The 57671-nt window shown below is 65.9% G+C and carries 60 protein-coding genes and 1 riboswitch (1 of these 61 running past the window's edge); of the genes, 38 read left to right on the forward strand and 22 right to left on the reverse strand.

Annotation, left to right across the window (positions count from 1 at the left end):
- Positions 1-571 (forward strand): amidase family protein (locus tag JWN03_RS37150; RefSeq protein WP_297625391.1); only part of this gene is annotated, 571 nt, incomplete at its 5' end.
- An 86-nt stretch (positions 572-657) separates the two neighbouring features.
- Here JWN03_RS37150 and JWN03_RS37155 read toward each other — a convergent pair.
- The 5 genes from JWN03_RS37155 to JWN03_RS37175 all read right to left on the reverse strand — a co-directional run bounded on the left by JWN03_RS37155 (position 658) and on the right by JWN03_RS37175 (position 6620).
- Complete coding sequence (locus tag JWN03_RS37155; RefSeq protein WP_297625394.1) at positions 658-1515, reverse strand: helix-turn-helix domain-containing protein; 858 nt, start codon at positions 1513-1515, stop codon at positions 658-660.
- 74 nt (positions 1516-1589) lie between these two features.
- Entirely contained in the window at positions 1590-2711 is a 1122-nt protein-coding gene (locus JWN03_RS37160; RefSeq protein ID WP_297625397.1) for an alpha/beta hydrolase, read from the reverse strand.
- A gap of 132 nt (positions 2712-2843) precedes the next feature.
- Positions 2844-3296 (reverse strand): SRPBCC family protein, encoded by a 453-nt coding sequence (locus JWN03_RS37165; RefSeq protein ID WP_297625400.1) that lies wholly within the window; start codon positions 3294-3296, stop codon positions 2844-2846.
- 156 nt (positions 3297-3452) lie between these two features.
- Positions 3453-5606 carry an RNA polymerase recycling motor ATPase HelR gene (helR, locus tag JWN03_RS37170; protein WP_297625402.1) on the reverse strand — a complete coding sequence of 718 codons (2154 nt, stop codon included), beginning with the start codon at positions 5604-5606 and terminating at the stop codon, positions 3453-3455.
- Between the two features lie 147 nt (positions 5607-5753).
- Positions 5754-6620 carry an SDR family NAD(P)-dependent oxidoreductase gene (locus JWN03_RS37175; RefSeq protein ID WP_297625405.1) on the reverse strand — a complete coding sequence of 289 codons (867 nt, stop codon included), beginning with the start codon at positions 6618-6620 and terminating at the stop codon, positions 5754-5756.
- A gap of 47 nt (positions 6621-6667) precedes the next feature.
- Here JWN03_RS37175 and JWN03_RS37180 point away from each other — a divergent pair, with 47 nt between their 5' ends.
- Entirely contained in the window at positions 6668-7117 is a 450-nt protein-coding gene (locus JWN03_RS37180; protein WP_297625408.1) for a MarR family transcriptional regulator, read from the forward strand.
- 336 nt (positions 7118-7453) lie between these two features.
- Here JWN03_RS37180 and JWN03_RS37185 read toward each other — a convergent pair whose 3' ends face one another.
- The 4 genes from JWN03_RS37185 to JWN03_RS37200 all read right to left on the reverse strand — a co-directional run bounded on the left by JWN03_RS37185 (position 7454) and on the right by JWN03_RS37200 (position 10998).
- The gene (locus JWN03_RS37185) at positions 7454-8608 is read right to left on the reverse strand and encodes a DUF5925 domain-containing protein (RefSeq protein WP_297625410.1); all 1155 of its coding nucleotides are present in this window, start codon (positions 8606-8608) and stop codon (positions 7454-7456) included.
- On the reverse strand, positions 8605-9441 hold the full coding sequence (locus JWN03_RS37190; RefSeq protein WP_297625413.1) for a thioesterase family protein: 837 nt from the start codon (positions 9439-9441) through the stop codon (positions 8605-8607). The genes JWN03_RS37185 and JWN03_RS37190 overlap by 4 nt, the downstream gene beginning before the upstream one ends.
- Before the next feature lie 74 nt (positions 9442-9515).
- Positions 9516-10028, reverse strand: coding sequence for a peptide-methionine (S)-S-oxide reductase MsrA (gene msrA / locus JWN03_RS37195; protein WP_297625416.1), 513 nt, complete (start codon positions 10026-10028; stop codon positions 9516-9518).
- Positions 10029-10209: 181 nt separating this feature from the next.
- Complete coding sequence (locus JWN03_RS37200; protein WP_297625419.1) at positions 10210-10998, reverse strand: hypothetical protein; 789 nt, start codon at positions 10996-10998, stop codon at positions 10210-10212.
- A 352-nt stretch (positions 10999-11350) separates the two neighbouring features.
- On the opposite strand from JWN03_RS37200, the gene JWN03_RS37205 reads away from it, so the two are divergent.
- The 9 genes from JWN03_RS37205 to JWN03_RS37245 all read left to right on the forward strand — a co-directional run bounded on the left by JWN03_RS37205 (position 11351) and on the right by JWN03_RS37245 (position 19530).
- The gene (locus JWN03_RS37205) at positions 11351-12217 is read left to right on the forward strand and encodes a MinD/ParA family ATP-binding protein (protein ID WP_297625422.1); all 867 of its coding nucleotides are present in this window, start codon (positions 11351-11353) and stop codon (positions 12215-12217) included.
- A 61-nt stretch (positions 12218-12278) separates the two neighbouring features.
- A complete protein-coding gene (locus tag JWN03_RS37210) occupies positions 12279-12860 on the forward strand; it encodes a TetR/AcrR family transcriptional regulator (RefSeq protein WP_297625424.1) in 582 nt (193 codons plus the stop codon).
- A 32-nt stretch (positions 12861-12892) separates the two neighbouring features.
- Positions 12893-13654 carry an SDR family NAD(P)-dependent oxidoreductase gene (locus JWN03_RS37215; protein WP_297625426.1) on the forward strand — a complete coding sequence of 254 codons (762 nt, stop codon included), beginning with the start codon at positions 12893-12895 and terminating at the stop codon, positions 13652-13654.
- A gap of 80 nt (positions 13655-13734) precedes the next feature.
- Positions 13735-14235, forward strand: coding sequence for a hypothetical protein (locus JWN03_RS37220; protein ID WP_297625429.1), 501 nt, complete (start codon positions 13735-13737; stop codon positions 14233-14235).
- A gap of 27 nt (positions 14236-14262) precedes the next feature.
- Complete coding sequence (locus JWN03_RS37225) at positions 14263-14937, forward strand: class I SAM-dependent methyltransferase (RefSeq protein WP_297625432.1); 675 nt, start codon at positions 14263-14265, stop codon at positions 14935-14937.
- Between the two features lie 9 nt (positions 14938-14946).
- A complete protein-coding gene (locus JWN03_RS37230; RefSeq protein ID WP_297625435.1) occupies positions 14947-16272 on the forward strand; it encodes a glycoside hydrolase family 1 protein in 1326 nt (441 codons plus the stop codon).
- A gap of 157 nt (positions 16273-16429) precedes the next feature.
- Entirely contained in the window at positions 16430-17764 is a 1335-nt protein-coding gene (locus JWN03_RS37235) for a family 1 glycosylhydrolase (protein ID WP_297625438.1), read from the forward strand.
- Positions 17765-17769: 5 nt separating this feature from the next.
- On the forward strand, positions 17770-18261 hold the full coding sequence (locus JWN03_RS37240) for a MepB family protein (protein ID WP_297625441.1): 492 nt from the start codon (positions 17770-17772) through the stop codon (positions 18259-18261).
- 105 nt (positions 18262-18366) lie between these two features.
- The gene (locus JWN03_RS37245) at positions 18367-19530 is read left to right on the forward strand and encodes a DUF4232 domain-containing protein (protein WP_297625443.1); all 1164 of its coding nucleotides are present in this window, start codon (positions 18367-18369) and stop codon (positions 19528-19530) included.
- Between the two features lie 26 nt (positions 19531-19556).
- On the opposite strand, the gene JWN03_RS37250 is transcribed toward JWN03_RS37245, so the two are convergent.
- Positions 19557-20033, reverse strand: coding sequence for a MarR family winged helix-turn-helix transcriptional regulator (locus JWN03_RS37250; protein WP_297625445.1), 477 nt, complete (start codon positions 20031-20033; stop codon positions 19557-19559).
- A 247-nt stretch (positions 20034-20280) separates the two neighbouring features.
- Between JWN03_RS37250 and JWN03_RS37255 the strand changes: the two genes are divergently transcribed.
- The 3 genes from JWN03_RS37255 (at position 20281) to JWN03_RS37265 (ending at position 23032) form a co-directional block, all read left to right on the forward strand.
- Positions 20281-21273 (forward strand): aldo/keto reductase, encoded by a 993-nt coding sequence (locus tag JWN03_RS37255; protein WP_297625447.1) that lies wholly within the window; start codon positions 20281-20283, stop codon positions 21271-21273.
- Between the two features lie 62 nt (positions 21274-21335).
- On the forward strand, positions 21336-22256 hold the full coding sequence (locus JWN03_RS37260) for an LLM class flavin-dependent oxidoreductase (RefSeq protein WP_297625450.1): 921 nt from the start codon (positions 21336-21338) through the stop codon (positions 22254-22256).
- 182 nt (positions 22257-22438) lie between these two features.
- Positions 22439-23032, forward strand: coding sequence for a GNAT family N-acetyltransferase (locus JWN03_RS37265; RefSeq protein WP_297625453.1), 594 nt, complete (start codon positions 22439-22441; stop codon positions 23030-23032).
- A 28-nt stretch (positions 23033-23060) separates the two neighbouring features.
- Here JWN03_RS37265 and JWN03_RS37270 read toward each other — a convergent pair whose 3' ends face one another.
- The gene (locus JWN03_RS37270) at positions 23061-23747 is read right to left on the reverse strand and encodes a MerR family transcriptional regulator (RefSeq protein ID WP_297625456.1); all 687 of its coding nucleotides are present in this window, start codon (positions 23745-23747) and stop codon (positions 23061-23063) included.
- A gap of 101 nt (positions 23748-23848) precedes the next feature.
- Here JWN03_RS37270 and JWN03_RS37275 point away from each other — a divergent pair, with 101 nt between their 5' ends.
- A complete protein-coding gene (locus JWN03_RS37275) occupies positions 23849-25573 on the forward strand; it encodes a GMC oxidoreductase (RefSeq protein WP_297625459.1) in 1725 nt (574 codons plus the stop codon).
- A gap of 104 nt (positions 25574-25677) precedes the next feature.
- Here JWN03_RS37275 and JWN03_RS37280 read toward each other — a convergent pair whose 3' ends face one another.
- The gene (locus JWN03_RS37280) at positions 25678-27129 is read right to left on the reverse strand and encodes an MDR family MFS transporter (RefSeq protein WP_297625462.1); all 1452 of its coding nucleotides are present in this window, start codon (positions 27127-27129) and stop codon (positions 25678-25680) included.
- A gap of 278 nt (positions 27130-27407) precedes the next feature.
- Positions 27408-27887, reverse strand: coding sequence for a hypothetical protein (locus JWN03_RS37285; protein ID WP_297625465.1), 480 nt, complete (start codon positions 27885-27887; stop codon positions 27408-27410).
- Between the two features lie 266 nt (positions 27888-28153).
- Between JWN03_RS37285 and JWN03_RS37290 the strand changes: the two genes are divergently transcribed.
- The 5 genes from JWN03_RS37290 to JWN03_RS37310 all read left to right on the forward strand — a co-directional run bounded on the left by JWN03_RS37290 (position 28154) and on the right by JWN03_RS37310 (position 34146).
- Positions 28154-28669, forward strand: a complete 516-nt coding sequence (locus JWN03_RS37290; protein ID WP_297625467.1) for a DUF2599 domain-containing protein — start codon at positions 28154-28156, stop codon at positions 28667-28669.
- Between the two features lie 128 nt (positions 28670-28797).
- On the forward strand, positions 28798-30057 hold the full coding sequence (locus JWN03_RS37295) for an aminotransferase class V-fold PLP-dependent enzyme (protein ID WP_297625469.1): 1260 nt from the start codon (positions 28798-28800) through the stop codon (positions 30055-30057).
- A complete protein-coding gene (locus JWN03_RS37300) occupies positions 30054-31316 on the forward strand; it encodes a heavy-metal-associated domain-containing protein (RefSeq protein WP_297625471.1) in 1263 nt (420 codons plus the stop codon). Before JWN03_RS37295 ends, JWN03_RS37300 begins: the two co-directional genes overlap by 4 nt.
- A complete protein-coding gene (locus tag JWN03_RS37305; protein WP_297625473.1) occupies positions 31313-32809 on the forward strand; it encodes an alanine racemase in 1497 nt (498 codons plus the stop codon). The genes JWN03_RS37300 and JWN03_RS37305 overlap by 4 nt, the downstream gene beginning before the upstream one ends.
- On the forward strand, positions 32809-34146 hold the full coding sequence (locus JWN03_RS37310) for a pyridoxal-phosphate dependent enzyme (RefSeq protein WP_297625477.1): 1338 nt from the start codon (positions 32809-32811) through the stop codon (positions 34144-34146). Before JWN03_RS37305 ends, JWN03_RS37310 begins: the two co-directional genes overlap by 1 nt.
- 122 nt (positions 34147-34268) lie before the next feature.
- On the opposite strand, the gene JWN03_RS37315 is transcribed toward JWN03_RS37310, so the two are convergent.
- The gene (locus JWN03_RS37315) at positions 34269-34475 is read right to left on the reverse strand and encodes a hypothetical protein (RefSeq protein ID WP_366914528.1); all 207 of its coding nucleotides are present in this window, start codon (positions 34473-34475) and stop codon (positions 34269-34271) included.
- A gap of 94 nt (positions 34476-34569) precedes the next feature.
- Here JWN03_RS37315 and JWN03_RS37320 point away from each other — a divergent pair, with 94 nt between their 5' ends.
- The gene (locus JWN03_RS37320) at positions 34570-34968 is read left to right on the forward strand and encodes a winged helix-turn-helix transcriptional regulator (RefSeq protein ID WP_297625480.1); all 399 of its coding nucleotides are present in this window, start codon (positions 34570-34572) and stop codon (positions 34966-34968) included.
- Between the two features lie 126 nt (positions 34969-35094).
- Positions 35095-36954 (forward strand): Na+/H+ antiporter, encoded by a 1860-nt coding sequence (locus JWN03_RS37325; protein ID WP_297625483.1) that lies wholly within the window; start codon positions 35095-35097, stop codon positions 36952-36954.
- 406 nt (positions 36955-37360) lie between these two features.
- Here JWN03_RS37325 and JWN03_RS37330 read toward each other — a convergent pair whose 3' ends face one another.
- On the reverse strand, positions 37361-38263 hold the full coding sequence (locus tag JWN03_RS37330; RefSeq protein WP_297625485.1) for an SDR family NAD(P)-dependent oxidoreductase: 903 nt from the start codon (positions 38261-38263) through the stop codon (positions 37361-37363).
- A 244-nt stretch (positions 38264-38507) separates the two neighbouring features.
- Between JWN03_RS37330 and JWN03_RS37335 the strand changes: the two genes are divergently transcribed.
- On the forward strand, positions 38508-39128 hold the full coding sequence (locus JWN03_RS37335) for a TetR/AcrR family transcriptional regulator (RefSeq protein ID WP_297625488.1): 621 nt from the start codon (positions 38508-38510) through the stop codon (positions 39126-39128).
- Between the two features lie 17 nt (positions 39129-39145).
- On the opposite strand, the gene JWN03_RS37340 is transcribed toward JWN03_RS37335, so the two are convergent.
- Positions 39146-40237, reverse strand: a complete 1092-nt coding sequence (locus JWN03_RS37340; protein ID WP_297625491.1) for a serine hydrolase domain-containing protein — start codon at positions 40235-40237, stop codon at positions 39146-39148.
- Positions 40238-40259: 22 nt separating this feature from the next.
- Positions 40260-41117, reverse strand: a complete 858-nt coding sequence (locus JWN03_RS37345) for a helix-turn-helix domain-containing protein (RefSeq protein ID WP_297625494.1) — start codon at positions 41115-41117, stop codon at positions 40260-40262.
- Between the two features lie 136 nt (positions 41118-41253).
- Here JWN03_RS37345 and JWN03_RS37350 point away from each other — a divergent pair, with 136 nt between their 5' ends.
- Together JWN03_RS37350 and JWN03_RS37355 are read left to right on the forward strand one after the other, a co-directional pair.
- Positions 41254-41655, forward strand: coding sequence for a hypothetical protein (locus tag JWN03_RS37350; RefSeq protein WP_297625496.1), 402 nt, complete (start codon positions 41254-41256; stop codon positions 41653-41655).
- Positions 41656-41732: 77 nt separating this feature from the next.
- On the forward strand, positions 41733-42356 hold the full coding sequence (locus JWN03_RS37355; protein WP_297625499.1) for a TetR/AcrR family transcriptional regulator: 624 nt from the start codon (positions 41733-41735) through the stop codon (positions 42354-42356).
- Between the two features lie 222 nt (positions 42357-42578).
- Here the strand turns inward: JWN03_RS37355 and JWN03_RS37360 are convergent, their stop codons facing one another.
- Positions 42579-42875, reverse strand: a complete 297-nt coding sequence (locus JWN03_RS37360) for a hypothetical protein (protein ID WP_297625501.1) — start codon at positions 42873-42875, stop codon at positions 42579-42581.
- Between the two features lie 159 nt (positions 42876-43034).
- Between JWN03_RS37360 and JWN03_RS37365 the strand changes: the two genes are divergently transcribed.
- Together JWN03_RS37365 and JWN03_RS37370 are read left to right on the forward strand one after the other, a co-directional pair.
- Positions 43035-43166 (forward strand): hypothetical protein, encoded by a 132-nt coding sequence (locus tag JWN03_RS37365; protein WP_297625504.1) that lies wholly within the window; start codon positions 43035-43037, stop codon positions 43164-43166.
- Between the two features lie 132 nt (positions 43167-43298).
- Entirely contained in the window at positions 43299-43784 is a 486-nt protein-coding gene (locus JWN03_RS37370; protein ID WP_297625507.1) for a carboxymuconolactone decarboxylase family protein, read from the forward strand.
- Between the two features lie 127 nt (positions 43785-43911).
- Here the strand turns inward: JWN03_RS37370 and JWN03_RS37375 are convergent, their stop codons facing one another.
- Positions 43912-44331 (reverse strand): VOC family protein, encoded by a 420-nt coding sequence (locus tag JWN03_RS37375; protein WP_297625510.1) that lies wholly within the window; start codon positions 44329-44331, stop codon positions 43912-43914.
- Positions 44332-44644: 313 nt separating this feature from the next.
- Between JWN03_RS37375 and JWN03_RS37380 the strand changes: the two genes are divergently transcribed.
- Entirely contained in the window at positions 44645-46000 is a 1356-nt protein-coding gene (locus JWN03_RS37380; RefSeq protein ID WP_297625513.1) for an MFS transporter, read from the forward strand.
- Between the two features lie 61 nt (positions 46001-46061).
- Here the strand turns inward: JWN03_RS37380 and JWN03_RS37385 are convergent, their stop codons facing one another.
- Positions 46062-46469, reverse strand: a complete 408-nt coding sequence (locus JWN03_RS37385; protein WP_297625516.1) for a helix-turn-helix domain-containing protein — start codon at positions 46467-46469, stop codon at positions 46062-46064.
- A gap of 94 nt (positions 46470-46563) precedes the next feature.
- A riboswitch (M-box (ykoK) riboswitch) is annotated at positions 46564-46736 on the forward strand.
- 197 nt (positions 46737-46933) lie between these two features.
- On the opposite strand from JWN03_RS37385, the gene JWN03_RS37390 reads away from it, so the two are divergent.
- The 3 genes from JWN03_RS37390 to JWN03_RS37400 are packed head-to-tail and all read left to right on the forward strand — an operon-like array spanning position 46934 to position 50690.
- On the forward strand, positions 46934-47635 hold the full coding sequence (locus JWN03_RS37390; RefSeq protein ID WP_297625519.1) for an MgtC/SapB family protein: 702 nt from the start codon (positions 46934-46936) through the stop codon (positions 47633-47635).
- The gene (locus tag JWN03_RS37395) at positions 47632-49362 is read left to right on the forward strand and encodes an ABC transporter permease (protein WP_297625522.1); all 1731 of its coding nucleotides are present in this window, start codon (positions 47632-47634) and stop codon (positions 49360-49362) included. The genes JWN03_RS37390 and JWN03_RS37395 overlap by 4 nt, the downstream gene beginning before the upstream one ends.
- Before the next feature lie 11 nt (positions 49363-49373).
- Positions 49374-50690, forward strand: coding sequence for an ABC transporter ATP-binding protein (locus JWN03_RS37400; RefSeq protein WP_297625525.1), 1317 nt, complete (start codon positions 49374-49376; stop codon positions 50688-50690).
- Positions 50691-50749: 59 nt separating this feature from the next.
- Here JWN03_RS37400 and JWN03_RS37405 read toward each other — a convergent pair whose 3' ends face one another.
- Together JWN03_RS37405 and JWN03_RS37410 are read right to left on the reverse strand one after the other, a co-directional pair.
- On the reverse strand, positions 50750-52282 hold the full coding sequence (locus JWN03_RS37405; protein WP_297625528.1) for a DHA2 family efflux MFS transporter permease subunit: 1533 nt from the start codon (positions 52280-52282) through the stop codon (positions 50750-50752).
- Positions 52279-52500, reverse strand: a complete 222-nt coding sequence (locus tag JWN03_RS37410) for a hypothetical protein (RefSeq protein WP_297625530.1) — start codon at positions 52498-52500, stop codon at positions 52279-52281. Before JWN03_RS37410 ends, JWN03_RS37405 begins: the two co-directional genes overlap by 4 nt.
- 214 nt (positions 52501-52714) lie before the next feature.
- Here JWN03_RS37410 and JWN03_RS37415 point away from each other — a divergent pair, with 214 nt between their 5' ends.
- From JWN03_RS37415 to JWN03_RS37445, 7 genes are all read left to right on the forward strand, one after another.
- Positions 52715-52948 (forward strand): hypothetical protein, encoded by a 234-nt coding sequence (locus JWN03_RS37415; protein WP_297625533.1) that lies wholly within the window; start codon positions 52715-52717, stop codon positions 52946-52948.
- A gap of 19 nt (positions 52949-52967) precedes the next feature.
- Entirely contained in the window at positions 52968-54068 is a 1101-nt protein-coding gene (locus tag JWN03_RS37420) for an SPFH domain-containing protein (protein ID WP_297625536.1), read from the forward strand.
- 43 nt (positions 54069-54111) lie between these two features.
- Positions 54112-54507, forward strand: a complete 396-nt coding sequence (locus JWN03_RS37425) for a cold-shock protein (RefSeq protein WP_297625539.1) — start codon at positions 54112-54114, stop codon at positions 54505-54507.
- Positions 54508-54621: 114 nt separating this feature from the next.
- Positions 54622-55737 (forward strand): ATP-dependent DNA ligase, encoded by a 1116-nt coding sequence (locus JWN03_RS37430; protein WP_297625543.1) that lies wholly within the window; start codon positions 54622-54624, stop codon positions 55735-55737.
- Positions 55734-56807 (forward strand): DNA polymerase domain-containing protein, encoded by a 1074-nt coding sequence (locus JWN03_RS37435; RefSeq protein WP_297625546.1) that lies wholly within the window; start codon positions 55734-55736, stop codon positions 56805-56807. The genes JWN03_RS37430 and JWN03_RS37435 overlap by 4 nt, the downstream gene beginning before the upstream one ends.
- A gap of 39 nt (positions 56808-56846) precedes the next feature.
- On the forward strand, positions 56847-57098 hold the full coding sequence (locus JWN03_RS37440) for a hypothetical protein (RefSeq protein WP_297625548.1): 252 nt from the start codon (positions 56847-56849) through the stop codon (positions 57096-57098).
- Positions 57099-57397: 299 nt separating this feature from the next.
- Positions 57398-57671, forward strand: partial view of a DUF998 domain-containing protein gene (locus tag JWN03_RS37445; RefSeq protein WP_297625551.1) — the 5' portion only. The gene runs 395 nt beyond the window's last position; 274 of the gene's 669 nt are visible here — the first part of the coding sequence; the start codon lies at positions 57398-57400; the stop codon falls past the right edge of the window.

Here is a 57671-nt window from a genome sequence, read left to right on the forward strand (position 1 = left end):
ACGGCACAGTCCACTGCTGCCGGATCTGACTGAAGCCGCGACGCTCTACATGCAGCTGATGCTGTCGAACGCCGCCGCGGGTCTTCCCGTCGAGGTGTACGAACAGCTGCGGACCCAGGCAGCCGCCCTGAGCGCAGACAACCGGAGTCTCGATGCGGCGCGGCTGCGCGGCATGGTGCTCAGCCACCGCGGCTGGGTAGAGGCGAACAACCGTCGCGAACTCCACCGCCACGGCTGGCGGCAGCTCTTCGCCGAATTCGATGCCGTGGTGTGCCCCATCACGCCCACTCCCGCCTTCCCGCATAACCACAACGGAGGTCTGGAGAACCGGCACATCGACATCGACGGCATCGAGTACCCGTACTTCGACCAGCTCGTCTGGGCCGGTATGGCCACCATGCCCGGCCTGCCCGCCACTGCCATACCCACCGGCCGGTCCCCCGAAGGGCTACCGGTGGGAGTGCAGCTCATCGGTCCGATGTTCGAGGACCGCACTCCCCTGCGGCTGGCCGAACTGCTCGAGCAGAAGATCGGCGGATTCCAGCCACCGGAGGAAGGCGGGCACCGGTAACGCGCGAACCCGAATACCGCACGCCCGCAATACCGCTACCTCACAATTCCGGCCTGAATGACGGTGAACAACACCTGTTCGTCCTGCTATGGCCCGGTTATGACGGGCGGTTTGTCGGAGCAGGCCACGCCGAGTGTGTCCAGCGCCGTGGCGGATTCACTACCGGGAGGTGGGGAGAGGACGATGACGCGAAGGTCGGTGCGGTGCGTGGTGAGGATGTCGCAGTCCAGGTGCAGCAGGCCCGTTTCGGGGTGGGCGATGGTCTTGCATTCCTGCTCGTACACGCCGACACGACGTGTTTCCCAGAGGCTGTGAAACCTCGGGCTGGCCTGGCGCAGATCGGTAATGAGCTGAGCGAGGTGCTGGTCGTCCGGATATCTGCCGGAGCTCGAGCGCAGGTCGGCGACGATGGATGTCTCGAACTCGTGCTGTTCATCGAGAGTCCGCACGATTTTCGTGGGCAGGCCGGTGAAGTGGCGCCACACCATGTTGCGCTCGCGTTCGGGTCGCTCGAGAGGGTCGCCGATCACGGTGGCCCACAGTGGATTCCAGGCAATCGGGTACCAGCGCACGTCGTAAACCGCTGCGGGGCTCGAGGAAAGTTGCGCCAGCAGGCGGCGGACACTGTCCGGCAGCGTGTTGTGAACGTGCCTTTCGCCTGGAACCAACTGCCCGGCGAGCTGGAACAGATGTGCGCGTTCGGCGTCGGTCAGCCGCAGGGCGCGAGCGAGCGCTGCCAGCACCTGAGGTGAGGGCGCGTTCGCCCGGCCCTGTTCGAGCTGGACGAGGTAGTCAGGAGACACGCCGGCCAAATGGGCGAGCTCCTGGCGCCGAAGCCCGCGCGCACGGCGATTCGTATCGGTCGGCAGGCCGACTTCTTCGGGGCGCAGCCGGTCGCGCCAACTGCGCAAGGTCGCTCCGAATTCGTTGACCGAAGTCGCCATGGCCCCGATCCTAGGGCGCACCGAGGCAGGCGAGGTGCAGGCTGTCGGTGTCGTGGCCATGGCAGTTGCTCGGATCAGAGGTGCTCGGCGAACCAGTCGGCGATCAGCTGCCGGGCTGGATCGGGATCGTCGGCGTTGCAGTGCTCGATGCCGCCGTCCCCTGCTGCCGCCGTGAACACGCGGAGTTCCTTGTCGGTGGAGCCGGCGGCTTGAAATGCCTTGCGCGCGTCGGAGAGTGGAATGGCTCCGTCGTCTTCACCGTGCACGATGAGGAACGGCTGGGTGAGGTGCGGCAGCGCGTCGGCAAGCGTCCACTGCTCGACCCGTTCCAAAGCCTGTTCCATGGTTTCGGTGCCCATCACCCAGGGCAACTGCCAGAACGGCACCGAGGTGGTCTTCGACCGGGTTGCCCAGCGGTGCCGCCAGACGGCACCGTAGTCCCACACCCCGCCCCATGCGGCGCACGCCTTGATCCGATGCTCGAACGCCGCCCCGCGCGGCGCGTAGTAGCCCCCGAGGCTGATCCCGAGCAGGCCGATCCGCGCGCGGTCGATGTCGGGCCGCTTCTCGAGGTAGTCGACAATCGCCGCAGTAGGGACCTCATAGTCCGGGCGGGAGGCAACACCGCGCAGCCGCAGCGGCTCTCCGGTACCGGGAGTGTCGATGACCAGACAGGCGATGCCGCGGTCGGCGAACTCCTCTCGGATGAAGCCGTAGAGAAGTTCCTTGGTGACGTCGAATCCGTTGTAGAAGATCACGATTGGCACCGGACCCTGCTCATCACGGGCGGGGATGAGATAACCAGGAAGCACCCCATCGGGCGAGTCGATCTCCACGCGCTCGAGAGGGCGTGGCAAGCACTCCACGGCCCTGGTGAAGGCCGTGAGTCCGCACTGGTAGCTATCGGTCTTCGCCGGACCCAGCGGCGTCTGCCGCTCACCTGTCAGGTAGTAGTTCGACGCCCGCAAGAAGCGTGCACTCGCACTGCGCCGGTATCCGCTGCGCAGATCGTCCTCGGCACGCTCCATCTGCTGCGCGCCGGCACTGTCCCACGCCTTCGTCCACGCGTCGACATCCGGATCCGCCTCGCGCAAAGGTGCTAGCCAGCGGTCGATCTGCCCCAGATCCCCACCGGCCATCAGCGACAACATCACCGCGGAAGACCACATGTAATTGCTCGGAAAGTATTCGAACACAACATCTCCCTTCCCTGATTCACTCGAGCCCGGCCGAATCGAGCCTAAGCCCGATTTCGCAGCTCAGAGCGCTTCAGAGTGGTGATGTCAGTACCACCCACACAGCCTGGCGGGAATGCGGTGACCGCTACGTCACCGATCGAGCTCGGCGTGCTCTTTCAGGGCTCGGAGAGTTTCGGGAATGCCATGCAGCGCATGGTTGTCCCGGAGCGTGCCCAGCGGACCGGACCAGCGCAGGAGCCGGTTGAACGCGGAGGCATAGGACCAGTCGCGGTATTCGGTGACCAGTGTCCCGCCCGGATCAGGTTCGAGGCGATATCCCCAACGCGGGCCGACGATGTGGACCTGGAACTCGAAATGTTCGAGGGGTGTGGCGACGGTGACTTCGCACGGCGTGATCCATACGACCGGGCCTATGCGGTTGACGCCGACGAACCATGCGCCCACCTGTGGACCCGCGGCGCCACCGAGCCAGCGTCCGCGGCGGTTCTCTGTACTCCACCTGCCCATGCCGGTGATGTCGGTGACCAGATCCCAAAGTTCTTGCGGCGGTGCGTCGATGACCACCGCCGTCTCGTCGGTCATGCCATGGTCGGTTCGGGTGCGAACCACGCCTTCGGGTGGGTTCAGAAATCGCCGAAGCGTTGCATTGACCTCGCCGACCATGGCTAACCCTCACTGTCTGGGACGAAATTCAGCGTATCGCCGATCGCTACAGACCCGCAAGATCCGCAGGAGGCGTCAGGGATTCGTGAGGATGACGAGTTGCTGGGTTGCTCGGGTCATGGCGACATAGCGGTCGACGGCGCCTTCGATGCCCTCGCCGAAGTTCTCGGGGTCGATGAGGACGACCAGGTCGAATTCGAGTCCCTTCGCCAGCTCGGGGGTCAGTGACCGGACGCGCGAGGTCGTCTGGAATACCGGATCACCTATGACACAGGCGATTCCCTCGTCGTGCTTGTCGAGCCACGTCTCGAGGATCGTGTCCAGATCCGTCACGGATCCGTGGACGACGGGGATGCCGCTGCTCCGAATCGAGGTCGGCACATTGGCGTCCGGGAGCACGGCGCGAATGACCGGCTCGGCCTCGGCCATCACCTCTTCCGGCGTCCGGTAGTTGATGCTCAAGGAGGCCAGGCTGATTCGGTCCAAGCCGACCCGCTCGAGCCTTTCCTGCCACGACTCGGTGAATCCGTGGCGGGCCTGCGCACGATCTCCGACGATGGTGAAACTGCGAGAAGGGCAGCGCAGCAACAACATCTGCCACTCCGCGTCGGTCAGCTCCTGCGCCTCGTCCACGACGATGTGGGCGAACGGACCGGCGAGCAGGTCCGGGTCGGTGGTGGGCAGGGCGGACTCGTCGACCAGATTGTCCCGGATGTCCTGCTGGCGCAGCATGGTCATCACACCTTCACCGTCGTCGTATTCGGCGGACGCGATCAGATTGTCGATGACATTGGACATACGGTTGCGTTCGACCGCGGCAGTCGCTTCGTATCGGCGCTTGCGTCGTGACGACTCCGGATCGCCGAGCCGCTGCCGGGCGGCATCCAGCAGCGGCAGATCGGACACCGTCCAGTTCTTGGCGTCCGCGCGCTGCAGCTTCCGGACCTGCTCAGGGCTCAGCCAGGGCGCGCACTTGCGCAGGTAGGCGGGCACCGACCAGAGATCCGCGACGAGGTCGGCCGCTTCGATCAAGGTCCAGGAGTTATTGAGAACGGTGCGCAGTTCCTTGTTCTGCCGCAACGAATTCCAGAGCTCGTCGGCCGGAACGTCGTCACCGTGCTTGTCCTTCACAATCTCGAGCAGCACTTCCCAGATCTGCTCGTGCGCCTCGTTGTGCGGCGTGCCTGGGTCCGGTGCGCCGAACGCCTCGGCCCAATCGTCGGCACTCAGCCAGATATCGGCCCAGTCGGTCGAGACCGTCATCCCCTTGGCCGGCGGCTCCTCGTAGAACTTGACCGCCGTTTCGATCGCGTGCACCAGGTCCGCGGACGACTTCAGGCGAGCCACCTCCGGGTCGGTCTCGACCTTTGCCGCAGCGCCTTCGACGACGAGTTCGCGCAGAGTGCAGGACTGCACACCCTCCTCGCCGAGATTGGGCAGCACGTCGGCGACATAAGCCAGGTACGGCTGATGCGGACCGACGAACAGCACGCCACCCCGGCGGTGCGCTAGTCGAGGATCGGAGTAGAGGAGATAGGCCGTGCGGTGCAGAGCGACCACGGTCTTGCCCGTACCCGGACCACCGTCGACAACAAGCGCACCGCGTGATCCCGCGCGGACAATGGCGTCCTGGTCGGCCTGGATGGTGCCGAGCACATCGCGCATCCGGGCCGACCGGTTACTGCCCAGGCTGGCGATGAAGGCGGACTGGTCGTCGAGCGCGGCACGGCTTTCCAACCCGTCCGCGGTGAAGACCTCGTCCCAGTAGTCGCTGATTCGGCCCAGGGTCCAGCGATATCTGCGGCGGCGTACCAAACTCATCGGATTGCCGTGCGTTGCTCCGAAGAACGGCTCGGCCGCCGGAGAACGCCAGTCCACCAGCAGCCGTTCACCCGCGCTGTCCGTCAGGCCAAGTCGCCCCACATACACGGGCTCGGGGTCGTCCGCCCGGACGATATGACCGAGGCACAGATCCAGGCCGAAGCGGCTCAGACCACGCAGGCGAGAGGTCAGCTGACGGACCTCCTGATCGCGCTCCACCGCCTCCTGGCCCAGCGAGACAGGCGCCTTGCGCACGGCATCGAGGCGAGTGGACAGATCCGCGATGGACTGCTCGAGGCTCGTCCCGATGGCGGCGAAGTGCCGATCGTCCTCGGCGATCAATGCCGGGTCGGCTTTGGCGGCAAGACGGTCGGGAAGGTCGAAGGCACTCGTCATCAAGGGTTTCACGCAACTCCTATTTCCGCAGGTTCCGGCCTTGATGAGCGATTCTGCGCCATCACCCGGGTCTTGCGGCAAGCCCCCGGGTGCGATATAAGTTGAGAGTGGGAAGGAGTTGTTCTCCTTCCTTTTTTCATGTCCCGTGCCGGCCCTTTCTCACATTCCCTGCTGGAAGCGGCCGCTTCGAACGACGTCGAAACGTTCGGGAACAACGCGGTCCAGCAGATTGGCAATGCGGCCGCGCACCGGGCTGATGCGGCGGGGCCGATCGATGATGGCGTCGCAGATGGCACCCGCGCCCTGCTCGGGAGTCAGCGCGACCGCATTCTGGTACAGCGAACTCGGGGCGATCATCGGCGTGCGGACCAGCGGCATGTAGACCGTGGTGAATCGTATGTTCTCCGTGAGGGTTTCGACCTGCAGGCTGTCGGTGAGCGAGTCGAGGGCCGCCTTGGAGGCGATGTAGGCGCTGAATCCCGCACCGCCGAACAGAATGGCCAGCGAGAGCACCGAGACGACCTGGCCGTCGCGCCGCTCCCGCATCCCGGGCAGCAGCGCGAGCATGAGCCGCGTCGGAACGAAGTAGTTCAGCCGCATGGTGCGCTCGTAGTCATGGAACCGGTCATACGACTCGTCCAGCCGCCGCCGAATCGATCGGCCCGCATTGTTGACCAGGATGTCCACACCGCCGTGATCGGCGAGCACCTGCACTGTCATCGCATCGAGCGCGTCGAAATCATTGAGATCGCACGGATAGACGGCGGCTTTGCCACCTGAGCTCTCGATCTGCGCGGCGACCTCACGCAACTCCGCTTCCCGCCGGGCAACCAGCGCCACTGTAGCGCCGGCAGCGCCGATCCGAACCGCTGCGGCCCGCCCGATCCCGGAGGACGCACCGGTGATCAGCACGGTCCGCCCCGCCACCCGATCTTCGAGTGTGTGCGACCGACGCAACCTAGCCAGGCTCACCTGAGTGTCGAGGCTGTGCTTGATCTGCTTGGTCAGCTCACCAATTCCATACATAGTGATGAATACTAAATTACATAACTAGTGATGTACATTTGCCAGTCATGGACGCCGCCAGCCTGCATCTCATCGCTCGCCGCTTGCGGACCATCGCCTTCGCGGCCACCGGCACCACCGGCTCGCGCCGCTTCGCGCCCAGCGAATTCGCCGTGATCGAAGATGTTGCGCTGCACCCGGAATCATCGATTCGCGACATCACCGACCGCACCGCCATCGTGCAGAGTCTGGTCTCCAGAATCGTGGCCCGCTACCGCGACGACGGCCTCCTGCGCACCGAGCCCGATCCGTCCGACGGCCGCCGCGTCCGGGTGAGCGTCGACCCGGTCATGCTGGTGGAGGTGCTGCGCAAGCGCGGGCAGGCGCCGATCGAATCCGCGCTGGCCGCCGAGCTGCCACGGCTGCTGCCCACCCAGCGCCAACGAGTTTCGGAACTGCTGGAGGAGTTGGCGGAGCTGCTGCGCGCCGACGGCCCGGACTCGCACACCGACTCATAAGACCGGCACCACCCGTCGAATTCGGGTTGGCGGCGAGGCGAAGCCGATTCCATCAACATGAATGCCGGTCCGCTCGAATCATTCTGCACATCGCATTCGGCAAATGGTTTGGCACGCATTGTCATTGGCTGGCACAGGCCGAGAATGCTAGCTTCGCCTAGCCGCAGCGGGGGACGTCCCGAAAAAGGCCGATACAACACTGCGCACTCGGAAATCACGCTGAAACATCGGGATTCAGCCCCTGTGTCATAAACCGATCCGGGTGGCTCGGCCCGAAAAGGGAAGCGGGCCGAGCCATCCGGCGGTAGATCGAGCAGCGGTTCGACAGGTGATCGGTTACAGGTAACCGACGGTGTCGGAAATCGAAGGTGTCGGGGTGGCTTGAATTCGAGAGCGTTCGTCTCGGCATTCGATCAGTTCGGCGAGGGTCATTCCATCGGGGCCCACCACCGGCTTGGGACGGTCGCCGAGTTCGCGGGTCAGCCAGGCGGTGGCTTCTTCGGGTGAGAGACGGCCTACTTCCAATTGGGCGAGGCAGCGGCCGGGGCGGATGACAGCGGGGTGCAGGCGGGAGAGATTTTCGTTGGTGGTGATGGCGACGAGGACGTCGCGGCCCTGGCCGAGCATCCCGTCGGTGAGATTGAGCAGGCGGGAAAGACCTTGGCCGGTGGACTCTTTCGCGGAACCGCGGATGAGTTCGTCGCAGTCCTCCAAAACCAGCAGTCGCCAGCGGCGCTTGGATTCGTCGTAGGTGTCGACGCCGATGGCCACCTCCATGAGATAGCCGGGGTTGGAGAAGAGCACCTCCGGATCGAGGATGCAGTCGACCTGGCACCACTCGGCCCATTCCCGGGCCAGTGCGCGCAGCGCGGAGGTCTTGCCGGTGCCCGGCGGACCGTGCAGCAGGAGCAGCCGCCCGGTCACCTCGTCGGCGCGCAGCGACATCAGGCGCTGCATGGCCGCGCTGATCTCGGTGCCGTAGTTGCCTTCGATCTCCGGCCAGGAGGCGGCCGAAATGGGGCGCTCGCGCCGGTTGGGACCGTGGGCTCCGCTGTGCCAGAAGCCCATCGACACCTGGCTGGCGTCGGATTCGGGTTCGACGGTGGCATCGGCGGCACACATGGCGAGCACATCGCGGGCCAGCGCCTCGGTAATGGCGCACACGCTCAGCACGGCGGTGCCGTTGGTGCGGCGGATGACACGCAATGTCCAGCCGTCGCCGACTGACAGGGTGGCACGCATACCGTCGTCATCGCTGGTGCGCAGTACCCGAGCGTCGTCCGGGCAGAGCGGTGCGTCCGGCTTGACGTGCTCGAGGTCCATCGAAACCGCATGCGGCTGTTCGCCGCTCACATAGAGCGACAGTGCCAGTGCGTCGATGATGTCGCGCGGCGAATCGGAGTCGTCGAGGTTCATCGCCCACGTGAGCGCCGCAGCCGCGGGCTCCTCGCGGCCGACCAGTTTCAGGCGTTCCTGCGGGGTAGAAGTCACTGCACGATGATCGGCGCCACTTGGGCATCGGTCCAGCGATTTTCCGCGAAGGCGACCATATCCACCTGGCGGCGCACATTGGAGATTCCGGTGACAACGCAGGTGCCGAGCGGACCGCGCCGGTCGTACAGCGTGGCCGTGGCGACGGCGATCCCGTCCGCCGCCACGTGGTCCTGGGCGAGCAATCCCAGCTCAGCGCCCTCGGGCAGGCGAGACATGGTGACGGTCACGTCGCTGTTGATGTACCCGACGCCCTCGGTTCCCCAGTTGCACACCAGGTTTGTCGCATCGCCGACAAACGCGGCGCGCTGGAACGGCGAGATGGGCTCACCTTCCACCAGCGCGGGCAGGTTGTGCCACACGGATTTCCGTTCACCGTTCTGGCCGGCGGCAAAATCCCCGGTCCAGTCCAGTTCGCCCACCTTGAACAGTGGCGGATTGCCGTCGGGACCATCGAGTTTGTCCGCAGGTGTGGGCAATTGCCGCACCGCCTGCCACACCTGTCCGGGCGGTTGCTGGGCGACAGCCAGATACATGACGCTCGCCCGCGCTCGGACCTCGCCGCGCTGCACGATCGACGCATCGATCACGCGAACCCGGGTGCCGTCCCGGACCACTTCGCTGCGCAGCGCGATCGGCTCGTTGAGCACCGGCCGGAACAGGTCTGCGGTGAAACGTGCGGGGATGAATGCCGCCCCGGGGCAATGAGTTTCCAGCTCGCGAGCCAGTAGCCCGCATACCGAGGTGCCGGCGACCTGCGTTGAGGTCCATGCACTGACCGCCAGTTCGGTGGCGAGGTAACAACCGTCGACCTCGGTGAAGAATGCGACCACGGCCGGACCCCTGTCAGTTCGAAGACCTTTTCTGAATTAGAACATGTTTCAGAAAAGGTCTCCGCTCGACGGTCCTACTGCGCCGTCTGGCGCTTCGGCAGCTTCCAGCCCGCGCGCGGGAAGTGGCAGGTGTAGCCCTCGGGGTAGCGCTCCAGGTAGTCCTGGTGCTCGGGCTCGGCCCGCCAGAAATCGCGCGCCGGAGTCACCTCGGTGACCACCTTGCCGGGCCACAGGCCCGAGGCGTCGACATCGGCGATGGTGTCCTCGGCGACGCGCTTCTGCTCGTCATCGAGGTAGAAGATCGCCGAGCGGTAACTCGTGCCGACATCATTGCCCTGACGATCCTTGGTCGACGGATCGTGAATCTGGAAGAAGAACTCCAGCAACGCCCGATAATCCGTCTGCGCCGGGTCGTAGGTGATCTCCACGGCCTCCGCATGGCCCGGGTGATTGCGATACGTGGGGTGGTCGTTGCGGCCACCGGTGTAGCCGACCTCCGTGGACAGCACCCCCGGCTGCCTGCGGATCAGGTCCTGCATGCCCCAGAAGCAGCCACCGGCCAGAATCGCCTTCCGCGTGTCGCTCACGCGTCCTCCTTCATGAAGAGAGTCTCGTACTGCTAGTACAACGGGCGGCACGCTTCGTAAAGTCCCCGCACGGCGGGGACGTCACACTTCGGTCACCATTCGGGCCGGCGGCGCGCAATTCGCGCTCTCGGCACCTGCTCCATTATCCGCACCGCGCGATCGAGCCCGGAGTCGGCAACCCTCACCCGCTGATGTTGTTGATGCAGTAGCCGCCCGCACCGATCGACAGGGAAAAGGTCATCGGCTGCGTCACGTTCGACGAATTCGTCACCGGACCCGATACTTCGACGTCGGTATCGCCGGTGGACTTCGACGTGAGCGCGCCGAATGCGGTGACACCGGTGAGTCTTCCGGGGTTGTTCGCCAACACCGATCCCGCGCAGACGAGCGGATACTTGCCCTCGATGTCGTCGGCAGCGACCGGCTTACCGATCCAGCGGGACAGGTAGCGCTGCACGGCATATCGCGCGTCGGCCGCGGTGTAGGAGTTCACCGATCCGGTGGCATCGACATAGGGACACGCATATCCGGAAGCGATTTCGGCGCGCTTCACACTGACCGACCGCACCGGCCCCTTCCAGCTCACCGCGAATTGTCCGTCGATACCGGGTTGTGCGACCGCGGCGAGAATATCGGCCTTGTCGGCGTACATCTCTCGCGCATGCTCGGGTTCGATGGTCCAGCATTTGCCAATCAGCTGATCGATATCGTCACCGATCAGATCATGCACCCATGGCCGCAGTGCGGCGGCAGCGCGCGGATTGCCGGGAACCTCGCCGACGGTAACCGATTCGGCGGGTGCGGGTGCGTCCGGCACCGTCGAACTCGGCTGCGGCAGAGCCGATATCGTAGTCGGCACGACTGACGAGGAATGCCGCGTGTGCTGTTCTGTGCCACCGCATGCGGTCAGCAGTACGGATGCCGCGAGCACAATCAGGCCCAATTCACCGCGCGCTCTGCACTTGATCACGACTACGATGCTAACGACGAACAGTCGTGCAGGAACGGATCAGCACGCGTCGGTGTCGGTGATTCGCATCGAACCCTCACGCTGCGGTGATCGGTGTATTATCTTGCGCAGTTGAAAGACGTTGCACGGCAGTTCTTTTGAGAGCCGTCCGGGTGGTGCGCGACTGTAGGGGGTATGGCGGAGCAGGAACCGAAGGACTCATCGAAGATGTCGTAGCGCAGGGGTATCTCGTCGGCACGGTGTGGGTGCCGACGAGGGGCAGTCGATGACGGAAGAACTGTTTCTTGCTGAATTCGACGCCGAAGCAACCGAATGCGCAGCAGAAAAGTTCCCGCGCACAAAGGAATCTCGAGTGTTCGACCGTTTCCCCGATCACCCAGCCCGGCTTTCCTCGACGCCGACGGACCTATCCCTCCTGCTCCGCCCGGCCCCGCCCGGTGCGCCCACCGATCTCGTCCGCCTGCACGGCGGCAATGGCTTTCTCATGTGGGCCGACCTACCGCCGGTGCTCGTGGTGGGCAGCTCCGGCGGTGCGGGCACCACCACCACCGCCCTAGGCGTCGCCACCGCCGCGTCCTACAACTATCGCGAGCACTCGCCGATCGTGGTCGATGCCACCGCCACCGGTGGCGACCTCGCCCGGCGTGGTTGCGACGCAATCGATCCCGCGGGCACCGTGCAAACCTGGTTGAACATGAGCCATCGCGGTCTCGCCTCCACCGTGCTCGACAGCTGCGGCGAGAACAGCTCCAGCGTGGGCATCCTGCCGCGCGGGCCCGAGGCGCTGCCCCGGCGCGAGAGCTACTCCTCGGTGCACCGCAGCCTGTGCGATGCGGGGTGCCTGCCCGTCTACGACGGCGGCTCCCCGGTCACCAATCCGATGATCGCGCCGCTGCTGTCGGACTCCCGGATCGCGCTGGTGATCACCCTGGCCGCACGCGCCGATGCCGTGAACCGGCTCAAACCCGCGCTGATCTGGCTCGACGACAATTACAGCGAATACCATCTCGCGGAGTCGGTCATTGTCGTGACCAGGCAGCATCCCAGTGACGGCCCGAGCGTCGCCAAACACATTCGGACCTATCTGGGTAAGTTCGTGCGCGCCGTGACCGAGATTCCGTACGACGCCCACCTCGCGGGCGGTGGCCCGGTCACCTGGTCGCAGCTGGCACCCCCGACCCGCAATGCGTACCGGCAGATCGTCAACCTGCTCCGATAATCCGGCCGTTCGGCGACCTCTTTTTTGACTGATCAGTCCAGATACGGCTACAGTCCCCGGCATGGCGAGGACCAAGGAGTTCGATCCGGACTCCGTGCTGCAGCGAGCGCTGGAATTGTTCTGGGAGCGCGGGTTCGAAGCGACGTCGATGGCGGACCTGGTCGAGCACCTGGCGATCGGCAAAGCCAGCCTCTATGCGACCTTCGGGAGCAAGCAGCAGCTGTATGAGAAAGCGCTGCAACGGTATACGGAGAGCACCGATCCGCGGATCATGGCGGAGCTCTCACAACCAGGGCCGGTACTGCCGGCCGTGCGCGGGCTGATCGAACGCTATGCATGGGAGGCTGCCGGGGACGAGCGGCACCGGGGTTGCCTGGTAGTCAACAGCGCGGTGGAGCTGGCAGCGCGCGAGCCGGGGGTAGCACGACAGGTCGAGGCGAGTTGGGCCTTGCTGGAAACGACTCTGACCTCGGCTCTCCTGCGCGCCAAGGCGCAGGGCGAGCTGCGACCGGACGCCGATCCACGGGCACTGGCACGATTCCTGCTCGTCTTTCTGCAAGGGGTGCGGGTGCTGGAGCGGGCCCCCGGCGCGGCGACGCGATTGCGCGATGCGGCCGCGGTCGCGATCGCAGCACTCGACTGATTCAAGACTGATCGTTACAGAAAGCGAGAACCATGCGCGCACGTTTCGACGGCAAGGTCGTGCTGATCACCGGCGGCGCGGGAGTGATCGCCGGCGCGACGGCGCAGGCCTTCGCCGATCTCGGGGCCACGGTGGCACTGGCCGGCCACAATGCCGGCACGCTCGCCGCGGCCGCGGCCCGAATCCCCAGCAGCACAGGCACAATCGACTGGGTAGTCGCCGACGTCACCGATGGTGCGCAGGTCGCGGCGCTGGTGGCCGAGGTGGTGCGCCGTCACGGCGGGCTGCATATCGCGTTCAATAGCGCCGGGATCTTCGGAAAGGGCGCTCCCGTCGCGGATCTCGACGAGGACGTGTGGTCGAAAGTGCTGGACGTCAACCTGACCGGCGTCTTCCTGGCCATGAAGTACGAGATCGCGCATATGCGCGCCCACGGCGGCGGGGTGATCATCAATATGGCCTCCAATATCGGTGCGCACGGCCGTCGCCCGGGTATGGCCGCCTACGCCGCCTCCAAGGCCGCCGTCAGTGTCCTGACCCGCACCGCGGCTCGCGATCACATTGCCGACGGCGTGCGGATCAATGCCGTCAGCCCGGGCGCTACCGATACTCCGATGTCCTTCCGCCCCAATGAAACCCGTGCCGATCGGGACGCCAGGATCAGTGCCGCCGTCCCCGTCGCACGGGTCGGCACGCCCGCCGAGATCGCCGCCGCCGTCCTTTGGCTGGCCTCCGAGGAGTCCGGTTTCATGGTCGGCCACGATCTCGTCATCGACGGCGGCGCGACCGCATAGCGGGTCCGGCAACCTCCGAGCAGTGGCGGTATGTAAATCATTCCTTGACAAGACCCCGCTTGTAAATGCATCGTTTACATATGACCGATGCACAGCACAGGGACCCCGCCGATGAGCGGGCAATCCTGGCAAAAATGTTGTCCACCAATGCCACCTTCGTCTCCGAGGTACTGCACCCGGCCGAGGGCACACCGACCCCCTCGGTGATGGCCGCGCTGCGAGCGGCGCGCAGTCTCGACAATGTTGTCGACGATGTGCTGCGTTCGCTGGTGCAGCAGGCCCGCGACGAGGGCCGCACCTGGGCCGAGATCGGCGAGATCTTCGGCACCTCACGGCAGGCCGCGTTCCAGCGATTCGGCGGCGGCGGCAGTGGGATGCCCCTCGTGCCCCCGCCGCCGGCGCCGTTCCACTCCATGCCCGAGATGCCGCCGATGCCGGAAATGCCGAAGCCGCCGCAGGTTCCGGGCTGGCCGCCCACCCCGCCGACCATAGGCTGGCCGCCACGGCCCGGCCAGCCGCCGCAGCACGGCCAGCCGGGTCAGCCGCCGCAGCACGGCCGGCCGCCGTCATCGGACGCCTGATCGATTGCGCGCGTGCGGGTTCCGGACATGACGATCGCCGCGACTCCGGTCGCACTACGCGCGAGCGCACAGCGCCGACTGCTGTCCGCCGCCCGCAGCCGGTTCGCCGAGGACGCGCTCGCGGACGCCGTATCGGCGGGAACGCGGCAGGTCGTCCTGCTCGGGACCGCGTTGGACACCTTCGCCTGCCACAACCCGTATCCGAGCCTGCGCGTCTTCGAGGTCACCAACCCTGACCTCGACCTCGTGACGGCAACAACCGATTTCGACCACGACTCACCGGCATTCGTCATCCGGCTCCGCACCGAGCTGCCGCCGATATTCGGCGTCGAGGGTGACGGCACCGAGGAAACCGGCCCAAGTACCGGCGGAGCGGGCGTCGGGGGTCTCGCCTCCGGCAATGCTCCGCTGCCGACCGAACCCAAGAACGACGCGAGCGTCACCGTGACGCTGCGCCTGGTCGGCGGGTTCGCACCCGGCAGCGAGATCGTCTTCGACCAGCCGCCGCACCTGATTCCTTCCCTGTCCGAATTGCTGGGCGACACGGGCTTCGAATTACTGGAGGATCTCGGCCCCCGGGAGTTAGCCTCCCGCTATCTCGATCGACCGATCGGATCGACGCATTCGAGCGAACCTCATGTCCTGTGGGCGCGGGTCCGCAATAATGCTGGACGGCCGCCCAGTTCGCTTGTTGCCCGATGAGGAGTCCCCTTGCGACCGCACACCCGCCGTCACGCGCTCGCCACCCTGGCCGCGGTCGCCACCGCGCTGCTCACGAGCGCTGTTCCCGCCCAGGCGCGCCCGGCGCCGGCGACGCTGCCCGCGCTCGGCGGCGACTTCTACTGGGGTGTGGCCACGGCGGGCTTCCAATCCGAAGGCCATGCGCCCGATAGCAATTGGCTGCGCTACGTCGGCACCCACCCCGACTACGACCGCTACGGCGACAGCGTCGACTTCTACACCCGGTACGCCTCCGATATCGCGCTCGCCAAGAACCTGGGTGTGAACGTGTACCGGCTCAGCATCGAATGGGCGCGGGTACAGCCGCAGCCCGGGGTGTGGGACGAGGCCGGATTCGCCTTCTACGACAAGGTGATCGCCGCCATTCGCGCGGCGGGCATGCGACCCATGCTGACCCTCGACCACTGGGTGTATCCGGGCTGGGCGGCCGACCGCGGCGGCTGGGGCAATCCGGGCATGGTGCCGGACTGGCTCACCAATATGCGCACCGTGGTCGACCGGTACGCGGGCGACAACCCGCTGTGGGTGACCATCAACGAACCGACCGCGTACATGATGAACGAGGTGCGCAACGGCGGGCTGCCGATCACCGACCTGCTCACCATGCAGGACCGACTCGCCGCCGCGCACAACAGCATCTACGACTACATCCACCAGGTGCAGCCCGGTGCGATGGTCACCAGCAATGTCGCCTACATTCCCGCGGCGGATCCGGTGGTCAACGGCGCGATCCTCGATAAGATCGCCGCCAAGCTGGACTACGTCGGCATCGACTACTACTACGGCATGTCCGTCGATGTGGCCGCCGAATACATCGCCTACGGGCAGTCGGCGCTGTGGAAGCTGCCGCTGCAGGCCGACGGCATCTACTACACGCTGCGGCATTTCGCGCAGCTCTTCCCCGGCAAGCCGCTCTACATCATCGAGAACGGGATGCCGACCGAGAACGGGCAACCGCGCTTCGACGGCTACCGCCGGGCCGATGATCTGCGCGACACCATGTATTGGATCCAGCGCGCCAAGGCCGACGGCATGAATGTCATGGGCTACAACTACTGGAGCCTCACCGACAACTACGAATGGGGTTCCTACACACCCCGTTTCGGGCTGTACACGGTGGACGTGCTCAATGATCCGACGCTGACCCGCCGCCCGACCGATGCGGTCGACGCCTACCGGAGCATCACTCACGACGGCGGTGTTCCGGCCGATTATCTGCCGACCCGGGCGCCGACGACGTGCTCACTGGTGGATGCGCTGGAGAGCTGCAGCGACCCGGTAACCGTGCCGCGGTAACCGGCGGGCAGGTCCGGCCCGGACGTCGACCGGCCGTGTGTGACCGGCCGCACTAGCCCCTCATACGACACGCATCCTGCTGCACCGAAATTCGGCAATCTGACAGCTACCCTCCAATCGGGACATTTCGACCACTCGTCCCGGAGGAGGAGCCCCGATGCACAGACGCCTGCACCGACTCGTCCTGGCCGGGATCGCCACGGCCTCGACACTGCTGCCGGTGGCCGCCGTCGGACACGCCACCCCGCCCGCGGCGACATCCGCCGCGCACGGGTCGCTCGGCGAGAACTTCCGATGGGGCGTCGCGGCATCGGGATTCCAGTCCGAGGGCCATGCGCCCGACAGCAATTGGACCCGCTATATCGCGGCCAATTCAAGCTGGGACCCGTACCGGAATTCCATCGACTTCCGCTCGCGCTTCCAGTCCGATATCGCCCTCGCCGCCGGGCTGGGCGTGAAGGTCTTCCGCGTCGGCATCGAATGGGCACGCCTGCAACCCACTCCGGACACCTGGGACGAGGATGCGTTCGCCTTCTACGATTCGGTCGTCAACGACATTGTCGAAGCCGGTATGCAACCCATGCTGACGCTCGATCACTGGGTGTATCCGGGCTGGGAGGCCGACCGCGGGGGCTGGAACAATCCCGGCATCGTGGCGGACTGGCTCACCAATATGCGCAAGGTGGTGGACCGCTACGCCGTGCGAAACCCGGTGTGGGTCACCATCAATGAGCCGGTCGCCTACATCATGCACGAGGTGCGCCTGAACAATACCGACGCCCCGACGATGCTCGACCGGGTTGTCGACGCGCACAGTCAGATCTACGACTACATCCACCAGGTGCAGCCCGGCGCGCTGGTGACCAGCAATGTCGGCTATGTCGCCGGTGCGGAATCCGAGGTCAACGGCCCGCTCATGGAGCGCATCGGCGACAAGCTCGACTTCGTCGGCGTGGACTACTACTTCGGTTACGAGCCGCCCAAATCCAATGCCGTCGCCCAGCCCGACGGCTCGCTCCCGCCGGCCGCGGGCATGTGGAACCTGCCGGTGCGGCCGGAGGGCATCTACTATGCCCTGCAACACTATTCGCATCTGTTCCCGAACAAGCCGCTGTGGGTGGTGGAGAACGGGATGCCCACCGAGGCCGGTAATCCGCGCGCGGACGGCTACACCCGCTCCGATCACATGCGCGATACCGTCTACTGGCTGCAGCGCGCCAAGACCGATGGCAGCAATGTGATCGGGTACAACTACTGGAGCATTACCGACAACTACGAATGGGGCTCGTACACACCGCGTTTCGGCCTCTACACGGTGGACGTGCGCGCCGACGGGAATCTGACGCGGCAGCCCACCGAGGCCGTGGACACCTATCGGCAGATCGTCGCCAGGAACGGTGTGCCCGCGAGTTATGTGCCGGTGCGCGGCCCCTCCGATTGCGGGCTGGTCGATCCCCCGGCCAGTTGCGACTCCCCCGTCTCGGTACCGTAGCGGACGTGCACAGCGATCTCCTCGCCGCGAAAGCGCTCGTCTACGACCCTTTGGGATTCGCCTGCTCGCCATCACTTCCCGAGCCCGAGAGTGCCGCCTACGCCGCTCACGAATTCACACTTGACGACCGCTGCGTCCGGTTCCGCGCGGCCAAGACCACGCCCACCAGGGTCGGGCAGTTCGTGACCGTCTGGAAGCGGTCACCGGGCGGGCCGATCGAGCCCTTCGATGCCGCCGATCCCGTCGACCTCATTGTCATCAGCAGCCGCGATCGGGAGCACTTCGGGCAGTTCGTCTTTCCCATGGATGTCCTGCGCCGCCACGGTGTCGTCTCCGCGAACGGTTCCGGCGGAAAACGAGGCTTCCGGGTCTATCCGCCCTGGGTGAGTACCACCAATCGGCAAGCGGGCACGGCGCAGGCTTGGCAGGTGGGGTATTTCCTGCACCTGGGCGAGCCCGTCGACGCCGTCCGCGCCCGCGCCCTGTACCACCCGTAAGTCGCAGCGCGCCCCACCTGCCGCTTCGCGTCAGCAAATTCGTTGTGCCACAATCTGACCGGCTTCGGAGCGCCGACGCCGACGGGCGAGAGGGTGGAACATTTCATGAGATTGCACCGCTGGGCGAGGTACGGGATCGGCACGGCGGTGATCCCGCTGCTGTTGACCGGGTGTGGTCCGAGCGGGTCGAACGTAGCGACACCCACGGCAGTCACCTCTCCTGCGAGCGGGGCCGCAACGTCCGGAACCGCCGCACCCGCTACCGCGCCTGCTGCGGGTGCGCCGCTGTCGGCGGTGATTGCCTGGATCCACGCGGGCACGACCGTCGACGTCTCGAAGTTCCACACCGCCACCACGTCCGACGGGACGCTCAACGACCTCGGGCCGGATGTCGCCTTCGTCAGTCCGACGAAGAAGATCGAATGCATGACCGACGACCGGGCCGCCCCATCCCCGACCGGCCTGTCGTGCCTGGTCCAAATGGACAACCCGCCGGCCCGTCCGGATGACAATCACGGCAACTGGGTGGGCGGCTGGGTCGACTTCCCCGGCTCCACACTGGGAATCGGAAGCCTGCACGGGGATCCGGGCCAGTTCACCTCGGGCACCGGCAACACCCTGGCCTACGGCAGCCGAATCACGTTCGGCGGCTACGACTGCCGGATGGACAGCAGCGGCCTGGTCTGCGCCGATCAAACAGCCGGTTCCGGGGTTCAGGTGAGCTCCGGCGGCGCGGTGCCCTTCGGCTGCCTCAGCAAAGCGACAACACCCGAGCACGGCATCTCCTATGCCTGCGGCGCGGCGAGCACCACAACCATCGATACCGCCCGCTGCCACAGCGGCGACCTCGCGCTGGACGCGCTCATCGGCGCACAGGGCTCGACCACATCGCAGACCTTCTACATCCGGCTGACCAACACCTCGACGCAGGCGTGCACCCTGCTCGGATATCCGGGTGCGGACCTACTGGACCACAACGGGCACCCCTTGGGCATGACCTCGGCGCACAGCTCCGGCAACGACCCGAGCGCCCAAACCTTGTCCCCGAACGCCGCCTCCGCCGCGGCAATCCGCTTCACCGACACCGGAACCGGGTGCCCGGACAGCAGCCGGGCGGCCGGCGTTCAGATCATCCCGCCCGACGAAACCCAGCCCCTCAGCGCCACCATCCGCAACCTCTACGGCAATGGCGCGGCGGCCCTGTGCCCGGCGTCCCTGACCCTCACCGTCGACCCGATGACCGACGGAAACACCATCCCGCACCGGTAAACCCGAGCATCAAATGCCCGTCACGGTTATCCGCGGACGCTGGAGGGGACCTCGTTGTACTCCATGAACACGACCGGCGCCTTGTTATCGACCACGACGCGGCCGAGTAGGTCAGCGAGTGCGTCTCGTTCGGTCGGGGTGAGACGTGCTGCGAGAGTGTCGATCCGGCGGCAGGTCTCGGTGTAGAACTCCTCGGCCAACTCGCGGCCTTTCGGTGTGAGCGCGACACGTACGGCACGCGCGTCACGCGGATCAGGTTCACGCCGGACCAAGCCGTTGCGCTCGGTTCGATCGATCATGCCCGTGAGGCTGGATTTCGCCAGGTTGAGCAACGATCCCAGCTCACCCATGCCATACGGCTGCGCCATCAGCACGCACAGCAACTGCCCCTGCTGAGGGGTGAGGCCGTACTCGCGTCCGGATTCGGCGTATACGGCGTTCACCAAGAACGCAGATCTGACCAATGCGGTGACTACTCCGATCCCGTCTTCCTGCTTGCTCACGATGTGCAGTCTACCCCGATAACTCATCCAGTTCGCGTAACGAACTAACCAGTAGCGTGGCACCTCCGCTGTCGTAGCTGGGCAGACAGAGAGACCATCGCTCGCACCCGGTGAGGCGTCGCGTCCCCCGAACAGATCGGCGAAAAGACTTGCAGTTCGCGTAACGAACTATTATGGTTCGTTGTACGAATTATTCAGTTCGTAGCACGAACTTCATACGTCCTGTCCAGGTAGGAGTTGACACACTGTGGAGTACACGCACCTGGGTCGCAGCGGACTGTCCGTCTCGCGACTCGTCCTGGGAACGATGAACTTCGGCCCCGAGACTTCCGAATCGGACAGTCACGCCATCATGAATACCGCCCATGAGCACGGTATCAACTTCTTCGACACCGCCGATGTCTACGGAGCCAGGCCGGGTGGCGGCGTCACCGAACAGATCATCGGCCGGTGGTTCGCGGGCGATCCCGGCCGCCGCGAAAAGACGGTCCTGGCCAGTAAGGTTTATCTCTCGACGAGCGATTGGCCCAACGAGGGTGGCCTTTCGGCACGCCACATCCGCCTGGCTTGCGATGCCTCACTGCAACGGTTGCAGACCGACTATATCGACCTCTACCAGATGCACCACATCGATCGGGGCACTCCCTGGGAGGAGATCTGGGAGGCGTTCACCGTGCTGCGCCAGCAGGGCAAGGTGCTCTACTTCGGATCCTCCAATTTCGCCGGCTGGCATATCACGCAGGCACAGGAGGCCGCCCGGACGCGGCACTTTCTCGGCCTGGTCAGCGAGCAATCGATCTACAACCTGATGAATCGGTGGATCGAACTGGAAGTACTGCCCGCTGCCCGCGACTACGGCCTCGGCGTTATTCCGTGGTCACCGCTGAACGGGGGAATCCTCGGCGGGGTACTGCGCAAACAGCGCGACGGAGCCTCCTCCCGCGGCAGCTCCGGGCGTTCGGAGGCGACGCTGGCCGAACACCGGACAACCATTGCCGCGTATGAACAACTCTGCGAGGACATCGGCGAAGACCCGGCTCACGTCGGATTGGCCTGGGTGCTCGCCCAGGACGGCGTCACGGGCCCGATCATCGGCCCGCGCACCGTCGAGCAGCTCGAAAGCTCGCTGCGGGCAGTCGATTTGATACTCGACGCGACCACGCTCGCCGGCCTCGACAGGCTGTTTCCGCCACCGGGCCCGAATGGCTCGAAGCCCGCCCCCGAGGCATACGCCTGGTGATGCGCCCCGAACCCGTGGGCACAGTGATCACCGCACAATCCAACTGGAACGAAGGAACTACCATGTCTCGACAAGAAGTCGTCTTCGGTTTCGGTGCGCACAGCACCATCGATGACCATGCGCAGCTGCTGCGGATGGCACAGCAGGCCGACAGTGACGGTCTCGACATCGTCTCGCTGTCCGATCACCCCTACATCGGTGAACGTGTCGATGCCTACGCCGCCCTCGGTTTCATTCTCGGTGGCACACAGCACATCTCGGGCCTGGCCAATGTCACGAACCTGCCGACCCGGCCCGCGCCGATGCTCGCCAGGACAGTCGCAGGGCTCTCGGCGCTGTCGGGCGGCCGGATCGTCCTCGGTATGGGCGCGGGCGGGTTGTGGGATCGCATCTCCGCCATGGGCGTGGCACCGCTGTCACCGGCGGAAGCCGTGGAGGCATTCGAGGAGGCGATCGTGCTGATCAGAAAGCTCTCCGGGGGCGGAGCGCCGGTGACCTTCCATGGCAAGCACTACCGGGTCGATCAGGTCGAACCCTCCCCCGTCCCCGCGCCCCCCGTATGGACGGGGTCGGTCGGCCGAAAGTCGTTGGCCGCCACCGGACGCGTCGCCGACGGGTGGCTCCCCGGCCATGCGGCGGACTGGCTCAGCGAGAGATACCGCAGCTCGCGCCCGATCATCGACGAGGCCGCCGCCGCGGCGGGACGCGAACCAGCGGACATCCGCACGATTTTCAACTTCCAGGGGCGAATCACCACCAGCCCTTTGCCCGCCACTCGCGACGCGGACGGACGCTGGATCGGTGGCAACGCGGAGCAGTGGGTCGAGGAACTGACCACCGCCGTCCTCGACCACGACGCGTCGGGATTCATCGTCTTCGCCCCCGGCGGCGGCCCACAGGATCTGGAGTCGCTGAAACGCTGGGGCCGGGACATCGTGCCGGCGGTTCGTGAAGCAATCGCCAAGGAAAATACCGGCGCCTGAACGGAGCCGGGCGATGAGCCCGCCTGATACCAGGGTTTTCGCCGGGTCGTATCCGAATCGTTGTGTGACGCTGCATATTTCGATCTCCTCCCACGAAACCGCCTGCAAGGAATACGCTTTTGGTACCGAGCATTGCGGCTTCGGCAAGGGCGGCAATGATCGTCAGCGCGTGGGAGTACACGATGGACACCAATCCCCTGACGTCAGCGACTCACAAACTTCGGTTCCAGCATCTGGACGCGATGCGGGCACAGGAGCACCGCGACGAGGTCGAATCGATCTTTCGCAGCTCGTACCCCGACGCGATCAACTCCGGTGCGGCCTTCGAATCGCCGAGCGCATTCATGCAGCGGTTCGACGCCTACACCGCACCGAACCGGCCCACCGGATTCGAGCTCGTGCTCGTCCACCTCGACGAGCAGCCGTGCGGTCAGGCGTGGGGATGGCCGCTGCAGGCGCACACCGCGTGGTGGGGCGGCCTGATGCTCGACTCGGAGGACATCGACGAGTTCATCGTCGAGGACGGCACCCGGACATTCGCGTTGAGCGAGATCATGGTGCACGCCGAACTGGCCGGCCACGGGATCGCACAGGCGCTGCACAACGAATTGCTCGATTGCCGACCCGAGAGCCGCGCGACCTTGTTCGTTCATCCCGGCAACCACCGCGCGTACGACACCTACCTGCGGTGGGGCTGGTATCGGGTCGGCGCACTGCGTCAAAGCTGGCCCAAGGCACCCAGATTCGATGTCCTGATACACGATTTGCGGAGCTGACCGCCGGGAAGCATTCGAATTGGCGTGGTCAGCCGTCTTGTTCGGTGACGAATTCCTTTACCGCGCGCTCGATTTCGTCGGCGAGGGTGGCGCCGCCGACTTCCCAGGCGGCGGCGCGGTAGCGGTCGCGGAAGCGGGTGAGGTCGGTGCCGATGCCTTCGCCGCCGTAGCTGGTGGCGGCGGCATCGGCGAAGGTGCGGACCATTTCGTCGGCGAGGTCGGCGATGCGGGCGCGGATCAGTTTGCGCAGGGCGCCGGCGAGGGTGACGTCGGTGCCCACGTCGTAGAGGATGAGTGCGCCTTTGAGCATGGGCTGGTCGGGGATGCGCCAGCCTTCCTCGCAGGGTTCGAGGTATTGCGCGGCGCGCAGCTCGTCGAGAATTTCCGCGCGCCGGTCACCCAGTAGCTCCGAGAGTTGCTCATCGGAAACCACGACCGCCGGTTCCGCGGGCACGGGCTGGCCCGGGCCGAAGACCGTACGCCAATCGGTGCCGGCGGTTTCGGTCGCGAACACTTCCCGGATCGCATCCAGTCGCAGGCCGCGTGCCTGCATAGCGCCGATATCGCGGAGCCGGTCAAGGTGTTCGTCGGTGTAGACCGCCTCTTTTCCCGCGCGCCCGGCTTTCGGCAGCACGCCCAGCGATTGGTAGTAGCGGATGGTGCGCGCCGGCACCCCGCTGAGTTCGGCGAGTTGCGCGCGGCTGTATCGGGGCACGGGGCCAGCATAGAAGACGAAGACAGTAACGTTGACAGTTGCAACTGTCCGCATTACCGTAACCGCCGCCACACGTGTCGACGACGACCAGGGAGTTTGCGATGACCCAACGCGAGACCGATTTCGATGTGCTCATCGTCGGATCCGGATTCGGCGGCAGCGTAACCGCGCTGCGCCTGGTCGAGAAGGGTTATCGCGTCGGTGTGCTCGAGGCCGGTCAGCGTTACGCCGACGACGAGCTGCCCGACACCAGTTGGGATCTGCGCAAGTTCCTGTGGGCGCCCAAGCTCGGGTGCTACGGCATTCAGCGCATTCACCCGCTGCGCGATGTCCTCATTCTGGCGGGCGCGGGTGTCGGCGGCGGTTCACTGAACTACGCCAACACCCTCTACGTGCCGCCGACACCGTTCTTCGAGGACGCGCAGTGGCGTGAGATCACCGACTGGCGCGACGAGCTCATGCCGTACTACGAGCAGGCGCAGAAGATGCTCGGCGTGGTCCGCAATCCGCATATGACGCCCGCCGACGAAGTGTTCAAGCAGGTTGCCGAGGATATGGGCGTCGGGGACACCTTCGTGCAGACTCCGGTCGGCGTGTTCTTCGGCGAGCCCGGCAAGAAGGTCGCCGACCCGTACTTCGGCGGCGCGGGACCCGAGCGCACCGGCTGCATCGAATGCGGCGAGTGCATGACCGGCTGCCGCCACAATGCCAAGAACACCCTGGTCAAGAACTACCTGTACCTAGCGGAAAAGGCCGGGGCGCAGGTCGTTCCGATGACCACGGTCGCCACCATGCGGCCACTGCCGGACGGCACCTGGGATGTGGAGACCGAGCGCACCGGCGCGTGGCTGCGCAAGCAGCCCAAGACCTACACCGCCGCACACGTGGTGCTGGCCGCCGGAACCCGGGGCACGCAGAAGCTGCTGTTCGCCAATCGCGACAAGGGCACGCTGCCACAGCTTTCCGACCGGCTGGGTGTGCTGACGCGCACCAACTCCGAATCCATTGTCGGCGCGGCCACCCGGAAGGTGAACCCGGACGTCGACTTCACCCGCGGCGTCGCCATCACCTCGTCGATCCACCCCACCCCCGACACCCATATCGAACCGGTGCGCTACGGCAAGGGCTCCAATTCCATGGGCCTGCTGCAGACCCTCATGGTCGACGGTGGCGGCCGCATACCGCGCTGGCTGCGCTTCCTGCTGACGGTGCTGCGGCACCCGCTGACGCTGGTGCAGTTCATGTCGGTGAAGAACTGGAGCGAGCGGACCATCATCGCGCTGGTCATGCAGAACCTCGACAATTCCATCACCACCTACACCAAGCGCGGACTCTTCGGCCGCTCCCTCACCTCCAAACAGGGCCACGGCGAACCGAATCCGACCTGGATTCCCGCGGGCAACGAAGTCACCCGCGCGGTGGCCGACAAGATCGGCGGCGTGGCCGGCGGGTCCTGGGGTGAGGTCTTCAATATCCCGCTGACCGCTCACTTCCTCGGCGGTGCGGTCATCGGCGCGGACCGCGACAGCGGTGTCATCGACCCGTACCACCGCGTGTACGGCTACCCGACCCTCAGCGTTGTCGACGGCGCGGCGGTTTCGGCCAACCTCGGTGTGAACCCGTCGCTGACCATCACCGCACAGGCCGAGCGCGCGGCGGCCATGTGGCCCAATAAGGGTGAGGTCGACACCCGTCCCGAGCCGGGCAGCGCATACGAGCGCATCGCGCCGGTGGCCCCCAACCAGCCCGTGGTTCCGGCCAGCGCACCGGCTGCCCTGGTCCTGCCGATCGTCGAGATCCGCAGCGGCAAGATCGAATCCGCCTGACCGCTGGCACGACCGATGACATTGCCCGCCCTGCCTTTCGGCAGAGCGGGCAATTTTTTGCTTACCGGGCTGAACCCCTGTTCAGCAGGTCCGGAATTCGGTGATCAGCTCAGAGCAGGCTCGGGCTCATCCGCATGGAGCGGAGCAGCCGAGCGGCTCGGGAGCAGGATGGCCATCACGATCACAACCAGCGACAGGACAGCCGAGACCGCGAAGGCCAGGCGCATGCCGTCGAGGTGGGCGGTGATCGGCTCGGTGCCGCTGTTCACCAGTGAGGTTGCGCGGGTCGTCATTACGGTGATCACCAGCGCGGTGCCGAAGGCCGCGGCCACCTGCTGCAGGGTGCCGAGCATCGAGCTGCCGTGCGAATACAGGTGCGGCGGCAGCGCACCCAGTCCCAGGGTGAAGACGGGGGTGAAGGTGGCGGCGAGCGACACCATCAGCAGGATGTGCAGGGCCAGCAGTTGCCAGTACGGCATATCGAGCGAGATCTGGGTGAAGCCGGCCAGTGCGGCCGTAATACCGATCGACCCGGGAATCACCAGCCAGCGGCCACCGAAGCGGTCGAAGAGACGGCCGATGGTGGGGCCGAGCAGACCCATGGCCAGACCGCCGGGCATGACCAGCAGCCCGGTCTCCAGCGCGCTCAGGCCGCGCAGGTTCTGCAGGTACAGCGGCAGCAGCATCATCGATCCGAGCATTGCCAGGAACGCGATCGACATCAGCACCAGGGCTTTGGTGTAGGTGCCGAGCAGCAGGACGCGCAGGTCCAGCAGCGGAGTGCCGGTGCGCTGCAGGCGAATCTGACGCGCGGCGAACACGGCGATCAGGACGGCGCCGGCGGCGGCGATCCCGATGGCCTCGGCGTCGTTACCGCCACCGATCTTGCTGAGTCCGTAGACCAGGCCGCCGAATCCGAGCGCCGCGAATCCGACGCTGTATCCGTCGATCGCGCCGGACTGCGGTTCACCCACATTCTCCAGATGCCGCAGGCCGAACCAGGTGACACCGGCGGCAATGGGGAGCACCAGCACGAACAGCCAACGCCACGAACCGATCTGCAGCACCAGGCCGGAGATGACCGGACCCATGGCCGGGGCGACCGAGATGGCCAGGGTGACATTGCCCATGACGCGGCCGCGATCCTCCTGCGGCACCACCGTCATCAGCGTGGTCATCAGCAGCGGCATCATGACCGCGGTGCCGCACGCCTGGATGACGCGCCCGAGTAGGAGCACCGAGAAGGTCGGTGCGACCGATGAGAGCGCGGTGCCGAACAGGAAGATGCCCATGGCCATGCTGTAGGCCCGGCGGGTGGTGACCCGCTGCAGGAACCAGCCGGTGGTCGGAATGACCGCGGCCATGGTGAGCATGAACGCGGTGGAGACCCACTGCGCCGAGCGCTCGCCGACATGCAGATCGGTCATGAGGCGCGGGATCGCGTTGATCATGATGGTTTCGTTCAGAATCACCACGAAGGTCGCGAGCACCAGCACCCGGATCACGGTGGGGGTCCTGCCTCCCGCCGTGGACTGAGTGGATACTTCGGCGTGCATCGGGTACCTCCGGGCGTTCGTGAGCGTAGGACGTGTGGCCCGATGCCGAGTCACCGACTCCCGCGTCCCGGCGCCACACAGGATCAGACGGGACCGGGTCGCACAACTCATCGGTCGGGCGTCAGTATCCCCGGCCGCACCGACGAAGTTCAGTCATTTTTCCGGTCCAGACGCCGCCCGGCGCAGCTGAAATTGGCTGTTCACCAGCACTTTTCACGGAACGCGCAAGTCAAAAGTGAGGCTGGTCACTCACGATTTGCTGGCGCGGGAATCCACAGTCAGCGGGCGTGAATGTGCGCGAATCCCATCGGAGAGGTCGGCGGCGGCACCGCACCCACGGGGGCCCGGAATTCCTGCAGCGCGGGCAGCACATCCACATGGCGCGCGGCGTAACACCGCACCTGCGGCAGCGCGTGCGCCACCTCGCTGCGTTCGAGTGGTTCGGCGTCGATATAACCGACCTGGTCCAGGCTCACGCCCAGCGTTTCCGCGATGCGGGTGATCGCCGCCGATTTACGGCCCCAGCCGACCTCGATGACGGCGAAGCGGTCGTGCAGCCCCTGTTTACGCAACTGTTCGACCGTCCACGCGAATTCACCACGACTGGCGACCGCATGCATGACTCCGCGCTCACGCAGAATCCGCAGCGCCCGCACCGCCTCGGCGCGCAGTGCGCCGTCGGTCGAATCGCAGACCACTCCGTCCCACAGGGAGTTGTCCACCTCCCAGACAAGACATTTCACTGTCGGTGTGTTCATCCTGCCCCTACAGTCGTCCAACCCGCACCCGTGCCACTCGATCACGACGGCGGGTGCGACAACCACTTCCGGTCCCACGGTGTGGGCAGCCCCCACTTCCGAGAACCGCCCGCGCGTGACATCGTAGGGTCCGTCTGGGCCAATACACCAGCGCTGGCAAATGCGAGACGGTTACGTTTCAGTGCCGGTGATGTATCCATGATCTTGTAGTGATCGCCGGTGACCGGGCCCGATGCGAGACCGAGGAACGGAAAGGGGCGAGGCTCATGCGGCAGCGCTGGAAACTATCAGGCGGCCTGCTCGCGCTGACAGTAGTGCTGAGCGGTTGCGGGGCCGCCGAGGAATCCTCCCCTGTCATCGTCGGTTCGCTGAGCACCTCCTCGACCCATCCCGCCGCTGCGGCGCCGACCACTGCCACCGGCGCGCCCATCGCCGCGTCCGCCGCCCAGGTTCCCGCGATCGACTCCTATGCCGATCAGTCGCTGATCGACCGCACCGAATGGACCGACGCCGTCGACGGCCGCCGGCTCCTGGTCTACCCGACCCAGGCCGGCCGTCAGGACACCTTCCCGACCGCCGGTGAACGCGCCTGGCAGGAAGTCCTCGTTGATGCCCCCGACGCCGACACACCCGGTATGCGTGATCAATTCATCTGCCACTGGGACTTCGCACGCGTTGTCGCACCCAATAAGCCGAGCTGGAATCTGGAGCCGTGGCGGCCCGCGGTCGGCTATCAGGAGACCGTGAACGCGCTGTGCAACCCGGGTGGACCCGAACGCTGAGGCTTCATTTCCCGCAGTAACGAGACGCCGCCCGCGAAAGCACTTGCCCGCGAGAACCTTCGAGCCGCTGGGAAAATGTGCGTATCGTTGGTGGCGTTCAGCGCGTACTCCTCGGAGGGAGCGGCACGGTGCGGTCTTGTGCGCCTGCGTCCACCGCCGGGCCGGTTCCCGCCCCGGAAGCGGTGTCCGCGCGCATGTTCCCGGCACTGCGCGAAACCGCTGAGGCATACCTCGATTCGGCCTCCACCACGCAGAAACCGCAGGCAGTGATCGCGGCGGTGCAGGGCTATCACAGCTCGCGGACCGCCAATGCCGGACGCGGCGCGTATTCGTGGGCGACCACGCTCACGCGCGAGATCGAGCAGGTGCGCGGGCGCATGGCGGGGTTCATCGGCGCCGATCCCGACGAGGTGGTGTTCACGGGCGGGTCGACCGCCGGGCTCAACGCGGTCGCCTTGTCGTGGGGACTGGCAAATCTGCGGGACGGCGACGAAATCCTCTACAGCCCACGCGATCACGCCTCCAATGTGTATCCGTGGGTGCATCTGCGGCAGCTACTGGCCGGGTTCGGGCGGACGATCCGGTTGGTGCCGTACCGGGTCGGCGAGCTCGGTGAAGCCGATATCGAGGACATCGCCGCGAAGGTCGGGCCACGTACTCGCCTCATCACTGTCGGGCATCTGCATCATGTGTTCGGTGCGCTGACCACGCTGGAGGAATTACGCGGGCGCATCGATCCGGCGATCGCATTGTGTTTCGACTGCAGTCAGAGCGGTGGGCATCTGCCGGTGCGGGTGGAGGAACTCGACGCCGATTTCGCGGTCTTCGCCGCGCACAAGATGTTCGGGGCGCCCGGTACCGGGGTGCTGTATTGCCGCCGTCGCCGCCACGCTGAGCTGTCGCCGTTCCTGCCGGGCGGCAATTCCGGTGTGTCCCTCGACGATTCCGGCCTGCACGCCGGTCCGATGCCCCAGCTGCTCGAGGGCGGCACCCACAATATTCCGGGCATCCTCGCACTGGGCGCGGCCCTCGAGGTGCTCGGCGATATCGGTCTCGATACGATCCACACCCACAATCGTGCACTGACGCAGCGGCTGATCGCCGGACTGCGGCCCGTCCCGGGACTGGATTTCCTGCCCGGTCCCGCATACGCCCCCTGCGAAACCGGTTACGGCATAGTCTCTTTCACACTGCACGGTATCGGCGCGAACGACTTGGGGTTCGTGCTCGGCGAACTCGGCTTCCTGGTGCGCGCCGGCGCGCACTGTGTGCCCGGCGAGTCCGAGGACGAGGATTCGGTGCGGGTGAGCACCCATATCTACAACACCTTCGACGAGATCGACCGCTTCACCGACTGTGTAGCCACGATTGCCGAGGAGGTCGGATGACCACGAATGGCCACGAACCCCGCTACGACCGGCGCGCTGCCTCCCGCGTGCTGGCCGCCCTGGCCCGGCCCGGATTGTTCGCCGGGGCCGCGACCGCGCAGACGCAACGGATCGAATACACCTGTGCGCCACTGCGTCCGGAACCAGGATCGCATCTGACCCTGTCGCAGCGGCTGTATCTGGAACGGTTCATGCGGCCGTGCCGGGCCGACCTGGTCACCAGCGCCACCCATCGCATCGCCTGGACCGACAGTGACGGGATTCCCAATACCGGGCATTTCCATTCCGGTGGGCTGGGGCCGATCGTGCCGATCGCCATGCGGGAGGCGGTGCTGACGCTGTGGCATGCGCTCGGCGCCGATACCGGGCTGGCGCATCGCATTTCGGGGTTGAGCGATCGGGATCGGGATGTGCTGGAGGGCACCACCACCGATCACGAACCGCTCGATATCTTCCGGGTCGGGATCGAGGCGGCGGGGCGGGCGCTGGCCCAGCATGCGCTGCTGGCGCGCTGGACGCCGTACCGCACACCCGCCGAATTCGCGGCTGGGATGCGCGATTCCGGAATCTATGGGGCGGTGGCGACCCGCTGGTATTGGGAGTTGCAGGCCTCGAGCTATCGGCGCGGCATGATCGCGGTCACCCTGACCACTCAGCCCGACGGCACCGTGCGCTACTCCGCCGAAACGGTGGCGATTCTGCGCTCCATGAAGGACTCCACCATCGAGGACGCGCACCGGATCATGCGGCGCGCCACCCTCTCCGAAGGCCTGAGCGTGCCCGACGCCATCGCCAAGTATCACGATGAGCTCGATCTGATCTCCCGCCAGTACGCGCTGCTGCCACCGGGCACCCGCCCCGCCTGCCTGGCGGCCATGCCGCATCAGCTCGACGGCGCGCACTACAGCATTCTGCCGGTGGTGCTGGACCGGTTCACCGAGGTGTTCACCGCGATCGCCACCCGCCTGACCATCGCGGAGGTGCCCGCCGACAGCGGTGCGGCCACCGGCGAACTTGCCGCCGAGGACCAGGTGTTCTACGTCCCCGATATGAACTGCAAGCACTGCGTGCGCACCATTACCGGAGTGCTGGAATCGATGGATATCGCCGTGCACGATATCGACCTGATCAGCAAACGGGTGGCCGCCGAATTCCGCAGCCCCCGCAATCGCCATCGCGCCTTCGAAGCGCTGCGCGACAGCGGCTACAACCCGACCACCGATGTGCCTGCCCCGGCGACGTCGGAAACAGCGGTATGACGGCTTCGGCTCCGCCGCGGCTGCCGGCGAAGATTCATCCGCTGGTGCGTGCCTTCCTGCAGGCTCCCGGCGCGGCCGAGGATGCGCTCACCCGGTTCGGGTCGCCCGCGCATCTGGTGTTCCCGCAGGTGTTCGCCGACAATCTGGAGCGGTTGCGGACGGTGCTGGAGCAGGGGTTGCCGCGCTATCGGATCTGCTACGCACACAAGGTGAATCAGTCACGGGCGTTCGTGCGCACCGCCGAGCATGCGGGGGTCGGTATCGATGTGGCTTCGGAGGCGGAGCTGGCCAGTGCCGTGGGCGCCGGATTCGGATCGACGCGCATCGAGGTGACCGGGCCCAAGGGCGAAGAGATTCTGCGTGAGCTCATTGCCACGGGCGTCACCATCAATGTCGACAATATGTGGGAGCTGCATCGGGTGGCCGAGCTCGCTGGCCGCCATGCCGGAGTGCCGGTGCTGGTGCGGCTGTCCGGGTTCGCGGGGACGCCGGTGAGCCGGTTCGGGGTGCCGCTGGGGCAGGTGGAGGACGTCCTGCGCGCACTGGCGGCCCATCACGGACGAATCGATTTCCGCGGGTTCGCCTTTCATATCGACTCCGGGGAGCCCGGTGAGCGGTTGCGGGCGGTCGAGGCCTGCCTGGAGCTGACCGAGCGCGCGTACGCGCACGGGCTCGCACCGACGGTGCTGAATATCGGCGGCGGCTTCCGGCAGGTGTTCACCGCTGACGCCGATGCGTTCGACGCCTATGTGCACGCACTGCGCGAATCCTTGCTCGGGCACGGGGAACCGATGGCGTGGGGCGGCAATACGTTCGGATTCCATCTCGAGGGCGGCGGCGTGCACGGCACCCCGGTGTTCCACAAATATGCCAATACGGTGCCCGCCGATCGCATGCTCGCCGATCTGCTCGAGGCCGAATTGGACGGGCACGGCGGGCGCAGCTTCGCGCAGATCGCAGCCGAGAATCTGCTCGAGGTATGGCTGGAGCCGGGCAAGGCGCTGGTCGATCACGCCGGAATCACCCTCGCCCGGGTCGAATTCGTGAAGGAGACCGCCGACGGCAGCGTACTGGTCAATGTGGATCTCAGCCGCGACACCGTCACACCCGCCGACCAGGAGGTGATGGTGGATCCGATACTGCTGCCCGGTGTGGTGCACACGCAGGACAATTCCGATCCGATCGGAGTGTTTCTGGCGGGGCGGCTGTGCCTGGAACGCGATCTGGTGACCAATCACAAGGTGTGGTTTCCGCAGCGGCCACGACCCGGCGATCTGATGGTTTTCCCCAATACCGCTGCCTACCATATGGATTTGTCGGCAGCGCGCGCCTCCATGCATCGACTGCCACCCAAACTCGCGGTGGTGCACCGGCCCAGCGATTTCTCCGATCAGGGAAAGTACGAGATCTGCCGTGACGACGACTACGAACCCGCGCTGATGGCCGGTGGGCCACCACAATCCGCGGGTCCGCAATGGCACGAGGTGCAGTGATGCGCTACGACCACATCACCGAACTCATCGGCAATACTCCGCTGCTGCGGCTGGATCCGGCCGTGCACGGGCTGCGCAATATCGAGCTGTACGCGAAATTGGAGTCCTGCAACCCCTTCGGCTCGGTCAAGGACCGGGTGGCGTGGGGCATGATTCGCGACGACCTCGAGGACATCGTCGCGCGCGGGCAGACGCTCATCGAGGCATCCAGTGGCAATACCGCCAAGGCGCTGCGCATTCTGGGCGCCATGCACGGGGTCGGGCTGCGCGCGGTCACCAATCGGATCAAGGTGACCGAGGTACGGGAGTTGCTGCAGCTGTTCGGCACCGATATCGAAGAGCTGCCGGGGCTGTCGGAATGCCCTGATCCGACCGCGCCCAATGATGTGTACTCGGTGATCGACGCGACCATGGCGAAAGCACCTGGTGCGTGGGTGCATCCGTCGCAGTACACGAACGAGAAGAATATCGAGACGCACTACGAGGGCACCGGGCGTGAGATCCACGAGGATCTCCTGCGTGACGGCATTACCCGCGTCGATTACCTCGCGGGCGGGCTCGGCACCACCGGGTCCACGCGTGGTGCGGCGACGTTCCTGCGTAAGCACAATCCGGAATTGCGCACCCTGGCGGTGGTTTCGGAGCGCACCGATTTCATCCCGGGTATTCGCTCGGAGACCGAGCTGTGGGATGTGGGGCTGTTCCAGCCCGACTTCTACGATCGCATCATTGCCGTGGAGGCCGGGCGTGCAGTCGATGCCACGTTGGAGTTGGCCACCCGATACGGCGTTCTGGCCGGGCCGACCAGTGGGGCCACGTATGCGGCGGCGCTGGAACATCTGAGCGCACTGGATCATTCGATGATCGACGCGGATCGGCCCCTGGTGGCGGTATTCATCGTTTGCGATCGCATCGAGCCGTATCTGTCCTATATCCGCAAGCGTCGCCCCGAATTGTTCGGCCGCGCCAGCCGTCCCGCTCCGCCGTCGGCCACGGAACTGGCCGCCACGCCGGCGCTCTCACCCGATGAGGTGCAGGAGCTCGATCGCACCGCGCGCCCCACCATTGTCGATACCCGCGGCGCCATGGCTTACCGCATTGCGCATGTTCCCGGTGCGATCAATATTCGCGACGATCAACTCGACGACATGCTCGCGCACGGCATTCCGTTCTCCCGTTCGCGCCCGGTCGTTTTCGTCTGTCCGGTCGGTGAAGTGTCCTTGCGCTTCGCCGCGCTGGCACGCCGTGCGGGCTACGACGCGGCGAGCCTGTCCGGCGGTATCGCCGCGTGGCGCGACAGCGGCAAACCGATGGAATCCGCACCCCGGCCCGGCTGACGGACCCGGCCGAGCCGAGGGTCCGGCACGGACCTCGTCTGGCACTCGCGGTCAAGGAATCAGGACCACCCGGCCGCGCGGACCGCCCTTGGCCAGCAGCTGGTGTGCGCGTACCGCTTCGGTCAGCGGAAGCGTGTCACCGGGCGCGACATCATCGGACCCGGCTGGGCCAATGCGCCCGATCGGGTCACCGCATCGACCGGATTGACCCCGGCCGCCTCGACGCGCACCCGGACTTCGCCCGGACCCGGTTCCGGCACCGGGCATTCCACCAGTTCCAACGCTTCCGGCCCGCCATAGGAACGGACGACGATTGCTCGCATGGTCACCTCACAGATCGAATGAACACGGCAAACATAAGGAGCGCTACTCTCCATTGGGAAGTAGACGCCTCGAGGTGCGTACCGCACTGGTCGGAGTGTGATGGCAACGCAGACCGTGGCACAGCGACAGGCCGAAGCGCGTCTGCACTACGACGCCTACGTCGCGGAATGCCCGACCCGTCAGCTGCTCGATCGCATTGCCAACAAGTGGGTCAGCCTGCTGATCAATGCCCTCGCCGAGGGTCCGCAGCGCTACTCCGACCTGTCTCGGCGAGTCGCGGGCATCAGCCAGAAGAGGCTCACGCAGACCTTGCGGCTCCTGGAACGCGACGGACTGGTCGAGCGCACGATCACACCGGCGGTGCCCGTGCGCGTCGACTACGAGCTGACACCGCTGGGGACGAGCCTGCTGCCGGTGATGCAAACCATCAAAGGCTGGGCCGAGACTCATATGGACCAGGTGCTGGCGGCACGCGCCGACTACGACGCGGACCGCTGATCCTCGGAGATCCCATGGTCAGGGGTGCCGTCACCGGAATATCAGGTGCGCTGTCGCGGGGCGCCCCCGGTGCCGACCGGCGCGGCCGATGCGCGATTCGGACACTCGCCCTGGCACGATGATCTCGTGAACGTGGCGTTCGGACTTGTCCTACTGGTGGCTGGTGCTGTCGCATTGGCGGCATTGGCACGCCGGTTCGAGGTGGGTGAGCCGTTCGTGCTCACCATCGCCGGCGTGTTCGCCTCGTATCTGCCGTTCGTGCCGGAATTCGATATCGACCCCGAACTCGTCCTGCTGGGACTGCTGCCACCGCTGCTCTACACCACCGCCATTCGCACCTCGCTGATCGACTTCCGGCCCAAGAAGATATCGATCGCCCTGCTGTCGGTGGGGTTGGTCCTGTTCACCACCTTCGCGGTGGCCGGTGTGGTGTATTGGCTGCTGCCGGTGCCGTTCTCGGCCGCGGTGGCCATCGGCGCCGTGGTGGCCCCACCGGATGCGGTCGCCGCGACCGCGGTGGCACGCCGGGTCGGTATGCCGCGGCGCATCGTCACCCTGCTCGAGGGTGAATCGCTGTTCAACGACGCCACCGCGCTGGTCACCCTGCGTACCGCGATCGCGGCCATGGCGGGCACCTTCACCATGTGGGAGGCGGGCGCGGATTTCCTCGGCGCGGCCGGCGGTGGTGCGCTCATCGGCGGAGTGGCCGCGATGGTGCTGGCGTTCCTGCGCCGCCGCATCAGCGATCCTGTACTGGATACCAGTGTTTCGCTGCTGGCGCCGTGGAGTGTGTACCTGCCCGCCGAGGCGCTGCACGCATCCGGGGTGATCGCGGTCGTCACCTGCGGCCTGATCCTCGGGTACGGCGCACCGCGGTGGCAGAGCGCGGCCTCCCGCATTGCCGAGCACACCAATTGGCGCACCATCCAATTCCTGCTCGAGAGCGCGGTTTTCCTGCTCATCGGCCTCGAGATGCGGCATATCTTCGAAGCCGCCTGGAACAGCGACCTGCCGCATACGACGCTGCTGCTCACCTGTGCGGCCGTACTGGTGACCGTCATCGTGTCGCGCCCGATCTGGGTGTTCCCCTCCACCTATCTGGCCTGGCAGATCGAGGGCCGGCGGCAGGGCAAACCCAAACCGCAGTGGACCGGACCGACCGTGGTGTCGTGGGCGGGCATGCGCGGCGTGGTGACTCTGGCCGCGGCACTGCTGCTGCCCTCCGACACACCCGAACTGGCGACGCTGCGACTGCTCGCGGTCGTGGTGGTGGCCGGAACGCTGCTGCAGGGCATCACCCTGCCCTCGCTGGTGCGACTGCTGCGCTTGCGCGGACCCAGCCACGCCGAAGACCTGCTACAGGAGGCGAACCTGCTGCAGCAGGCCACCTCCGCGGGCCTGGTCGCACTCGAAGCCAATATCGGCGAGGAAACCCCGCCGGAGATCGTCGACTCACTGCGGCACCGGGTCAGCCAGCGCGCGCAATCCTCGTGGGAACTGCTGGGCCGCTCCGAATCCCAGCGCGTGACCCCCAGCGGCGAATACCGCCGCCTGCGCCTGGTCATGCTCGCCGCCGAACGCGAAGCTGTGCTGCGCGTACGGGATTCGGGCACCCTCGACCAAGAGGTGCTGCAGCAGGTGATGGCCACCCTCGACCTCGAGGAATCGGTCATCGACCGCGTCGAAGAAGCCACCGACTCCGGCGACCCCCTCGCCGCCCCCGTTGTCGGCGGCTGCGAACACCTGCGCGAAGCCCCCGCCGTCCGCGTCCCCGACCATCCCGACGCCTGCTCCGAATGCCTCGATGAGGGCCTGGTCTGGGTCCACCTGCGTATGTGCCTGGGCTGCGGCCACATCGCCTGCTGCGACTCCTCCCCCGGCAACCACGCCACCAAACACTTCAACAACACCGGCCACCCCGTCATGCGCAGCGTCGAACCCGGCGAATCCTGGCGCTGGTGCTACCTCGACGAACTCCTGGGCTGACCACACCGATGTCGCTCAGCTGTCGGCAGGAGCCAGGCGGTCGAGTAGGGCGGCCCTGATCGTACGAAGTCGATTCGACGCCCAGGTCTTTCAACCTCGGCATCGGGAAGAGTGACACCTCGATACGTAACACCCTGGTATATCGGGAATTTCATAAAGGTCTCCCGCATTACTGCCGCCAGCTTCACAAATTCGGGATCAATATTGCCCTCCCTCATTTTTCGATTCTTCCGACGATTTTCAAAAAGAGGTTCCGCAGGGTCAGCAGCGACTGCTATGTCTTCCCCATACTGTGGCAATGTCGCCGGCGCCACCCTAGTGCAGCTGTTTCATTGTCTCGGCTTCCCGCCGCTGAGAACGCATCTCAGCACCCGCAGGCGGGCGAGCCGTCGTTTGCGGATCGCAATCAGTGGGCGCTGGACGCGATGCCGACGAGTTCGGCGGTGCGGTCCCAGGCGCGACGTTGCAGCTGTTCGTCTTTGCGGATGCGGACGGCGGGCAGCAGGTTCGCGCCGGGGGTGGAGGAGAAGAAGCGGCCGGTAGTGTCGGCGAGGCTCTCGTCGAGTACCAGCCGGATGCCCATGGCCGCACCCTGCTTCGGGGTGCGGATCAGCGGGGTACGTGACAGCGCCTGGGTGGCGCCGGTGAGGATGCCGCTGTCACGGGTCAGGCCCGAGGCCACCATGCCGGGACAGAAACTGTTGGCAGTCAGCGCAGTTGGCGCCAGGCGGCGGGCCAGCTCCTGCGTGAACAGGATGTTCATCAACTTCGATCGGGCATAGGCGAACAGTGAGCCGACCGGTCCGTACTCATTCGGTTCGGCGAAGTCGGCCAGATCTACCCGCGGCCACATGCGGTGCGCCTCCGATGCGGTCATCACTATCCGCGGCTCGGCGCCCGACTCGAGTTGCGGGAGTAGCGAATTGGTCAAGAGGAACGGGCCCAGATGATTGGTGGCCATCATCAGCTCGTAGCCGTCGTCGGTGGTGTCCGGGGGAATCGAGTGGATCCCAGCGTTATTGACCAGGACATCGATCCGGTCGTAGCGGCGCCCGATCTCCGCCGCGGCCGCGCGCACCGATCCCAGATCCGACAGATCCGCGAGCACCACTTCCGGCGCGGCGACGGCGCCGTCCTCGTCGGCCAGCGCATTCACGGTGGCTTCGGCCTTGGTCGCACTGCGCGCGAGGATTGTCACCGATGCGCCTTTACGCACGAGTGCCCGCGCGATTTCTTTGCCAATTCCGTTGGTAGCGCCGGTGACGACAACTCGCCGGCCGGCAACCGAGCGTTGGGGGTAGTTGGACATGAGGACATGCTCCTAACCGAACCAGGAATGCCGAGGATCACCGCGGAGGCCGGCCCCGATCCCGCACCGCGGGTTGCCGACCACAGTTTCAGATGCTCTCAGCAGTCAGATGTCAACAACATCTGTAACTCACAGGATATTCGAGGTAGTGCGGCAGTTGTCAACAGCGGCAAGCAGATTGGCGGCTCGAGCATCGGCGCACGGCGCCACGAGACCCGCCGGACGCCTCGGTATACTCCGGCGGGTGTCCAAGCGGTTGAGTCGTTCCGAGTCCCAGGCTCGCACACGCGCTCAATTGATCGAGTCGGCGACCGAGCTGTATCTGCGGGAGGGATTCGCGGCCACGTCCAACGATCAGGTCGCCGAGACGGCCGGATACAGTCGCGGCGCGGTGTATTCGAACTTCACCAGCAAGGAAGAACTCGCGCTCGCGGTGCTCGATCAGCACATGGCCAGCCAATTCGACGCGGTCGAGCACGCATTGGATCACGGCACCGTGGCGGATCGGTTCGCCAATTTCCAGCAGTGGCTCGATGCCACACTGGGCGAACAGCAGTGGGCCCTGCTCAAAGCGGAACTGGCACTGTCCGCACGCCGCAGTCCCGCACTGCTCGAGCAGCTCGCCGTACGCGACGAACAGGCCCGCGCCACGGTCACCGTGCTGATCGAACGGGTGCTGGGCGATCTCGGGATCACCCTCCCGATCGATCCGCCCACGTTGGCGAGACTGATCCTGGCCCTCGGCAGAGGAATCGCGCTGGAGGGCGTCACCGAACCGCGCTCCTCCGGTGCGTGGCTCACCGAATTCCTCAGGACCACACTGCAACCGGTGGCGTTGATGCTGGCGGATCCCGAGGCACCGTAATCCTGGTGAACCGCCGATCAGCCACACAGCGCAAGCTGGGTGAAAACCCGCAGCGCGTCGTCGATGGGATGGGGCTGCGGGGAGCCGAGGTGATTCCAGCGCTGCAGGTTCACCGCGACAGACATTTGCCGCCGGCCGTCAGCACTGGTCATGGACATCGCGCCGCCGCCCCAGACGGAGCCGTCATTGCCCCAGTAGGTGCCGGACCCGGGCGCCGTCATCTGCTGCAGGCCGAGACCGTAGTCGAGTGTCTTTCCCTCGAAGGAGATCACCGGAACGGTGCCTTGCATCTGCGCCAGCGACGATCGGCTGATGATGTCGCCGGCCAGCAGCAGGCCGAAGAAGCAGTTCAGGTCGGCGACGGTCGATATCAGCGAAGCCGACGGCCCCACCCACGACATGTCGTAGACGCTGTAGTCGCGCGGCGGGTCGATCATGCCGAACCACGACTCGTAGTGCAGTGCGTGCGGTCCGTCGATATACGGTCCGTGCGGGAATTCGGTCTCCCGCAGCCCGGCGCGCTCGATGACATCGCGGGTGATGCATTTTTCCGCCGAGGTACCGGTGACCGACTCCAGAAGTTGGCACAGGAGCAGGTAATTGGTGTTCGAGTACACCCCCGGTGAGCCACCCGGGCTCCCGGAAGCAGCGGCCGACACGCCCATCTCGATCAGCTCGATCGGGTGAAACCGGGTGAACCGGTTGTCATCGAGGCTCTCGGGTGTCATTTTCGCCAGGGACGGAAAGGCCTGCGGAAGGTACTCGGCCAGGCCGCTGGTGTGGTTGAACAACATCCGGACCGTGATCGCCGCACCGCGTTCGCCGGGAACCAGTCGCGGCAGGTAGTGGCCGATCGGTGTGTCGAGCGCTATTTCGCTCTGGTCGACCTGCCGCAGCACGGCGGCAGCGGTGAACGTCTTGGTGATACTTCCGATGCGGTGCCGCATATCGGGCGTGACGGGGCGGCCGGTGGCGACATCGGCGACTCCGGCGGCGCCACGCCAGACCTGGTCGTGGTCGCGCACCTCGGCGAAAGCTCCCGGCATGCCGGCGCTATGGACGGTGTCCAGCGCGGTCTGTAGCTTCGCCGGATCAAGGGTGTTGGTCATGAGACCACTATCGGACGCCCGGTCACGCCCGGTATTGGAAGAATTCTCCCCAGGCCCGGTACCGGTGGCGGGCGATGGTGGGCAGATAGTTCGTCGTCAGTGCCCCCGGCGTGCGGTCCGCGAAGATCGACACGTCCCGGCACAGATGAGCCTGGTCGGTGTACCCGCTGTCCACCGCGACGTCGGCAGCGGGCCGGCCCGCCAGCAGACCGTCGACCGCGTGCCGGAATCGAACCAGCATCGCGGTCCGCTTGGGCGATAGGCCGATCTGGGATTCGAACCGCGCCCCCAGCCGCTTATGGCTCCATCCGAGGGATTGCGCGAGCTCACCGATCTTCACCTGGCCACGGGAGGTGAGTATGTGATTCCAGCCCGCGAGCACCTCCGGGTCGGGAGTCCGCATCGGCCTGTCGCACTGTGCCAGAAACGATTTCGTCACTGCGAACCGCTGGTCCCAGGCCCGCGCGGCCGCGAGTTGCTCACGTAGTCGCCGCGCCCGCGATCCCCACAGGTCCTCCAGGCCGACAACTCCCCGGCCCAGATCGGCGGGGGAAACACCCAGCAGCGAATACGCCTGTATCGGCGACAAGCGCACCTCGATGCACTCCGCCCGTGCGCATCGCACGCGCATGGCTTCGATGGGAAGCCCGACAACAAAACCGGCGAGGGTCCGCCGCCCGACAGCGTCGTCGACGATCACCTCGCGATCCCCGAATCCGATGACCACGGTCACCGCCGCCGTCCCGGCAACCCGAAGATCCAGCCCGGCGCCACCCACGTCCCGGTAACCGATGATCGCGGCACCGCGCGGCCCGGCAACGGCCGCACGTGCGAAATCCCAGCCCACCTCGGGCTCGCGGCCGAAATCCACAGCTCCCACCCGTCCAGGCTACGGATTTCCGGGCCGGGTCTCCACACCACAACGGGCGGGACAAAACCGGGTCCGAGGCACTGCGCTAGCAGTAAAATTACCCTCTCACCTGGTAATACTTGATCTATCCCTGGAGATGATCGGCATGATCCGATTCCGGAAGTCGGCCCTCGCGGTTACCACTCTCGCCGCCGCGGCGGCAGCACTGGTGCTGGCTGCGCCCGATGCGTCGGCGTACCTCAACAGTGTGAATGTGTCCTCGGGCTCGAGTATCCCGCTGGGCAGCGGCGGGTACGGCACCAATTGCTCGTACACGGTCACCGTGAACGGCAGCCCGTACGAGCAGGTCTGGCTCTACGACACCAATACCGCCACCTTCGGCCAGCAGCAGTTCAACCTGGGCAGCGGCGGCACGGGCACGTCCAGTTGGACACCGACCTCGACCGGTCAGCACTTCATCGAGGCTTGGTCCTACAACGGGCAGCAGTGGGCGCAAGTGCAGGTCGGGACCGGTATCAATCTGGGCAGCGCCTGCGTGGTCAGTTGAGCGTTCGCGCTGCATGATCGGACCGTCCGGCGCCGGGTGTGCACCGACACCCGGGGCCGGGCACTACTCTTCAGGAGGTGCAGACCGAGCAGCCTCCCTCCGACGCCGAACCCCGTATCTGGGGCGGAACTACCCTCACCGAACGCCGTGAGGCCCGCCGCGCCGCGCTGCTCGACGCCGCCCTCGATCTGATCGGCGAGTCCGGCGCCGGGGCGGTCACCATGCGCGCGGTCTGCCGCAAGGCCACTCTCACAGACCGCTATTTCTACGAAAGTTTCACCAGCAGAGACGAACTGCTGGATGTGCTGTACCGCCAGATCGCCGACGAGTTCCTGGAACCGATGACCGCGTTCGCGGTGGCAGACGACCCGCATCGCGACCGCGCGCTGGCGGAAGTTCTGGTCGACAAGGTGCTGCAAGACCCCCGCAAATCCCGACTGTTCCTCGTCGAGCCGTACTCCTCCACGGGCCTGGGCCAGACCACCATTGCGGTCATGCCCGCCTTCACCCGGCTCATCCAGGATCATCTGTTCGTCCACATCGCCGATCCCACCCGCCGCCGCCTCGCCGCGGTCACCATGGCCAGCGGCAATGCCGGCATGTTCTCGGCCTGGCTCAACGGCACGCTGCGCGCGACCCGCGACCAGATCGTCGATCATCTGGTCCAGACGATCGCCGCCTATCGCGGCATGTACCGCTGAGCAATCGCACGGACGCAGCATCGGAGATGAGAGAGCCACCCGGCTGAAGAATGTCGCCGGTGCAGGCACGCAGAGCGACTATGTGGCCGGCTGTCGGCCGAATTGATGGAGCAATTGACGGTCGTGCTGCGCGCCCGTTTCGACCTCTGAAACTTCTCGCCGAATACGGGTGAGCTTTCTCGTCTCCGATGTCGGCTCACCCCTTCGGTTCTCGCGGTGAATTCAGTCGTGCATGGTCGGGCTGGGGTTGGGGCGAATGCGGACGGTGGGGTCCGTGGCCACCATCGTCGAAGGCAGCGCGCCCAGGCGCCCGTCGTCCTTGTAGACGACCGAAACTCCGCTCGCGATCGCGTAGGCCAGGTCCCGATCCACCAGCAGTTCCCTCGCCCCTACGTTGAAGACGAACACCTCGTCGTTCTCGACGATGGTGCGGTCGTCCAAACAGAAGGTGCCCCAGCGCCATTCGGGCGCCAACACATCTCGAATACTCTGCCGCGCCTGCTCATACGTCACGCCCATACTTTCCCCGCCACCTCCCGGACCCACGACCACACTCCACACAATTGCCTAACGCATTGTCCTCCATACCCTTTGCCATTCCGGAAACCAGCGGATCGACGGCGCGTCGGCAGCACAATTGGTACGGCGGCGACAATTCGGGCCACGAGATCGGCCGGGATGCAAGCGATTCGAACGGCGGGCGAATACACTCACCTGTTCGACACCGACCCGCACTCCCGCGAATTCATCGCCCACTACGGCGACCAGATCGCCCTCCTGGCCCGCTACCTCGGCCTCGACCCCGCCTGAATCGCGTACTCTCGCACCGAATAACAGTCGTTATGGCGCAGGTCACACTGCCCGCACTGTCACAGGAATCGGGTCACCGGCATCTCATGTTCGTCCGCTGCATCGCGCAGCACTACGAGTGAGGACGACGCTATGGAACCCCGTTTCAACCTGGTCGGCACCGAGGTCGGCGCCAAGTTCGCCAAGCGGTTCGGCAATGCCAGCCTGGTGATCATCGGATCGACCCTGCCCAAGGTCACCCAGGAACTGGTGATGCTGCGCGTGAGTCAGGTCAACGGCTGCGGCTACTGCACCGATGCGCACAGCAAGAATCTCGCGCATGCCGGAGAGCCTGCGGTCCGGATCAACCTCGTCGCCGCGTGGCGCGAGGCCACGGTATTCACCGAAGACGAGCGTGCCGCGCTCGCGCTCGCCGAGGAGGGCACCCGGCTCGCCGACGCCCATCACGGCGTGTCCGACGAGACCTGGGCCCAGGTGCGCAAGCACTTCGACGACGAGCAGATCGCGGCGCTGGTCGCGCTGATCGCCCAGGTCAATGCGGCCAACCGGTTGGGCGTGATCATCCGCCAGCAGGGCGGCTCCTACGAGCCCGGCACGTTCGAGACCGCGGCCAACTGATCCGCCGGTGAATCCCGGCCCGGCCCAGGGTCATTCGACCCGGGCCGGGCCCACACGATCGCCGCTGAACGCCCTGGCCGCACGCACGCACGGCACCGTGCATGCGTGCCGGCTGCGACGAGCCGGCTCAGGCCTGGGCGGGCAACTGCGCCAGGCGCAGGTTGTTGCCGGACGGGTCCCGGAAGGAGCAGTCGATACCGTAGGCCTGCTCCTGGGGCTTCTCGGTGAATTCGACGCCGCGCGACTGCAGTGCCTCGAAGTCCCGCTGCACATCGTCGGTGGTCAGGAAGACCGCTCCGGCATAGCCCTTGGACATCAGGTCGCGCACCTGCGCCTGGGTCGCCGAGTCCATGACCGGCGGCCCGGGAATGGCCATGAGGACGATGTCGATATCGGGCTGCCCGACCGGACCGACCGAGAGCCACCGGAAGTCGCCCATCTCCGGCATGGTGACATCGCTGCGCAATTCCATCCCGACCTTCTCCGTATAGAAGGTGAGTGCGGCGGCCTGGTCGTGGACCCACAGTTGCACGCTGGTGATTTTCATCGTTTCTCCCTGATGTGGACCTGATGTCGACATGCTGAACGCTAATGCGCCGATACCGGCGGGGTCTTCTCGAAACGTGCTGTTTTGTCGTGTGCGCGCAGCCCGATGGCCTTCGATTTGCCCGTCACATTCGAGCCAGTGTGGTCCATGTCACAAACCCCTTGAACCCGCTGGTAGCCGCCGATCCTTCCCGAACGCGGAGTAGCGGCTCGCGTTTGCTGAAACAGACTCCCGGGTACGTCGAGTCTTCGTGTGGGTTCCAGAACTCCCCCCGCACCCGACCGATACTCGCGATCAGGGAAAAGAGGCGTGCATGTCGACCCGCGACCCGAAATCCGCACAGCAGACCCGTGCGGTGGCCGCAGCGGCCATGGGCAACGCCACCGAATGGTTCGACTACGGCGTGTATGCCGCGGCTGCCACCTACATCACCGCCGCCTTCTTTCCCGGACATCTCGGCGCGCTGGGCACCATGCTGGGTTTCGCGGTGTCGTTCCTGCTGCGCCCGCTGGGCGGCATGGTGTGGGGGCCGCTCGGCGACCGGGTCGGCCGAAAAGCCGTGCTGGCCGCCACCATTCTGCTCATGGCGGCCGCGACCGGCGCCCTCGGCATCCTGCCCAGCCACGCCACCGCCGGGGTGCTCGCACCCATCCTGCTGATCACTCTGCGAGTGGTGCAGGGTTTTTCCACCGGCGGTGAATACGGTGGCGCCGCAACCTATCTCGCCGAAACATGCAGTGATCGCCGGCGCGGGTTCCTGGGCAGCTTCCTGGAATTCGGCACCCTGGGCGGTTTTGTCGGCGGTTCGGCCGTGGTTCTGGCCTGTCAGCTGGTGCTGGGCTCGGACGCCATGTACGCGTGGGGCTGGCGCATTCCGTTCCTGCTGGCCGTGCCGCTCGGGCTCATCGGCTGGTATCTGCGCTCGCGCCTGGAGGAGTCCCCGGTCTTCACCGAGGTGCAGGCCCAGCAGCAGCAGCCGACCGGATTGCGGGTGCTGTTCACCGACTACCGGCGCGAGCTGCTGACTCTGGCCGGGCTGGTGGTCGCGCTCAATATCGCGAACTACACCCTGCTGACCTATCAGCCGACCTATCTGCAGCACACCCTGGGCATGGGTGAATCCACCACCACCGCCATGATGCTGGTGGGCCAGCTGATCATGATGGCGGCGCTGCCGTTCTTCGGGCGCCTGTCCGACCGCGTCGGCCGCCGGCCCCTGTGGCTGTATTCGCTGATCGGCCTGGCGGTGCTGGCTGTCCCTATGTACTGGCTGATGGGACGCGGAACCGTCTGGGCCGTCCTCGGTTTCGTGACGCTGAGCTTGCTGTATCTGCCGCAGTTGGCGACCATCACCGCCACCTTCCCCGCGATCTTCCCGACCCATGTCCGCTACGCGGGATTCGCGCTGGGCTACAACGTGTCCACCGCCGTCTTCGGCGGCACCGCGCCGCTGGTGAACGAGGCGGTCATCGACGGCACCGGCTGGACCCTGTTCCCGGCGCTCTACATGGTCTTCGGCTGCGGTATCGGCCTGATCGCCTGGGCCTTCCTGCGCGAGACCGCGGGCGCCTCGCTGCGCGGCACTGACGTGCCCGATTCCGGCGAGATACCCATCATCGCGAAGGCCGGGCCTGCCGCCGATTCGCGAGGCTCGGCCGTCAGCGCGTGACCGGCCGCCCGCGTTTGCGGCACACGAGGTCCGATTCGCCTGTCGGAGAACGGCTTTCCCGTCAGGACGGACTGTTCTGCGGACGGCCGAAGAAGCGCACCATGCAGGAGGGGACGCGCGCGTGCTGGGCGGCGGGCGGGTAGGCGGCGCGGTACGCGGTCGGTGAGCGCCCGTAGGTGCGGGTGAAGGTGGTGGTGAAGGAGCCGACGCTCTGCCAGCCGGCCCGGAAGCAGATATCGGCCACCGAATGATCGGTGCTGCGCAGTAGCGCGGCGGCGCGTTCCAGCCGCCGCGTGAGGAGATAGCTGTGAGGTGACTCGCCGAATGCGCGCCGAAATTCGCGGCTGAAATGCGCGCGCGACAATCCGGCCGCGGCGGCCATATCGGCGACACCGAGCGGCTCGCCGTAGCGCGCGTCGGCCAGATCCTTGGCCCGCAGCAGATGCCGTGCGATCGGAACAGAAACCACGTGCACGAGTATGCCGCCACCGGGCGACAAAGATGCGACGGCCGCCACACCGGGTTGCCTAATGCAGCGACCAGGGTGTTTACTCGCAACCGCAAGGTGCCGTCGTTAGCTGAGGCTCCTCTGCGGATATAGGCCGGCGACCCCGAACGTCGAGAGACGCCCCGGGTCAGGACAGGTCTCCCCGGATTAAGGGGTGATCCCGACCGGCTCCCACGCCTGGTGTGGGTTACGCCGTGGAGTGCCAAAGGTCTTACGAGGGTGGTCACCGTTCGGCGATGCACGCCGGAAACCACTCCCTCGGCGCGCTCGCAGACAGGCTGGGAGGTGAGTGTCATGCCCGATGGACCGGACAAAGTTCCGTTAGCCAATCGTTCACCAGGCGACACTCCCTTTCTCCGCTGCGCGGTGCTTTCACCCCTGTAGCGTGCGTTCACGAGTGCGCCGACCTCTACTTGGAGGGCGTCATGACCACGTGGGAAATGCTGCTTCGGCTCGGTGCGGGTGTCGGGTTCGGTGCGGTGATCGGGTTCGAGCGGCAATACCGGGCACGCATGGCCGGATTGCGCACGAATGCCTTGGTCTCCGCCGGAGCCACCCTGTTCGTGCTGCTGTCGGCACACGGTTTCAGCGGCAGCGACGCTGACCCGACTCGTGTTGCGGCACAGATTGTTTCCGGTATCGGCTTCCTCGGCGCGGGTGTCATCATGCGCGACGGGTTCAATATCCGCGGGCTCAATACCGCCGCCACGCTGTGGTGCGCGGCCGCGGTCGGCGCACTGACCGGCGCCGGCATGTACACCACGGCCGCCGCGGGCACAGTCGCCGTAGTGGTGGTCAATACCGCGCTGCGCACCGCCGCCCGCGCGGTGGACCGGCCGGTCGATCGCGATCAGGACGCGCTGTACGCGTTCACCGCCGTCACCGACGACGCCCACGAGGCCGCGGTGCGGTCACTGCTGGTGCAGTCGTTGACGCGCACCGACTTCCGGCTCGTATCCATCTCCAGTCACAACACCGTGCCCGGGCGGGTGGAGGTGCGTGCGGAGTTGACCGGTGACCGCCGCGACGACCGGCAGATGGAGTCCGCGGTGAGCCGCTTGAGCTTGGAGCCGTCGGTCACCAGCGTCGGCTGGCGCACGGTGCCGCAACCGGAGGTCGAGGCATGAGCACCACCTATCCCACGCGCGGCGTGCTGGATCGCCCGCGCTCGCGCTGGGCCGATATCGCGGTCTTCGCGGGCGCGGCCGTCCTGATCTGGCTGGTGGTGCGGGTGTCGCAGGGCATGAATGTGCCCTTCGACGATTCGGCCGCACCGTCGAGGATTTCCACCGATCCCGCCGAGTTGCCCTACTACGCGGCGCGGTCGCTGCTGCGCATGTTCCTCGCTCTGGGTCTGTCGATCGTATTCACCTTTATTTTCGCGACGGCGGCCGCGCGGCTGCCGCGCGCGGAGAAGGTCATGCTCCCGGCGCTCGACATTCTGCAGTCGGTGCCGATCCTGGGTTTCCTGTCGGTGACCGTGACCGGGTTCATCGCCCTGTTCCCGGGCTCCACCCTGGGTTTGGAGGCCGCGTCGATTTTCGCGATCTTCACCTCGCAGGCCTGGAATATGGCGTTCGCGTTCCACCACAGCCTGGTTTCGCAGCCGCGCGAACTCGACGAGGCGGCCCGCAATCTGAGATTGTCCCGCTGGCAACGCTTCTGGCGACTGGATGTGCCCAGCGGCATGTTCCCGCTGGTGTGGAACGCGATGATGAGTTTCGGCGGCGGCTGGTTCTTCCTCACCGCGGCCGAGGCGATCAGCGTCAACAATCGCGAATACGCGCTGCCGGGCATCGGCTCCTATGTGGCCAGCGCGGCCGCCGAAAGCAATACCGGCAAGGTGCTTTTGGCGATCGCCGCCATGATCGTCATGGTGGTGGGCTTGAATGTGCTGTTCTGGCGGCCGATCACGGTGTGGGTGGAGCGTTTCCGCTTCGAGGACACCAAATCCGCACAGGCGCCGCGCAGTCTCGTGCTGAATCTGCTGCGCCGCAGCCACATCATGCTGCTGCTGGGCCGGATCTTCGGGCCGCTGGTGTATCCGATCGACCGGATGATGCGCGTGTTCGGCCTGGCCGAGCACCAGCTGTACGTCCCGGAAAAGCGCCGCCGCGCCAATGATCTGGTGTTCGCGGTCATCGTTTCGGTGGCCTTGGCGGCGGGCTGTTTCCTCATGCTGCGCTACATCCAGTCCACGGTCGGTTTCGAGGAGCTGTTGCACGCCGCCGGTCTGGGCGCGATCACCCTGGCGCGCGTCATCGTGGTGCTGATCTTCGCCACCATCATCTGGGTGCCGGTCGGTGTGTGGATCGGGTTGAACCCCAAGGTGTCCCGCATCGCGCAGCCGATCGTGCAGGTGCTGGCCAGCTTCCCCGCCAACTTCCTGTTCCCGCTCATCGGCGCGGTGCTGGTGGCGACCAATGCGAGCCTGCAGTGGGCGGGCATCGTGCTGATGGCCCTGGGCGCGCAGTGGTACATCCTGTTCAATGTCATCGCGGGCGCGTCGGCGGTCCCCAATGATCTGCGGGAGGCCGCGACCAGTCTGCAGCTGCCGCGCACCCTGTGGTGGCGGCGGCTGATCCTGCCCGCCATCTTCCCCAGCTTCGTCACCGGCGCCATCACCGCGGCGGGCGGGGCCTGGAATGCCTCCATCGTCGCCGAAGTCGTGAAATTCGGCGACACCACCTTGACGGCGACCGGTCTGGGTTCCTATATCGCCGACGCCACCAGCGTCGGCGACGGCCCGCGCATTCTGGTGGGCGTGCTCATCATGAGCGCCTATGTGGTCGGCCTCAATCGACTCTTCTGGCGGCGGCTGTACGCCCTCGCGCAGCGCCGCTACTCGTTTTAAGGAGACAGGACATGACGACCGCAACCACCGGCGAAGTCCTCATCGATATCGACGATGTCGGTATGTCGTTCGACGGCGCGGCCGGCGAGCGCCTCAATGTGCTCGAACACGTGAATCTGCAATTGCGCGACGGGGAGATCGTGGCGCTGCTGGGCCGCTCGGGCTCGGGCAAGTCCACGCTGCTGCGTGCGGTGGCCGGGCTGCTGGCCCCCACCAGCGGGCAGGTCCGCTATCGCGGCGCGCCGTTGACCGGCGCCAATCCCGGTGCGGCACTGGTGTTCCAGTCCTTCGCGCTGATGCCGTGGCTGACCGTGCAGGACAATGTGGAGCTGGGGTTGGCCGCGCGCGGCGTCGCTCCGGCGCAGCGCCGCCAGCGCGCTCTCGAGGCGATCGACCGGATCGGTTTGGACGGTTTCGAAACCGCCTATCCCAAGGAGCTTTCCGGCGGTATGCGCCAGCGCGTGGGGTTCGCGCGCGCTCTGGTGCTGGAGCCGGATCTGCTGCTGATGGATGAGCCGTTCTCGGCCCTGGATGTGCTGACGGCGGAGAATCTGCGCACCGAACTGGTGAATCTGTGGACCACCAAGGACTTTCCGACCCGCGCCATCTGCATCGTCACCCACAATATCGAGGAGGCCGTGCAACTGGCCGACCGTGTGGTGGTGCTGGGCGCCAATCCCGGTCACATCATCGCCGAGGTCGTCGTGGATCAGCCGCGCCCGCGCAATCGCCGCGCGCCCGGTTTCATCGCCATGGTCGATCAGATCTACGGGCTGCTCACCGGCCGCGATGCCGAAATCGCCGCCGCCACACCGGATACGGGCACCCCGTTCGCCATCCCACTGCCCGATGCCTCGGTCGGCGGTATCGCGGGTCTGCTGGAATTGGTCTACGCCAAGGACGGTCGCGCCGATCTGCCGGTGATCGCCGACGAATTGAACTTCGAACTCGACGATCTGCTGCCCCTGGTCGATGCGGCCGCACTGCTGGGGTTCCTGATCGCCGATTCCGGCGACATCATCCTCACCAATGTGGGCGCGAACTTCACCACCGCCGACATCCAGACCAGCAAGAACCTCTTCGCCACCCAGGCCCGCCGCCGCGCTCCCCTGGTGCGCACCATCTGCAGCGCGCTGATCGGCAGTTCCGACGGCAGCGCCCGCGCCGACTTCTTCCAGGATCTGCTGCGCCGCGGCTTCTCCGACGAGGATGCGCGCCGGCAATTGGAATTGGCCATCGAATGGGGCCGCTACGGCGAGTTGTTCGACTACGACACCGATTCCGGCCGCATTACCGCCGACCCGGCCGGTATGTCGGCCACCTCCTGAAACGAGCGTAGCCGGACCGCTCGAGGGGAGCGGCCCGGCTACGAGAGGTGTAGCGATCGCTAGTGCACGGCGATCGCCGGAGCGTCGGCCAGTTCCGGGTTCTTCGGTTTGACCCGGGGCAGGAAGAACGCCGGGATCAGGGTGAGCAGCAGGATGACCAGTGCGACCACGAAGGTGTGGCCGAAAGCCTGTGCGCCATCGGCGAATCCCCGAGACAGCTCGTCCGGCGGTATCTTGCCCGCGAGTTCCGGGCTGTAGCGCGAGGCGATGGCCGCACCCGCCAGTGGGCGGTGATTGAGCAGGGTCGTGAGCACCACGGAAATCGTTGCGGTGCCGATGGATCCGGCCGTCTGGTTGACGATATTCATCAGCGTCGAACCGCGAGCCACCTGACCGTGGGTCAAGGTCTGGATAGCGGCGGTCATGGTCGGCATCATGGTGCAGCCCATGCCCAGACCCATGACGAACAGCGCCGCACACAGCGCCACGTACGGGGTGTCGGACTTGACCTGGGTCAGGAATGCCATGCCCAGCACCATGACACCGATACCGGTGAGCACGATCTTGCCCGGACCCATCTTGTCGACGAGCCGGCCCGCGATCGGCATGGTCAGCATGGCGCCCAAACCCTGTGGGGCGATGAGCAGACCGGCCGCGAGGGTCGATTCCCCGCGCACCTGCTGCAGATAACTGGGCAGCAGCAGACCCGACCCGAAGAACGCCATGGCGAACAAGGTCATGGTCAGCACGGCGTAGCGCAAGGATTTGTTCTGGAACAGGTGCAGATCGATCAGTGGATGTTCGGTGCGCAGCGCATGGAAGACGAACGCCACCAGCAGTAGCGCGCCGACGATCGCCGGTATGAGCACCTTCGCCGCCAGGACGGTGCCCTCACCCGGAATCGAGGACACACCGAACAGGAACAGTGCCAGGCCCGGTGAGGCCAGCAGCATGCCGAGGAAGTCGAAACTCTCCGACGGTTCGGGCCGGTCGGCGTCGAACACGATCCACGCCAATGCCAGCGCGATAATGCCGATCGGCACATTGATGAGGAAGATCCAGTGCCAGCTGAAGCTGTCGATCAGCCAGCCGCCCAGAATCGGGCCGGCGATGGGGCCCAGCAGCATCGGCACGCCCAGCACCGCCATGACGCGGCCGATGCGCTGCGGGCCGGCCGCGTGAGTCATGATCGTCATGCCCAGCGGCATGAGCATGCCGCCGCCGAGGCCCTGGATCACACGGAATCCGATGAGCGAGCTGATATTCCACGCGAAGCTGCACAGGATGGAGCCGAGCACGAAGAAGATCAGGGCCGCCATGTAGAGGCGTTTGGTACCGAATCGGTCTGCCGCCCAGCCGGTGAGCGGAATGACGGTGGCCAGCGCGAGGGTGTAGCCGGTCATAGACCAGGCCGCGACGGCGTAGGTGGTGCTGAAATCGTGCTGGAACGTGGGAATCGCCACGGTCACGACGGTCACATCGAGGATCGACATGATGGCGCCCAGCACCACGACGCCGGCAATCTTGAAGACGCGGGCGTCCAATTTATCGTTGGCCGAATCCGCGGCCTGTATATCCGGAGGGGTGGTCACCGCTTCAGCCTGCCAGCTCGACCGCCAGGGAACCAGATCGATTTCACATCGACACGCGCAGGCATATTTTCGGCACCTTTCACGAGAGCGGGAGCGGGCGACCGTTGTTGTTGCCGGACAATGTTCACCGCGATTGCTTCCGCGGCCACCTCGGCGCATTCCCGAAGCTCCGAGATGGTTCTCGGATTCTGTTCCAGCGCAATGGTTTTGCCGCCCACGGGGGCGGTGTCACGAGGTGGGTAGCCAGGGCCAAGGACGATATCCTTTCGTCACTGCGAAACACGATCGCCGCTCGGCGGCCCCCAAATGATACCGAGTGGTCGCAAAGCTTCAGTTATCAATTTGGTCGCAAAATCAGACCGCACGGTCCGGCCAGTGGCCGCCACGCCAACTACGCTGGTACTTCACCGTAAATACAAGGAGTTGGCCGCGATGTCCGACCCGGTACTGGGACTGACCGGTACGCTGACGACGCCGATCCGGGGCGAGCACATGCTCGGAGAGGTGCTGGTCGCAATCCGAGGGGGAACAGAGCTGTACATCGCACGAGCCGACCAGGTGATCGACACCGGCGCCAGCGTGCTGGTGGTGGCCGTGCATCCGGGGCGGATCGTGGATGTGGTGCCGTGGATTCCACTCCCGGACGACCATCGTGGGGATTTCTGAGACATCGAGGGAGACAACAGTGCTGGGTTACCATGTGCCCGATCCGGACGAGGCAATGCTCGTCAGTGGTGGCGGGCCCAAGGAAAATGCGCCGTTTCGGGTGGTGATCGGACACGGCACCTGGGTGTTGCCGTTGTTCCGGAAGGTCAGCTTCCTGTCACTGGCCATGTTCGAATCCGAAATCCAGGAACGCTGCGTCACCACACAGGCCATCCAGCTCGATGTGCGGGCGGTCATCGCGTTCAAGGTCGCCAATGACACACAGTCGATAGTCAATGCGGCACAACGGTTCCTGTCCGAGCAGGAGCGGGAGATGTCGGTACTGACCGGGCGCATCTTCTCCGGGCACCTGCGCTCGATCGTCGGCTCGATGACGGTCGAGGAGATCATCCGGGAACGGCAGAAGCTCGCCGATCAGGTGCTGCTGGCTTCCAAGGTGGAGATGGGCAATATCGGGCTGTCGGTCGATTCCTTCCAGATCCAGTCCATCGACGACAACAATCTCGGCTATATCACCGCACTCGCGGCCCCGCACAATGCCGCGATCCAGCGCGATGCGCAGATCGCGCAGGCCGCCGCCGCCCAGGCCGCGGCCCAGGCCGAACAGGAATCGCTGCGCCGGCAGGCCGAATACGCCCGCGAGACCTCGATCCTGCGCGCGCAATATCAGCAGGACATCGACAAGGCCAATGCCGAAGCGGCACAGTCGGGTCCGCTCGCCCAGGCCGTCGCCCTGCAGGGCGTGCTGACCGCCCAGGCCGAGCAGGCACGCAAGCAGTCGGAGCTGCGCGAGCAGCAGTTGCAGGCCGAAGTGGTGAAACCTGCTCTGGCAGAGGCGGAACGGGTGCGCATCCTGGCTGTCGCCGAAGCCGATCGCACGCGCATCCAGGCCGAGGCGGCCTCCTCCAATAACCGCATCGCGCTCGATCAGCTGCTCATCGAACAGCTTCCGGAGATCGTGAAGGCGGCCTCGGCGGGGCTGGCGAATGCCAATCTGACCGTGCTGAATGGTCCCGAAGGCGTGGGCGAACTCGTCAACGGCATGGTGGGCCAGGGCCTTACGGTTTTCAATTCGTTACAAAAGGCACTTTCTTCCAATAATGATCGTGCTGCGGACTAGGCTTGCCGCAAGAGGGACGCGGCGACGAGGAGCAGGTGTTTAGGTGTCCATCGGGAAATTGGTGTCGTTCGACAGCTCTCGGGGGTTCGGTTTCATCCGTCCGGAAGACGGCGGGCCGGACGTGTTCGTTCATGTGAACGACATCGGGCTGGATGAAGACGAATTGCGGCAGGGGCGGGTGTTCGAATTCGACGTGACCGAGGGCGATCGGGGGCCCAAGGCCATCAATCTCGCTCTGGTCGCCGGTGCGCCGCCGCCGGTGCGCGCCCACAAGGTCAAGGATCGAGTCGGCGGCGGGCCACTCAGTGCCGCCGAACATCGCCGGCTCATTACCGAACTGCTCCTGGATGCCAGCCCCGCGCTCACCGCCGGGGAAATACTGACCATCCGGGACAGGCTGACGGCATTCGCCGATCAGCACGGCTGGCTCGAAAGCTGAGCAGTACCGCGAAACAGACCGGTACGGCCGTACGATCTTCGTGGGAGGCAGCCGACCGGTGAGTTTCGGCCGGTCGCGCCGTCTACCTGGGTGAACCCAACCCGAGGAGGTCGTGTGAAGCTGCCCGTAATGCCACCGGTCAAACCGATGCTGGCCAAGTCGGTCTCGGCCCTGCCGCGCGAGGAAGGACTGCGCTACGAACCCAAGTGGGACGGGTTCCGGTGCATCGTATTCCGCGACGGGGACGAGATCGAACTCGGATCGCGTAATGATCGCCCGCTGACCCGGTACTTTCCGGAACTGGTGGAGATCTTCCGCAAACTGCTGCCGCAGCAGTGCGTGATCGACGGCGAGATCGTCGTGGTCACCGAAAACGGCCTGGATTTCGACACCCTGCAGCAGCGGCTGCATCCGGCGGCCTCGCGGGTGAACAAGCTGGCGGTGGAGACTCCGGCCAGTTTTGTCGGCTTCGATCTGCTGGCGCTCGGGGACCGCGACCTCACCGAGGAGCCGTTCTCGCAGCGACGGCGACTGCTCGAGACCGTGCTCGAGCGTGGCGGCGAAGGCGCGGGTGAAGGCGGGGTCACCCGCATTCATCTCACACCCCTCACCGATGATCCGGACGTGGCGCAGGACTGGTTCACCCGGTTCGAGGGCGCGGGCTTCGACGGGGTGATGGTGAAGGCCGCGGATCTGGCGTACCTGCAGGACAAGCGGGTCATGTTCAAGGTCAAGCACGAGCGCACCGCCGATTGTGTGGTCGCCGGATTTCGCTGGCACAAGGACGGCGAAGGTGTCGGCTCGCTGCTGCTGGGGCTCTTCGACGCCGAGGGCAATCTGCATCATGTCGGGGTGGCCAGCAGTTTCACCGCCGCCCGCCGCAAGGAACTCGTCGGCGAGCTGGCACCGTTGCGTGTCGGCGCGCTCGACAACCATCCCTGGCGCGAGTGGGCGGACGCGGCCGCGCAAGCGCGGGCCGACGGCAAAATGCCGGGCGGAGTGAGCCGTTGGACCGGCGGCAAGGATCTGTCCTGGGAACCGTTGCGGCCCGAACTGGTCGCCGAAGTCCGCTATGAGCATGTGATGGCCGGACGTTTCCGGCACGGCGGCAGGCTCGCGCGTTTCCGCACCGACCGCACACCCGAGTCGTGCACCTACGCCCAGCTCGACGAGGTCGCCCCGGCCGAACTGTCGGCCATCTTCGATGAGGCGAAAGGTACTGCGCGATGAGCGATTCCATCGAGATCGAGGTGGACGGCCGCAGCGTCACCCTGTCGAGCCCCGACAAGATCTACTTCTCCAAACGCGGTGAGACCAAACAGGATCTGGCCAATTACTATCTCGCGGTCGCCGAACCGATCATGCGCACCATCAAGGATCGCCCCGTACTGCTCGAGCGCTATCCCGAGGGGGCGGGCGGCAAGTCGTGGTTCCAGAAGCGGGTCCCGAAATCGGTGCCGGACTGGTTGCAGACCACGGTCGTATCCACCCCGAACGGAACCACCAGCGACGCCCTGGTCGCCGCCGATATGGCACATATCCTGTGGGCAGTGAACCTGGGCTGCTTGGGTTTTCACGTCTGGCCCACCCATGCCGGTGCAGATCTGGTGAGCACCGCGCCGCCGGTTCTCGATGCCGCCGGCGCCGTGCTGCCGCCCACCGGCGTCACCGATGAGCTGCGCATCGACCTGGATCCCTCCCCCGGCATCAGTTTCGACGATCTGCGCGCCGCCGCCGTACACACCCGCGACTTGTGCGGCGAACTCGGTATCGACGTGCGCGTGAAAACCTCCGGCTCCCGCGGCCTGCACCTGTACGCCATGCTCGAACCGCAGTGGGACGGTTACCAAGTGCGTTCGGCCGCAGTGGCATTGGCCCGCGAACTCGAACGCCGCCACCCCGACACCATCACCGCCCAGTGGTGGAAGGAGGAACGCGGCTCCCGCGTCTTCGTCGACTTCAACCAGAACGCCCCGCACAAAACAGTTTTCGGCGCCTGGTGCGTGCGCCCGAAGGTCGGCGCGCAGGTCTCCACCCCCATCAGCTGGGACGCGCTCGCCTCGGTCACCAACGACGATATGACCATCGCGACCGTCCCCGCGCGCCTCGCCGAACTGGGCGACCCCTGGGCCGACCGCACCCCGCAATCCCTCACGCCCCTGCTGGAAATGTCCGACAAGGACATGGCCGCCGGGTTGATGGACGCCCCGTGGCCACCGCAATATCCGAAAATGCCGAACGAGCCGTCCCGCGTGCAACCCAGCCGCGCCCGCAAGGACAGTGACTCGGCCCCGCAATGACCGGTGCGCGCCGCCGTCTGCAAGAGCGATGATGGATTGGTGGCAACAGAGCGGGTGCGAGTGCGGTGCGTCCTGGTATTCGGCGACAGCGACAGCGCCCTCGCCTACCTCGAAACCCCCTGGCATCCCGCGCGCACACCCCTGGGCTGGCCCGCCGCCCAGATCGCCACCCAGGCCGGCCTGCCCGCCAACGAACTACCCGGCCGCGAATTCTGGGCCGACGCCGACCGCGAACCTGACCAGTCGCTGACCCTTTCGGGCTTCCTGCTGGTCCACGACCCGCGCCTCTAGAGCGCTGCCCGGAGGTGGACATCGACTTCCGGCAGTAGTCGGCGAAATCCACGTTCGAGATATCGCCTGATAGAGGGTGATTCGGGCGGTTCCGGCCGAGAGTTCATGTCGCTGACGTTGTTGATCGGGTGCTCGACGGCGTCGCGGCCTTTACCGTGTCGTCGTCCAGCTTCCGAGCCGGGCGCACGTGCCAGGTTCCGACCGATCCGGTGCGGTGGAATCCAACCGATGTCCGGATCGACATGTCCGTCTCGACGTCTCACACGGGAGATTTCTCGAACGAGACGAGGCGAGTTGGAATGCGTCAGAACAAGCAAACGTCCACGTTGCTCGGATGTGGTGTCGTCGCAGGGCCCCTGTTCCTCGCGGCGGTGCTGATCCAGGCCGCCACGCGAACCGGATTCGAGCTGGGGCGGCACCCGATCAGCCTGTTGAGCCTAGGGCCGCTGGGCTGGATCCAGATGGCGAACTTCATCGCCGCGGGCGTGCTGTTTGCTGCCTGCGGGGTGGGTCTGCGCCGAGAGGGATTGGCAGGCAAGGTAATTCCGGTGGCGGTGGCGGCGTTCGGTGCCG

Origin of the sequence: Nocardia sp., assembly GCF_025465275.1 — a bacterium.
Classification (GTDB): domain Bacteria; phylum Actinomycetota; class Actinomycetes; order Mycobacteriales; family Mycobacteriaceae; genus Nocardia.

Coding starts and splice junctions, on each gene's coding strand:
- JWN03_RS37155 (WP_297625394.1), bottom strand. CDS start 1,515: ATGGCGACTTCGGTCAACGAATTCGGAGCGACCTTGCGCAGTTGGCGC.
- JWN03_RS37165 (WP_297625400.1), bottom strand. CDS start 3,296: ATGACCGACGAGACGGCGGTGGTCATCGACGCACCGCCGCAAGAACTT.
- JWN03_RS37175 (WP_297625405.1), bottom strand. CDS start 6,620: ATGTATGGAATTGGTGAGCTGACCAAGCAGATCAAGCACAGCCTCGAC.
- JWN03_RS37180 (WP_297625408.1), top strand. CDS start 6,668: ATGGACGCCGCCAGCCTGCATCTCATCGCTCGCCGCTTGCGGACCATC.
- JWN03_RS37210 (WP_297625424.1), top strand. CDS start 12,279: ATGGCGAGGACCAAGGAGTTCGATCCGGACTCCGTGCTGCAGCGAGCG.
- JWN03_RS37215 (WP_297625426.1), top strand. CDS start 12,893: ATGCGCGCACGTTTCGACGGCAAGGTCGTGCTGATCACCGGCGGCGCG.
- JWN03_RS37220 (WP_297625429.1), top strand. CDS start 13,735: ATGACCGATGCACAGCACAGGGACCCCGCCGATGAGCGGGCAATCCTG.
- JWN03_RS37225 (WP_297625432.1), top strand. CDS start 14,263: ATGACGATCGCCGCGACTCCGGTCGCACTACGCGCGAGCGCACAGCGC.
- JWN03_RS37235 (WP_297625438.1), top strand. CDS start 16,430: ATGCACAGACGCCTGCACCGACTCGTCCTGGCCGGGATCGCCACGGCC.
- JWN03_RS37245 (WP_297625443.1), top strand. CDS start 18,367: ATGAGATTGCACCGCTGGGCGAGGTACGGGATCGGCACGGCGGTGATC.
- JWN03_RS37260 (WP_297625450.1), top strand. CDS start 21,336: ATGTCTCGACAAGAAGTCGTCTTCGGTTTCGGTGCGCACAGCACCATC.
- JWN03_RS37265 (WP_297625453.1), top strand. CDS start 22,439: ATGGACACCAATCCCCTGACGTCAGCGACTCACAAACTTCGGTTCCAG.
- JWN03_RS37275 (WP_297625459.1), top strand. CDS start 23,849: ATGACCCAACGCGAGACCGATTTCGATGTGCTCATCGTCGGATCCGGA.
- JWN03_RS37280 (WP_297625462.1), bottom strand. CDS start 27,129: ATGCACGCCGAAGTATCCACTCAGTCCACGGCGGGAGGCAGGACCCCC.
- JWN03_RS37285 (WP_297625465.1), bottom strand. CDS start 27,887: ATGAACACACCGACAGTGAAATGTCTTGTCTGGGAGGTGGACAACTCC.
- JWN03_RS37290 (WP_297625467.1), top strand. CDS start 28,154: ATGCGGCAGCGCTGGAAACTATCAGGCGGCCTGCTCGCGCTGACAGTA.
- JWN03_RS37300 (WP_297625471.1), top strand. CDS start 30,054: ATGACCACGAATGGCCACGAACCCCGCTACGACCGGCGCGCTGCCTCC.
- JWN03_RS37305 (WP_297625473.1), top strand. CDS start 31,313: ATGACGGCTTCGGCTCCGCCGCGGCTGCCGGCGAAGATTCATCCGCTG.
- JWN03_RS37310 (WP_297625477.1), top strand. CDS start 32,809: ATGCGCTACGACCACATCACCGAACTCATCGGCAATACTCCGCTGCTG.
- JWN03_RS37320 (WP_297625480.1), top strand. CDS start 34,570: ATGGCAACGCAGACCGTGGCACAGCGACAGGCCGAAGCGCGTCTGCAC.
- JWN03_RS37330 (WP_297625485.1), bottom strand. CDS start 38,263: ATGTCCAACTACCCCCAACGCTCGGTTGCCGGCCGGCGAGTTGTCGTC.
- JWN03_RS37340 (WP_297625491.1), bottom strand. CDS start 40,237: ATGACCAACACCCTTGATCCGGCGAAGCTACAGACCGCGCTGGACACC.
- JWN03_RS37350 (WP_297625496.1), top strand. CDS start 41,254: ATGATCCGATTCCGGAAGTCGGCCCTCGCGGTTACCACTCTCGCCGCC.
- JWN03_RS37360 (WP_297625501.1), bottom strand. CDS start 42,875: ATGGGCGTGACGTATGAGCAGGCGCGGCAGAGTATTCGAGATGTGTTG.
- JWN03_RS37365 (WP_297625504.1), top strand. CDS start 43,035: ATGCAAGCGATTCGAACGGCGGGCGAATACACTCACCTGTTCGACACC.
- JWN03_RS37370 (WP_297625507.1), top strand. CDS start 43,299: ATGGAACCCCGTTTCAACCTGGTCGGCACCGAGGTCGGCGCCAAGTTC.
- JWN03_RS37375 (WP_297625510.1), bottom strand. CDS start 44,331: ATGAAAATCACCAGCGTGCAACTGTGGGTCCACGACCAGGCCGCCGCA.
- JWN03_RS37380 (WP_297625513.1), top strand. CDS start 44,645: ATGTCGACCCGCGACCCGAAATCCGCACAGCAGACCCGTGCGGTGGCC.
- JWN03_RS37390 (WP_297625519.1), top strand. CDS start 46,934: ATGACCACGTGGGAAATGCTGCTTCGGCTCGGTGCGGGTGTCGGGTTC.
- JWN03_RS37395 (WP_297625522.1), top strand. CDS start 47,632: ATGAGCACCACCTATCCCACGCGCGGCGTGCTGGATCGCCCGCGCTCG.
- JWN03_RS37400 (WP_297625525.1), top strand. CDS start 49,374: ATGACGACCGCAACCACCGGCGAAGTCCTCATCGATATCGACGATGTC.
- JWN03_RS37415 (WP_297625533.1), top strand. CDS start 52,715: ATGTCCGACCCGGTACTGGGACTGACCGGTACGCTGACGACGCCGATC.
- JWN03_RS37435 (WP_297625546.1), top strand. CDS start 55,734: ATGAGCGATTCCATCGAGATCGAGGTGGACGGCCGCAGCGTCACCCTG.